Here is a 54,182-nt window from a genome sequence, read left to right as displayed (position 1 = left end):
GTGCCGCCAGCAGACGCGGGGCGGGTGCCGGCAAGGGGGCGGCGTACTCCGTCGCGTCCATCGCGTCGAGGTAGTCGCGCATCACCGCGACCGGCTTGCGGTAGTCGTGGCCTCTCATCGACACCGCGGGCGCGTGGCTGACGCCCAGGCCGAGCACGAAGCGGCCGTCGAACGCCTCCGCCAGGGCGTTCGCCCCGTTCGAGGCGGCGGTGGCGTCGCGGGCCCAGATGTTGGCGATGCCGGTGGCGATCAGCATCCGCTGCGTCGCGCCCAGCAGGATCGACGCATGGACCAGCGCCTCCTTGCCGTGCGGAGCCTCGCCGACCCACAGTGCCCCGAAGCCCAGGCTCTCGATCTCGGCGGCGACCTCCCGCTCGAACGCGGCCGGCTCCCCGCCCAGAGCGCCGCTCCAGACCCCTACACGCCCCATGCGCCGCTTCAATGCCGCAACATCGATGCTCGTACCGGCCATCGTGGGATCACCACCTCATCGACACCTGGTCACCGGGTCACATCTGCTCACGATATGCAGCCCATCGTCGGAGCGGGTTAACGCCCGCTTCATGACTTCCCGCATTCCCGGTGATCACAGCTGCTCCGTAAAAATGTTTGACAATTATCAAACTATACGACAGTTTGATGGACGTCCAACTGATGTGTACGGAGGATCATGTGACCACCCGGCTCTACCCCCTGGCGGTGGGCAACTTCGCCGTCGGCACCGGCATGTTCGTGACCGCCGGGTTGTTGCCCCCCATCTCCCGCGACCTCGACGTCTCGCCTTCGGCGGCCGGGCAGCTCATGACCGTGTTCGCGCTGGCCTACGCCGTGCTGTCCCCCGTGCTCGCCGCCGCGACGGCGCGCCTGTCACGCAGGCGGCTCCTGCTCGTCGCACTGGCCGTCCTCGTGCTGGGCAACGCGTTGACCGCCCTCGCGCCCACGTACCCACTGGTCATGGTGACGCGAGTGATTGCGGCGGCGGGGGCGGCCATGTTCACCCCGACGGCGTCCGGCGTGGCGACGGCGCTGAGCTCGCCCGAGCGCCGAGGCAGGGCTCTTGCGCTGGTGATGGGCGGCCTGACCGTGGCCTCGGCGATCGGCGTGCCGCTCGGCACCTGGCTGGGCGGCGCCGCGGGCTGGCGGGCCACCATATGGCTGGTGGTCGGGCTCGGCGTCGTCGGGTTCGCGGGTGTGGCGGCCATGGTGCCGGAGGTGAAGGTGACCGTCGCCGGCCGGCTCGCCGAGCGGCTCGCGCCGCTGACCGACCGGCGGATGCTCGCGGTGCTGGTCACCCAGCTCCTCTTCTTCGCGGCCGGGTTCACCGCCTACACCTACATCGGCTCGCTGTTCGACCTTCCGTTGCCCGCCGTGCTCTGGGCCTGGGGCGTCGGCGGCGTCGTGGGCAACCAGCTCGGCGGGCGGATGACCGACGCGTACGGGCCGCGCCGGATGGTGCTGATCGGGCTGGCCGCCTCCACCGTGGCGCTCGCCCTCATTCCCGTCGCCAACCTGGCCCTGCCCGTCGCGCTGGTGTGGGCGTTCGTGTGGGGCGTGCTCGGCTGGATGATCGCCCCCGCGCAGCAGTACCGGACGGTGGGCGCGGTGCCCGGCAACGTGTCGATCGGCCTCGGCCTGCTCGCCTCGGCCCAGTACCTGGGGCTGTTCGTGGCGGGCGTCACGGGCGGGCTCGCCCTCGGCTGGTACGGCCGTGCGGGTGTGGAGATCCTGGCGACCGCGATCGGCCTGGTGGCGGTGCTGTTCACGCTGGCGACCTACCGGCCCGCCAAGGATGCCCCAGAATGGGTGGGTGTCCGAACCGCAGACCGACCCGCGTGACGAGCCCGCTCCCTTCGGCGCCGTCGTCCTCCTGACCATCGCCTCGGCCGTGGCCGTCATGGCCGTCACCAGCCTGCTCGACCAGCCGGCCGGCCTGAAGTTCCTGCTGCTCGGGCCGATCGCGCTGGTCGTGTTCGAGGTGATGGTCCACGAGGTGTGGTGGCAGCGCTGGTGGGGCGCGGTGCCGGGAGCCGTGCTGGGGCTGACGCTCTACTTCGAGGGCCGCGAGGCGCTGGGCGACGTCGTCGGCGACTCCTGGGCCCATCCGATCGCGTACGTCACGGCCTGGGCCCTGTTCGCCGTCGTCTTCGCCCTGGCCAGCCGCTACCCGCGCACCCTGAGCTCCTAGGGCCTCAGCCCTGGGCGGGGATCCAGCCCAGCGTGACCGCGAGGATCACGAACAGGCCGAGCGCGACCCGGTAGACGACGAAGCCGGTGAAGCGGTGCTTGCTGATGTAGCGCAGGAACCACGCCACCGCCGCGTAGCCGACGACGAACGAGATGATCGTGGCCAGGATCGTCGGACCCCACGCCGGCGACTGGCCACCGCCGATCTCGCGCAGCTCCAGCAGGCCGGACGACAGCACGGCCGGGATGGCCAGCAGGAAGGAGTACTTCGCGGCGTCCTCGCGGCGGTAGTCGAGCAGGAGGCCCGCGGTGATGGTGCCGCCGGAGCGGGAGACGCCCGGGATGAGCGCCAGCGACTGCGCGAAGCCGTACACGACGGCGTGCGTGAAGCTGAGGTGCTTCTGCAGCGTGAGCCTGTTGCGGGCGGTGCGGTCGGCCCACCACAGGATGAGGCCGAAGACGATCAGCGTGGTGCCGACCAGGCGGAGATCGCGGAAGACGGTCTCGATCTGGTCCTTGAGCAGCAGGCCGAGCACACCGATGGGCAGGCTGCCGACGATGACGTACCAGCCCATGCGGGCCGCGTGGTGGGAGCGCAGCGCGGGGGTCCACAGCGAGCGCGTCCACATGGAGACGATCTCCCAGATCTCGCGCCGGAAGTAGATCAGCACGGCGGTCTCCGTGCCGAGCTGGATCACGGCCGTGAACGCCGCCCCGGGGTCCTGCCAGCCGAAGAACGCCGACACCACCCGGATGTGGGCGCTGGAGGAGATGGGCAGGAACTCGGTCAACCCCTGGATGAGGCCCAGCACCACCGCTTCGAACCAGCCGATCACCGGAGCACCTTTCCAAAGCCGCGAAAGTGACGAGGTGAGGCTAGCGGATGCGTGGACCCGGCACGCCCTGCGCCCAGTCGCGGGCGAAGGCGGTGAAGTCGCGCGCGGGCCGGCCGAGCGCCTCCCGCACCCCGTCCGCCACGTACGCGTTGCGCCCGTCCAGCACCTCGGCGAACAGCGCGTTGAGCATCTCGATCTCGTCCCGCGGCACGCCCGCCTCGGCGGCTCCCGCGGCGAACTCCTCCGGCTTGACCGGCGCGTACTCCACCGTCCTGCCCAGCGCGGCCGACAGGTCGGCGGCGGCGTCCGCGAACGTCAGCAGCCGCGGCCCGGTCAGCTCGTAGACCCGCCCCGCGTGCCCGTCCTCCGTGAGCGCGGCCACGGCCACGTCGGCGATGTCGTCCGCGTCCACGAACGGCTCCGCCACCTCCCCGGCCGGCAGCGCGATGACCCCCGCCTGGACCGCGTCGAGCAGGTAGCCCTCGCTGAAATTCTGCATGAACCAGGCGCAGCGGACGACCGTCCACTCCAGCCCCGACTCCTGGACGATCCGCTCGCACGCCTGGGCCTCCGGCTCGCCCCGGCCCGACAGCAGCACCAGCCGCCGGACGCCGCTCTCGGCCGCGAGCTCGGTGAGCGCCCGGATGTCCTGCCGCGACCCGGGCACGGCCAGGTCGGGGTAGTAGGTCACGTACACCGACTCGGCGCCCTGGAGGGCGGCCGGCCAGCCGTCGAGGTCGGCCCAGTCGAAGGCCGGCGTGGAGGAGCGGGACCCGGACCGCACGGGACGGCCGAGAGCGGTGAGCCTGTCGATCACACGGCGGCCGGTCTTGCCGGTGCCGCCCAGCACCAAAGTTGTCATGCCCCCAGTAAGCCCGATGATCGTTGGACTATCCATGGTTGAGAAGCGCACTTCCATATGCGATCGTCTAACGCATGGATCATCTGGCCGCACTGCTCGACGGGCCCCGCGCCCGCGGCGCCTTCCTGCTCCGCTCCCTGCTCGACCCGCCGTGGTCGCTGCGCGTGCAGGACGAGGCCCCGCTGACGCTCGCCGCGCTCGTCCGGGGCACGGCCTGGGTGGTGCCCGACGGCCGTGACCCCGTGTGCCTCGCGCCCGGCGACGTGGCCCTCATGCGCGGGCCCGAGCCGTACACCGTGGCCGACGACCCCGCCACCCCGCCGCAGATCGTCATCCACCCCGGCCAGCGCTGCACGACGCTCGACGGCGAGGCGCTCTACCAGTCCATGGAGCTCGGCGTGCGCACGTGGGGCAACGACCCCGAGGGCGCCACCGTGCTCATCACCGGCACGTACCAGATGGAGGGCGAGATCAGCAGGCGGCTGCTGGAGGCGCTGCCGCCCTTGCTCGTCCAGTCCGGCGGCCCGGTCATCGGGCTGCTCGGCGCCGAGATCGTGCGGGACGAGCCCGGCCAGGAGGTGGTCCTCGACCGGCTGCTCGACCTGCTGCTCATCTCCACGCTCCGGTCGTGGCTCGCGGAGAACGACGCCCCCGCCTGGTACCGCGCGCAGAGCGACCCCATCGTGGGCAGAGCCCTGCGCATGCTGCACAACAACCCCGCCCACGCGTGGACCGTCGCCTCGCTCGCCGCCGCCGTCGGCGTCTCCCGCGCGTCGCTGGCCAGGCGCTTCACCGACCTGGTGGGGGAGCCGCCCATGACGTTCCTCACGGACTGGCGGCTGGCGCTGGCCGCCGACCTGCTCCGCGAGCCCGACGCCACGATCGGCTCCGTGGCCCGCAGGGTCGGCTACGGCAGCTCGTTCGCGCTCAGCGCCGCCTTCAAACGCGTGCGCGGGATCAGCCCGCAGGAGCACCGGGCGGGAGTGGCCGGATGAAGCCGCTGCTGCTCATCGACGTGGACGGTGTGCTCAACCCGTTCGGCCGGCCCGACCCCGGCTTCCGCCGCTACCGCTGCACGGTCGGCCACGAGGTCTACACCGTCCACCTCAACCCCCGCCACGGCGCCCGGCTGCTGGAGCTGGCCATCGCCACGGGCGCGGAGCTGGCCTGGGCCACCACCTGGGAGGACCACGCCAACGAGTGGATCGGCCCGCGCATCGGCCTGCCCGAGCTGCCCGTCGTGCCGATGGGGCCGGTGCTGGGCAGCGACGCGGGCGAGATGTTCAAGACGCCGCACGTGGCCGCGTACGTGGAGCGCAGGCCGTTCGTCTGGTTCGACGACCAGGTGCGGTGGGAGGACGAGGACTACCTCAGGGAGCGCCAGGGTCTCGACGACTTCCTGCTCGTCCCCGTGGACCCCAGAGCCGGCCTGACCAGCGCGCATCTGGCGGAGGCGCACCGGTGGCTGACCCTGTCAGGGTTTTCTCAGGGTCCGTGAGGGGAGAGCGACCGTCTGGTTGTCCGTTGTCCAGATAGGTGCAACCACACGGAGGAACAGCATGTACCGCTCACGAGAGCACAGAGTCCTGGCCGGCGTCTGCGGCGGTCTCGCCGACAAGATGGGCCTGCCGCCCACGCTCGTCCGCATCCTGTGGCTGATCCTGTCGCTTCTTCCCGGCCCCATGTGGGTCCTGTACGTCGCCATGTGGATCCTCGTGCCGGAGGAGCCGAAGAAGTACTGACCGCGCGGGCGGCCTATCCTCTTAACCATGAAGGCTAGGCCGCTGACCCTCATCCAGGACGAGCTGGTCGACTACGACAAGGCGATGGAGCGCATGGGCGACCTCGTCGCCGAGCGCCAGCGAGACGAGCGGCCGGACACGCTCTGGCTGCTCAGCCACCCGTCGGTCTACACCGTGGGCCGCCGCACTCCCGCGGCCCACCTGCCCGACCCGTCGCGCGGCATCCCCGTGGTCGAGACCGGCCGCGGGGGCCAGCTCACCTACCACGGCCCGGGCCAGCTCGTCGGCTACCTCGTCGTCAAGCTGGCCGAGGACGAGGGGATCGTGGACTACGTCCGCGAGGTGGAGCTGCGGCTCGTCGAGGCGCTGGGCGCGCTCGGCCTGGCCGCCGAGCGCCGCGACACCCCGCCGGGATCGGAGCTGCTGACGGGCGTCTGGACGTCGGCCACCGGACGCAAGATCATCTCGATCGGGATGCGGCAGAGCCGCGGCGTCACCAGCCACGGCTTCGCCCTCAACGTGGACGGCGACCTGGAGCCCTGGCACTGGGCGGTGGCCTGCGGCATGCCCGACGTGGACATGACCTCGCTCAAGCGCGAGCTGGGCGACACCTCGATGGACAAGGTCCGCGCCGCCGTGGCGGCCTCCTTCGAGGCCGCCTGACCGTCCGCCTTCGCGGGTCAGCCCTGCGGGAAGACCCGCACGTCCACACCGTGCCCGCCGCCGGAGAGCTTGCGGTCACAGGTGTAGAGCGGTGCTTCGAGCGCTTCGGCGAGCGCGAGGTAGGAGGCGTCGTAGGCGGTGTAGTTGCCCCGGAGCCCCCAGATGCGCTCGGCGATGCCTCTCGTCTCGTATCGAGTGATTCTGAGTGCGAGGTAGTCGGCGCGCGCCTCGTCGGCCGGCTCGGCGCGGAGCTTGCCGCTGAGCAGAAGCCCGCGCAGCGTCGACAGGACCTCGACGTCGAGGAGATGAGGCGCGTGGACGCTGCCCTGCAGCGCGTCGAGGAGCTCTCCGTCGGCTTCACGCCCGGTGAGCGCCTCGACCATCGCCGACGAGTCGATGACGATCATCGCCTGCCCTCCTGCACCGCGTGCAGGATGTCGGCCGTGGAGGGGCCCGCCGAGCGGTCCCGCGCCCTCAGGCGTGCGACGATCTCGGTGTTGGTCGGCCGGGCGGCGATGTCCGCCAGCTCCCTGGCGACGTAGGCCGAGAGCGACATGCCCGCCTCCGCCGCCCTCGCCTTCAACGACTCGGCGACCGGCTCGGGGACGTCCCGGATGTAGAGCGTGGCCATGTCCCGATGCTAGCAAACTGCTAGCAGCGGGGACATGGCCATTGATGCACTGGGTCGCGTCAGCCGACGGGGAGTTCGTCGACGGTGCGGCGGGGGCCGGTGAACCAGTGGCGGGCCGACAGGGCCCACCACAGGGCGATGCCGAGCAGTACGACGCCCACCGCGATCGGGGCGTAGTTGACCGACGTCCACGTGAACTTCGGGTCGCCCGGCACGCCCGCCGGCGAGAACGGCATGATGAAGTAGACCGACACGATGGCGATCTCCGCGCAGGCGATCCAGCCCATCACCCGGTACTTCCCGCCGAGCGTCCACGGCCCCGGCCGGAACCGGTCGCCCATCCGCAGCCGCAGCCAGATCGGGATGATGAACGCCAGGTACAGCCCGATGACCGCGATCGACACCACGGCGAAGAAGGCGACCGGGGTCGTCGTGCCGGGAGGCGCGTACAGGGCCGGGAGGGTGATCAGGGCGGCCACCGCGCAGCCCGCGAGGATGGCGTTGACCGGCGTGCGGTTGCGGTCCACCTTCGACCACAGCCGCCATCCCGGCACCGCGCCGTCCCGCGAGAAGGCGTACGTCATCCGCGACATCGACGTCACGCAGCTCATCCCGCAGAAGAACTGGCCGATCGTGGAGATGGCGAAGATCACCGTGGCCAGCGGAGAGGAGAGGGCGGTCTCGAAGATGGCGCCGACGAAGCCGGACTGCTTGTTGATCTCGTCCACGTTCGTCGCGGCGAACAGGAACGCGAGCAGCAGGATCCAGCCGCCGACCGCCGAGTAGAAGATCGACTGCCACAGCCCGCGGGCCGCCGTCCTGGCCGCGCCCTGGGTCTCCTCCGACACGTGCGCGCACGCGTCGAAGCCGGTGATCGTGTACTGCGTCAGCAGGAAGCCCAGGGGCAGCACGTACAGCCAGAACGGCAGACCGCTGTCGCCGTCGCCGAACCCCGAGTTGTTGATCGTCTCGGTGAAGACGAACCCGAGCGACTGGTGCTCGGCCGGCGCGAAGACCAGGATGGCGACCACGACCGCGGCGCCGGCCACGTGCCACCAGACCGAGACGTTCTGCAGCAGCGAGATGAGCCGGTGGCTGAAGATGTTGATCAGCGCGTGGAGCACCAGGATGACCACGAAGAGCAGGAAGGCCTGGTGCAGCGTCGCCTCCCAGGCGCCGCCCGTCACCCGGTTGAGGGTGATGCTCAGGAACGTCGCGCAGCCGTAGTCCACCGAGGCGGTCACCGCGATGAGCCCGATGAGGTTGAGCCAGCCGGTGAACCAGCCGTGGATCGGCTTGCCCATCGTGGCGGCCCACCAGTAGATGCCGCCCGCGGTCGGATAGGCGGAGACCAGCTCCGCCAGGCATAACCCGATGACGAGGATGAACACGGAGATCAGCGGCCAGCCCCACGAGATGGCGACGGGGCCGCCGTTGTTCCAGGCCTGTCCGAAGGTCGTGAAGCAGCCGGCGAGGATCGAGATGATGGAGAAGGAGATCGCGAAGTTGGAGAAGCCGCTCCAGGTCCTTGCCAGCTCCTGCTTGTAGCCGAGCTCGGCGAGCCGCCTGGAATCCTCTTCAGTGGTCATGGGGTCTCCCTGTGCGCGGGGGGAGTCACTGATTGGTCTACCTGTAGACCATTTCGGAGGTCAGGGCAAGGCGTTACAGCGGATTCATGTCGATGATCGCCTTGCCGCGGACCTTGCCGTCCCGTACCGCGGCCGCCATCTCGCCCGGCCGCTCCCATGACCACCGCCCGCCCACCCCGGCCGACAGCTCGCCCCGCGCCACCAGCTCCACCAGGTACGCCAGGTCGGCCGCGGGCGCGGCGGCGTCACCGAAAGAGCTGATCGTCCGCGCCGCGCCGAGCACGAACGTCGAGTTCGGGACGAACACCGCGGGCTCGCCGGCCGCCCACCCGACGCTCTGCAGGTCGCCGCCCGGCCTCAGCAGCCGCCAAGCCGCCACCAGGTACGGCCCGCCGAGCAGCTCGATGACCGCGTCCACCGGCTCCACGCCGTCGAGGTCCGTCACCGTCTCGGCCCCCAGGTCGCCGGCGCGTGCCGCGTCCCGGACGTGGGCGATCACGTGCGCCCCGGCCCGCCGGGCGAGCTGCACGGCCAGCCGTCCCGTCGCCCCGGACGCGCCCGTCACCAGCACCCGCCTGCCCAGCAGCGGCCCGGTGGCGCGCAGGGAGCGCAGCGCCGCGATACCCGCCATCGGCAGCGCGGCGGCGTCGGCGAGGTGGACGCCGTCCGGCACGACGGCCAGCGCGTCGGTCGCGAACGCCGCCCGCTCCGCCCACGCCCCCGCCGCGAAGGCCACCACCCGCGCGCCGGCGGCCGGCCCGGTGCCGTCCTCGGCGGCCCGCAGGACCACGCCGGCCGAGTCGTAGCCGAGGACCGCGCCGTCGGGGAAGTGGCCGATGTGGCGCAGCTCGGAGGGGTTCACGGAGGCGTGGTGGATCTCGACGAGCGCCTGGCCGGGGCCGGGCTCGGGATCGGGGACGGTGACGGGCGCGGCGGGAAGGGCTCCGCCGGAGACGACCAGGGCACGCATCGCTTGACTCCTCGACATCCAGCTAGCCGGACTGACGGTCCGTTTTCCTGTCGGGATAGTATGGGGACCGTTGGTCCGGTTGCAAGCGGGCGAGACGGAACGAGGTGGGCCGGGTTGCGAGCCGACGCGACGCGTAACCGCGAGGCGATCCTGCGCGCGGCCGAGGAGCTGCTCGCCGCGCACGGGGCCGAGCACGTCTCGCTCGACCGGGTGGCCGCCGCGGCAGGGGTGGGCAAGGGCACGGTGTTCCGCCGGTTCGGCAGCCGTACGGGGCTGTTCCAGGAGCTCCTGGCGGAGCGGGCGGAGGCGCTGGCGCGTGCCATCGACACCCCGGGCTCGCCGCTGGGTCCCGGCTCGCCGCCCCTGACGAGGCTGCTCGCCTTCCTGGACGAGCTGGCCGGACTGGCCGAGCGCAACCTCGCGCTGTTCGCCGCGCACGAGCGGGCGTGCGCCGAGGACAAGTACGCCGACCCCACCTACGTGCGCTGGCACGCGCACGTCACCGCGCTCGCCGGGCAGGCGCGGCCCGGCCTCGACGCCTCCTTCGCGGCCCACGCCCTGCTGGGGCTGTTCGACGCCGACCTGGTCAGGCACGTCATGCGCGAGGGCGGGGTGACGCGGCTGCGGTCGTCGGTCCGCGCCTTCGCCGAGGCCCTGCTGGGCTGAGCCGGCGGCGGATCAGGCCGGCTCGGGGATGTCCTTGAGTTCCCCGAGGACCGTGCGCAGGGCCAGGTCCGCCACCTGGCGCAGCTCCTCGCGGGTGCGGCCGCTCGCGGCCTGCACCGCGATGCCGTCCGTGACGGTGTGGACCAGCCGGGCGAGGACGGTGGGGTCGCAGTCCGGCGGCAGGTCGGGCGCCTGCTCGAAGCGCCGCCGCAGGGCGGCCTCCCCGGCCCTGCGGCACGCGATCGCCGCCTCGCGGGCGGCGGCGGAGTCGGGGCCGCAGGCGTGGACGCTGTTGACGCTCAGGCAGCCCGGTCCGTTCGCGCCGGTGGTCAGCTCGACCGCGCCCTCGACCAGGCGCCGGACGACCTCCCGGACGGTGGGCGCGGTCAGGGCCTCGGCGGCGAAGGCTCCCGGGCCGCTGACGTAGCGGTCGAGCGCCTTGGCGAACAGCTCCTCCTTGTTGCCGAAGGCGGCGTACAGGCTGGGCCGGTTGACCCCCATCGCCGCGGTCAGGTCCGACAGCGACGTCCCCTCGTAGCCCTGCCTCCAGAACACCTCCAGCGCCCGGTCGAGCGCGATGTCCGCGTCGAAGGCGCGTGGTCTGCCGCCGGGCATGCCGTACCTCCCCAAGTTTTATACCTATCGGTACGTTACCTCTTGATTCCGCGTTCCGCCTCCTCTAGTTTCATACCGTTCGATACATAACTAGGAGAGGCCGGACATGATCAGAGCAGGGGTCGTCGGAGCGAGCGGCTGGGCGGCGGTGTCGCATCTGCCCGCGCTGGCCGGGCTGGACGGGTTCGAGGTGACGGCGGTGGCGACCACGAGCCCGGCCAGCGCCGGGAAGGCGGCGGCCGAGCACGGCGTGCCGCTGGCGTTCGCCGACGCCGGCGCGCTGGCCGCCCATCCCGACGTGGACCTCGTGGTGGTGTCGGTGAAGGCCCCCGGGCACGCCGCGGTCATCAGGGCCGCGCTGGAGGCCGGCAAGCACGTGGTGTCGGAGTGGCCGCTGACCGTGGAGCCGGCCGAGGCCGACGAGCTGGCCCGCGCCGCCACGGCGGCCGGCGTGGTCCACGCCGTCAGCCTCCAGGGTCACCACTCGCCGGACGCGCGCTTCGTCCGCGACCTGGTCGCGGCGGGCCGCATCGGCCGGCTGGAGTCCGCCGTCCTGGTCGCCGCGGGCGACCCCCTGGGCGGCGCCGTCATCCCGGCGGGCATGGAGTGGAGCACCGACCCCGCCGGCGGCACCACCATCCTCACGATCATGGGCGGCCACTTCCTCGCGACGCTGGAGCGGATGGCGGGCCCGCTGACCGAGGTGTCGGCGCGGCTGCCCCGCCGGTACGACACGGTCGCGGTCGGCGACACCGGCCGGACCGTCGCGAACCGGGTGCCGAGCCAGGTGCTGCTGCACGGCACCCTGGCCGGCGGCGCCACCGCCTCCGTCACGATCCACGGGGGCAGCGGCAGCCCGGACGGGTTCCTCGTCAAGCTCGTCGGCTCCGAGGGCACGCTGACCGCAGCCCCCGCCCGGCCGGGCGTCCACCTGCACTGGACCGACTGGGAGATCCGCGTCGGCGGCGAGCGCGTCGAGGTGCCCGCTTCCTACCGGACCGTCCCCTTCGACCCGGCCGGCGGCCCGGTGGCCAACGTCGCCGCCTTCTACCAGGAGGTCGGGCGGGCCATCCGGGACGGCCGGCCGGCCGATCCCGACTTCCACACCGCCGCGCGCCTGCACCGGCTGCTCGCGGCCGTCGAGCGCGCCGCCCTGAGCGGTGGGGCGGAGGCGGTCTCGTGAAGATCCTTGCTCGGGAACTCAGGCGCTGAACGCGTCGACCGTCGCCTGGTTGAACGCCTTGAGGTCGTCGGGCTTGCGGCTCGTGACCAGGATGTTGAGGCCCGTGGTGTCCACCACGACCTCCTTGTCCACCCACGTGGCGCCCGCGTTGCGCAGGTCGGTCCGAAGGCTGGGCCAGGAGGTCATGGTGCGGTCGCGCACCACGTCGGCCTCCACCAGCGTCCAGGGCGCGTGGCAGATCGCCGCCACCGGCTTGCCCGCGTCGAAGAAGTCGCGGACGAACCGCACGGCCTTCGGCTCCATGCGCAGGAAGTCGGGGTTGGCGACGCCGCCCGGCAGCACCAGGCCGTCGAAGTCCGACGCCGAGACCTCGTCCACCGTGGTGTCCACGGGGTAGGTGTCTGACTTGTCCAGGTGGTTGAAGGCCTGGATCCGGCCGGAGGCGGTGGAGACGAGCTTCGGAGTGCCGCCCGCCTGCGTGACCGCCTTCCAGGGCTCGGTGAGCTCCACTTCCTCGACCCCCTCGGGAGCGACGAGGAACGCGATCGTCTTGCCGTCCATCATCAGGATTCCTCCTTGGAGCGGATGTCCACACCCCCTATCCGGCGTCCTGGGATGTATGCGTGCGCGGCCCACGCCCCGGCGGCCCCGACGGCGTACCAGAGCAGGTCGGGCGGGTTGAAGGTGCTGCCCAGCACCGGCCGCAGGACCGGTGGGATCTCGGCGAGCTGGGCGAACTCGATCGCCCAGCTCAGCCCGGCCGCCACGAGCGCTGCCATGACGGGCCGGATCCGCGGGCGGACCAGCACGACCAGCGTGTAGATCAGGACCGTGTACAGCGCGTCGCCCGCGTACTTGGCGAAGGCCCCGTCGGCCAGCGCCCGCACCCCGAGCCCCGCCACGACGGTCAGGACGGCGGCGAGGGCGACGGGCAGGCGCGGCATCGGGCCACCCTAACCGGGTTGACGCGGCTCGATAGCATCGGGCCACATGAGCGCGACCATGGTGGTGAAGGACCTCGCGGCGGGTCACGGGGACCGGGTGCTGTTCTCGGGGCTCGACCTGGTGGTGAGCCCGGGCGACGTCGTCGGCCTGGTCGGGGCCAACGGCGCGGGCAAGTCCACCCTGCTGCGGATGCTCGCCGGCCTCGACGCCCCCGAGGAGGGCGCCGTACGCCTGAGCCCGGCGACCGCGACCGTGGGTCACCTGCCGCAGGAGCCCGAGCGCAGGGCGGGCGAGACGGTCGGGGCGTTCCTCGCCCGGCGCACCGGAGTGGCGGCGGCGCAGCGCGACCTCGACACGGCCACGCAGGCCCTCGTCGACGAGCGGCCCGGAGCCGACGACGCCTACAGCGAGGCCCTGGAGCGCTGGCTGGCGCTGGGCGGCGCCGACCTGGAGGAGCGGGCCGAGGAGGTGGCCGCCGACCTCGGGCTCGCCGTGGACCTGGGCCAGCCCATGACCTCGCTGTCCGGCGGCCAGGCGGCCCGCGCGGGGCTCGCGTCGCTGCTGCTCAGCCGGTACGACGTGTTCCTGCTGGACGAGCCGACCAACGACCTCGACCTGGACGGGCTGGACCGGCTGGAGAGGTTCGTCACGGGCCTGCGGGCGGGCACGGTGCTGGTGAGCCACGACCGCGAGTTCCTGGCCAGGACCGTCACCAAGGTGCTGGAGCTGGACCTCGCCCAGCAGCAGATCCGGCTGTACGGCGGAGGCTACCAGGCGTACCTGGAGGAGCGGGAGGTCGCCCGCAGGCAGGCCCGCGAGCAGTACGAGGAGTACGCGGGCACCCGCGCCGACCTGGAGGCCCGCGCCCGCACCCAGCGCGCCTGGATGGAGAAGGGCGTGAAGAACGCCCGGCGCAAGGCCACGGACGGCGACAAGATCGGCCGCAACATGCGGGTGGAGTCGACGGAGAAGCAGGCCGCCAAGGCCCGCCAGACCGAGCGGCTGATCGAGCGCATGGAGGTCGTGGAGGAGCCGCGCAAGGAGTGGGAGCTGCGCATGGAGATCGCCGCCGCGCCCCGCGCGGGAGCGGTCGTGGCGACCATGCGCGGCGCGGTGGTGCGGCGTGGCACGTTCACGCTCGGACCGGTGGACCTGGAGGTGGGCTGGGCCGAGCGGATCGCGATCACCGGTGCCAACGGCTCGGGCAAGACCACGCTGCTCGGCGCGATGCTCGGCCGGATCCCGCTGGACGAGGGCAACGCCGCGCTGGGGCCGGGCGTGGTGGTCGGCGAGGTGGACCAGGCCAGGGGGCTGTTCGAGGGGGAGGAGCCGCTGCTGGACGCGTTCTCCGGGCACGTGCCCGAGATGGTGCCGGCCGACGCGCGGACGCTGCTGGCGAAGTTCGGGCTGCGGGCCGCGCACGTGCTGCGGCCGGCCTCGACGCTGTCGCCGGGCGAGCGCACCCGGGCCGCCCTGGCGCTGCTCCAGGCCAGGGGCGTCAACCTGCTGGTGCTGGACGAGCCGACCAACCACCTCGACCTGCCCGCCATCGAGCAGCTGGAGTCGGCCCTGGACGCCTACCCCGGCACGCTGCTGCTCGTCACGCACGACCGCCGGATGCTGGACGCCGTCCGCGTGGATCGCCGGCTACGCGTGGATCAGGGCAAGGTCGTCGAGACCGACTGAAAATTTACACCGGATCGGGAAACGAAGATGAAACAATTTTCCGTCACTCGTTGACACGCGCTGCACGTATGGTGTGCCTTTCTCTACACAGGAATTCCCGCCTGAAGGTGAGGCACATATGAGGAAATGGATCGCACGCCTGGCTGTGCTGGGCGTAGCGCTGTTACTGGCAGGTCAGGGTCAGGTGGCACTGGCCCAGGAGCCTGCGGCGGGGAAGAAGGTCCTCCGTGTCGGGGCCACCCAGGCGGTGGACTCGATGAACCCCTTCCTGGCGGTCCGTCTCGTCTCCACCTCGATCCACCGGTGGATGTACGGCTACCTCACGGTGCCCGACTCGAAGACCCTCCAGCCCAGCCCCGACCTCGCCGAGTCGTGGACGTCCTCCGAGGACGGTCTCACGTGGACGTTCAAGATCCGGCAGGCCAAGTGGTCCGACGGCCAGCCGGTCACGGCCGACGACGCCGCCTGGACGCTCAACAAGATCATGACCGATGACGCCGCGAAGACCGCCAACGGCCCGGCCGTGGAGAACTTCGAGAGCGTCACGGCCAACGGCCAGGACCTGGTCATCAAGCTGAAGGCGCCCCAGGCCTCCATCCTGGAGAACCCGATCCCGATCATGCCCAAGCACGTCTGGGAGAAGGTGACCGACCTCGCCAACTACGAGGCCGACACCTACCCGACCGTCTCCAGCGGGCCCTACGTCGCGGTCGAGCACAAGAAGGACCAGTACGTCAAGCTGCAGGCCAACCCCACCTACTGGCGGGGCAAGCCGAAGATCGACGAGCTCCAGGTCATCTTCTACGACAACCCGCAGGCCGCCATCGCCGGCCTGAAGAAGGGTGACATCGACCTCATCGGCCGTCTCGCGCCGCCGGAGTTCCAGGCCATCCAGAACGACCCGAACATCGTGGCGTGGAACAACCAGGGCCGCCGCGCCGCGTACCTGGAGGTCAACCCCGGCGCCACGACGACGGACAACAAGCCCGTCGGCGACGGTCACCCCGCGCTGAAGGACGTGAAGGTCCGCCAGGCGCTGCACTACGCGATCGACAAGCAGAAGCTCGCGGACGAGGTGCAGAGCGGCCTTGCCAAGCCGGCCGACGGCTCGATCGTGCCGCCGATGTACAAGGACTTCTTCTGGGAGGCCGGCGGCGACACCAAGGTCACCTACGACCCGGCCAAGGCCAACAAGATCCTCGACGACGCGGGCTACAAGAAGGGCGCCGACGGCGTCCGGACGATGCCCGACGGCAAGAAGAAGCTGGAGTTCCGCTTCACCATCCACGCCGACACCCCGATCGAGGACAAGCTCGGCGAGTACCTGACCGGCTTCTTCAAGGAGATCGGCATCACGCTGACCACCGTGAAGCTCGACTCCAGCAAGTTCTCCGAGGAGACCGGCGTCACGGGCAACTACGACATCGCGATCAGCGGCTGGTCGGTCAACCCCGACCCCGAGGAGGTCCTGGCGACGCACCTGTGCAGCCGCCGGCCGACCCCCAAGGGCGAGGGCGGCGGCACCGAGTCGTTCTACTGCGACCCGACCTACGAGAAGCTCTACCAGGAGCAGCTCAAGGAGCTCGACCGCACCAAGCGCGCCGGCCTCATCAAGCAGATGCAGGAGCGCCTCTACACCGAGGCCCCGATCATCGCGATCTACTACACGAACGACCTTGAGGGCTACCGCAAGGACCGGATCACCAGCATCACCTCGATCCCCGAGGAGAACGGCCTGCTCTACGGCGGCAGTGGCTACTGGCCGTTCTACACCGTGGACACGGTCGCGGCCCCGGCCGCCGGCTCCACCGCCGACGGCGGGTCCAACACCGGCCTCATCCTCGGCGTGGTCGGCGGCGTGGTCGTCCTCGGACTGGTGGCGTTCCTCGTGACCAGGCGACGCAAGGGCGTCGCGGACGAGCGCGAATGACAGCACCGCTCGAAGCAGCGGAGCCCGCCGCCGTCCAGGCGGCGGGCCTCGCCGGCCCCTCCGGAGGCGAACGCCCCACCTACCGCGGCACGCTGCAGTACGCGTTGTCGAAGGCGGGTGGGGCGCTGTTCAGTATCGCCATGGTGATCGTCGGGACGTTCTTCGTGTTCCGCCTGCTGCCCGGCGACCCGGTGCGCAACCTCGCGCAGGGCCGCAACATGACGCCGACCCAGCTCGCCCTGGAGCGCCACCGGCTGGGCCTGGACAAGCCGCTGATCGACCAGTTCGCCGACTTCGTGGGCAAGACGCTCCGCTTCGACCTCGGCACCTCCTACGAGTACAAGCGGCCCGTCCTCGACCTGATCGGCGAGCGGCTCGGGCCGACGCTGCTGCTGGCCGGCGTGGGCCTGGTCATCGCGGTCAGCCTCGGGCTCTGGCAGGGCGTGCGGGCCGGCTGGCGGCACAACTCCCGCTTCGACCGGGTCTCGACCGGGGTCTCGCTGGTGCTGTGGTCCGTGCCGACGTTCTGGCTCGGGCTGCTGCTGCTCATGGTCTTCGGTGTGGGCATCGGGCCGATCCCGGGGCTGTTCCCGACGCGGGGCATCGAGAGCGTGGACGCGCCCGACGGGTTCGCGTACGTGCTGGACGTGGCCTCGCACATGGTGCTGCCGTGCCTGACGCTGGTGGCCGTGGTCTACGCCCAGTACCTGCTGGTCATGCGCTCCTCCCTGCTGGAGGAGGTCAGCCAGGACTACGTGACCGTGGCCCGCGCCAAGGGCCTGCGCGACGACGAGGTACGGCGCCGCCACGCGGTGCCCAACGCGCTGCTGCCCACGGTGACGCTGGTGTTCCTGCGCATCGGCTTCGTCGTCGGCGGCGCGGTCACCGTTGAGACGATCTACAGCTGGCCCGGTCTGGGGCAGCTCTTCTACGAGGCGATCAGAGTGCCGGACTTCACGCTCATGCAGGGCACGTTCATGCTCATCACCGTCGCGGTGATCCTCATGAACACCCTGGCCGACGTGGTCTACCGCCTGCTCGACCCGAGGGTGAGGTCGGCGTGACCACCGCAACTGCCGGATCGGTCGCCTGGAGCCGCAGGCGGCTGGCGTTCGGCCGGTTCTGGCGGAGCTTCCGGCAGAACAAGGCCGGGATGGCCGGCCTCGTGGCGCTGCTCGCGGCCGTCGTGCTGGCGCTGGTCGCGCCGCTGTTCATCGACGAGAGCGTGACCAGCGTGGTGTCGGGGACCGGTGACAAGTTCGCCCCGCCGAGCCTGGCCGCCCCGTTCGGCACCGACGAGTCCGGCCGGTCCATCCTGCTGATGGTCTGGTGGGGCTCGCGCACCTCGCTGCTCATCGGCTTCCTCGCGGCGCTGCTGAGCATCGTGATCGGCATGGTCGTCGGCATCGCCGCCGGGCACTTCCGCGGCTGGCTGGGCGCCACGCTCATGCGGATCACCGACTGGTTCCTCGTGCTGCCCTCGCTGATCACCGCCATGGTGCTGGGGGCCATCCTGGGCGGCAGCACGTTCACCATCATCGTGGCGATCGGCGTGACCACCTGGCCCGCCACCGCCCGCCTCATCCGGGCGCAGACCCTCGCCGTGGAGGCCCGGCCGTACATCGAGCGGTCCAGAGCGCTCGGCGGCGGCCACTGGCACATCACCACCCGCCACGTGCTGCCGAACGTCGCGCCCCTGCTGCTGGCCAGCACCACCCTGGAGGTCGCCAGCGCCATCGTCACCGAGTCGACGCTGGCATTCCTTGGCGTCAGCGCGAACAAGACCTCGTGGGGCACGATGCTGCGCGCCTCCTACGACTTCGGCGCGGCGACGGCGGGCGCGTGGTGGTACATCCTCATCCCCGGTCTCTGCATCCTGGCCGTCGTCATGGCGTTCACGCTCTGCGGCCGGGCGCTGGAGGCCGTGCTCAACCCGCGACTCAGGAAGGCGGGCTGATGGCTCTGCTCGAACTGGACGACGTCTCCGTGACCTACCGCATCGCGGCGGGCGAGGTGCCCGCCGTGCGCGGGGTGTCGCTGACGCTGGACGCGGGGACGGCACTCGGGGTCGCCGGCGAGTCGGGGTCCGGCAAGTCGACGCTGGCCATGGCGCTGCTGCGGCTGCTGCCGCGCGACGCCCGCGTCGGCGGCCGGATCCTGCTCGACGGCGAGGACATCCTGACCATGAAGTGGGGCCGGATGCGCGCCGTCCGCTGGGCGGAGGCGTCGATCGTCTTCCAGGGCGCGCAGCACGGGCTCAACCCGGTGCAGCGCATCGGCGACCAGATCGCCGAGCCGCTCCTCGTCCACGGCCTGGCCCGGCCCGAGGCCGCCCGGGGGCGCGTCGCCGAGCTGCTGGAGCAGGTCGGGCTGCCCGCCTGGCGGGCGCGCAGCTACCCGCACGAGCTGTCCGGCGGGCAGCGGCAGCGCGTGATGATCGCCATGGCGCTCGCCTGCTCGCCCCGGCTGATCATCGCCGACGAGCCGACGACCGCCCTGGACGTGATGGTCCAGGCGCAGGTGCTGACGCTGATCAAGGAGCTGCTCGCCGAGCGCGGCATCTCGCTGATCATGATCTCGCACGACCTGTCGGTGCTCGCCGACGTCTGCGACCGCCTCGCCGTCATGTACGCGGGCCGGGTGGTCGAGCACGGGCCGTCGCACGAGGTGTTCCACAACCCCCGGCATCCCTACAGCGCCGCGCTGGCCGCCGCCTTCCCCACGGTCGGCGACCCGGCCTCGCGGCTCGCGCCCAAGGGGCTCGGCGGCGACCCGCCCGACCCCATGGAGCTGCCGACGGGCTGCTCGTTCCACCCGCGGTGCCCGGTCGCGCTGGACGAGTGCCCCACCCTGGACGTCGAGCTCTGGCGCGCCGGCCCCGAACACCGCGCGGCCTGCGTACACGTGCGATCGGCCGCCGCCAGTGCCGCTGAGCCCGCGGAGTCCACCGAGCCCGCGGAGAACGCCACCATGGAGACCTCGTGACCGAGACGCAAGCCCCCGTGGAGACCGTCGGCACGGTCAGCCCCACCCTGCTGGAGGCCCGCGACCTGCACGTGGAGTTCCCCTCGCGCGGGCGGCGCGCCCGCGCCGTCGACGGGGTGGACCTCGCGATCGGCGAGGGCGAGGTCGTGGCGCTCGTCGGTGAGTCCGGCTGCGGCAAGACCACGCTCGCCCGCACGCTGCTCGGCCTCGAACGCCCCACCTCCGGCTCCGTCCTGTACGGCGGGACGGCCCTGCAGTACGGCTCCAAGGCACTCAGGGCGTACCGCCGGGAGGTGCAGCTCGTCCTGCAGGACCCGATGGGCTCGCTCAACCCGCGCCAGACCGTCTACGAGGCCGTCGCCGAGGGGCCGCGCATCCACGGCCTGGCCGGCGAGCAGGAGATCGTCGCCTCGGCGCTGTCCCGGGCCGGGCTCCGGCCGCCCGAGAGGTTCTTCCTGCGCTACCCGCACGAGCTGTCAGGCGGCCAGCGCCAGCGCGTCGTGATCGCCGGAGCGCTCGCCCTGGAGCCCAGGGTGCTGATCGCCGACGAGCCGGTGGCCTCGCTCGACGCCTCGGTGCGGGGCGAGATCCTCGCGCTGCTGCTCCGGCTGCGCGACGAGCTGGGCCTGTCGGCGCTGGTCGTCACCCACGACCTCGGCCTCGCCTGGAACATCGCTGACCGGGTGGCGGTCATGTACCTGGGCCGGATCGTCGAGTCGGGCCCGGTCGAGCAGGTGCTGACCGCGCCCCGGCACCCGTACACGCAGGCTCTGATGTCGGTGCTGCCCGAGTCGCCCGAGCGGATCGTGCTCAGCGGCGAGCCGCCGGACCCGACGCGCATCCCGGGCGGATGCCGCTTCCACGCCCGCTGCCAGGTGCTCGCCTCCGGCCGCGCGGCCGAGGCGGGGGTGGACGGCAGGTGCCGGGCGGAGCCGCTGGCCGTCCTGCCGGCGGTGCCCGTGGCCCAGGCGGCCTGCCACTACGCGGCGGCCACCACCGGCGCCGGGGACGATCAGGACTCCGCGGTCGTGTAGTCCGCCGGCGCGATGGCGTTGGCGGCGCGGTGGATGGCGCCGGCGACCCGCTCGATCATCCGGTCACGGCCGGGCAGGTGGGGGAGCAGCCTGATCATCATGAGCTGGATCCGGATGGCGAGGCGCGACCCGATCACCATCCCCTTGAGGTTGGCCGGGCCGAGCTTCTGGTTGGCCTCGACGAACGGCCGCAGCACGGTCTCGTACCGGTCGAGCGCGCCCTCGGCGCCCCGGGCCAGCTCGCCCGCCAGCACGTACGCGCCGACCAGCGCGAGGCTCGTGCCCTGCCCGGAGGCCGGCGAGGCGCAGTAGCCGGCGTCGCCCACCAGCACGACCCGGCCGCTCGACCAGCGGTCCATGTGGATCTGGCTGACCGAGTCGAAGTAGAAGTCGTCGGAGCGCCGGACGGCCTCCAGCAGCGCGGGCACCTCCCAGCCGGCTCCGGCCATGGCCTCGGCCAGCAGCTCCTTCTGCCGGGCCGTGTCGCGGTGGTCGTAGGCGAGGGGCGCTGACGACCACATGAACAGCGCCTTGGCGGTCGGGTCCTGCCGGGTGCTGTAGACGTTCGCGGTCCTGCCGGGCGCCACGTGCACGGCCTCCTCGCGGTCGAGGCCGAGATGGTTGGGGACGGTCGAGATCGAGATGTGGCAGCCGAGGTCGCGCCGGAACCTCTCCTCCTCGCCGAACACCAGCCGCCGGGTGACGGAGTGGACCCCGTCGGCCCCGATGACCAGGTCGAACCGGCGCGGTGCGGAGCGCTCGAACGTCACGGTCCCGTCCTCGGCGATCCCCGTGATCGTGTCGTCGAAGATGTACTCGACGTCGTCGCGCGTCAGGTCGTACAGCAGCTCGTTGAGGTCGCCGCGCATGATCTCCGCGTCGTCGCCGTGCCGGCCGCCGAACAGGTCGGCGTCCATGGTCGCGACGGGACGGCCACCGGCGTCGTAGTGGGTCACGTGGCGCATCTCCGTGCTCCGCGCGCGGACCGCCTCCAGCAGGCCCATGCGCTCGACCACGTCGAGCGCGACACCGCGGACGTCCACCTTGTAGCCGCCCTTACGGATCGCGGGCGCCCGCTCGACCACGGTCGGCGTGCAGCCGTGGCGGCGCAGCCAGTAGGCGGCCGTGGTGCCGGCGATGCTCGCCCCGGAGATCAGGATGTTCGTCATGCCCTGAACGGTACATCTGTGTCAGACGCTTGTCCAGAACGTATGTGTGAGACGGTTGTGCTACTCTCGCGGCATGGGAAATCGTGAGGACCTGCTGGCCGGGGCGAAGCGGTGCCTGATGGAGAAGGGCTACTCCCGCACCACCGCCCGCGACATCGCGAGCGCTTCCGGAGTGAGCCTGGCGGGCATCGGCTACCACTTCCGCTCGAAGGACGCGCTGATGAACGAGGCGCTGTTCGAGGCGATGCGGGAGTGGGGCGACGAGCTGGGCGCCACGCTGGCCGGCTCCGTGGAGCCCGGGGCCACGCCGCTGCGCCGCTTCGAGGTGGCGTGGGACCGGATCGTCGAGTCGTTCGACCGGCTCCGGCCGCTCTGGATCACCCAGTTCGAGCTGGTCGGCCAGGTGGACCATCTGCCGGAGGTGCGCGCCTACCTCGTCCAGGGGCTGCACGCGGCGCGGGACGGGCTGGCGGAGCTGTTCGCGGGCATCGACCCGGCGACGGACCCGGAGCGGGCCCGGCTGGTGGGCTCGCTGTACCAGGCCATGCTGACGGGCTTCCTGTCACAGTGGCTCCTGGACCCGTCCACCGCGCTCAAGGGCCACGAGGTGGTCCAGGCCCTCCGCCTGGCCACCGCCTGACTTTAGTGAGCCCAGCGGCACCTGCCGCGCCCCGGTCAAGTCCTCCAGCTCCACGGCATCGGGTCTAGCCCGCGAGGACCCTGTCCCAGTCCACGGTCTTGGCCCAGTCGGCGTAGCTGTGCCAGCGCACGGCGGGGTACCTGGCGTGCAGGGTCTCGATGTCCAGGAAATCGGTGTTGTTCTCGAAGCTCTCGAACATCGTGGCCACCTCCTCGCCGGCCCACTGCCGCACCATGTCCAGCGGCATCTGCTGGTAGGGGATCTCCCGGCCGAGCACCTCGCTCAGAATCCGGGCCGCCTCCTGCCCGGTGACGCGATCGGAGGCGATGTCGATCCGCTCGCCGACGAGCTCGTCGGGGTTCTCGACGGCATGGACGGCCATGCCGGCGATGTCCAGGACGCTCACCTGGTCGAGCGGCTTGCCAGGAGTCAGCGGGTTGGCGAGCACGCCGTCACCGAGCCGGCTGAAGCCGAGGTTGAGCGCGTTCTCCATGAAGTACACGGGGCCGAGCACCGTCGCGCGCACCTGCCGCTCGCGTAAGTACGCCTCGACGAGCTGCTTGCTGTCGGCGTGGTCGACGTTGGTGACCGTCAGCCGGTCGCCGCCCCGCACGGAGGAGTACACCAGGTGGACGTCGAGGCGCTCGGCGGTGTCGACGAGCAGGCGTCCCTGCGCGACCTCCTCGTCCTTGCCGCCCTCGCCGAAGGGCACCGACAGGCCGAAAACCGCGTCGGCGCCCGCGCAGGCCCGCCCGAGCGCGTCGGGATCGGCGAGGTCGCCGGTGGCGAGCCGCGCTCCCCGGGCCGACAGCGCCCTCGCGGCCGGCGACTCCTCCGAGCGCACGTACGCCACCACCTCGTGACCGCGCTCCAGAAGCAGATCGGCGACCGCGCCGCCCTGCTTGCCGGTGGCGCCTACGACGACGACTTTGGTCATGAGACATCTCCATGGTTGGGATGGGATTCGATCCAGGACATGCGGGCGCGTTCCGACCGGCCGGTCCGGCCGTGGCGCCCGCCGTCAGCGATTCTGGGACCTCAACCACAGTCGAGGTCAACCGCCGGACCGTCTGGACTCTCCCTTGGGCGCCATCCGTCAGACCGGCTTCCCGGCCCACCTCGCACGATCACCAACGTGGCGGCATGTCAGGTCCCGGCTCATGGCCAGGTCAAGCGGCCGGCAGATCTCTCACCCGAGCCACCCGATCGAGTCGTGACCCGGCGGTGCCGCCTGTTTCGCGAAGCCGAGGCTGAGGCTCGAACCCCGCGAGCGCTGCGCGCAGCCGTGGTTCATGGCACCTGGGTCGCGGACCGGTCCGGCAACGCCCACGGACGATCGGAGCAGGTTGGCACACGGCCAATCTCGGGCGAAATGCCCCAAAAGCCACGCGCTGTCGTGGAAGCCTCCACCCGCGCCCCTGGTTGGAGGCATTGAAGTCACTCGAAGCCGAGAGATGAGCGGGGAGACGTCATGTCGATCCAGCACTCCATGTCCATCCAGCACTTCGTGCCCTTCGCGTTCCGTCCGAAGGAGCGGGACGTCTCGCTGCTGGAACTCCGACAATCCAGCGACAGGCGCCGTCGCAGTAGTCGCCGTCGCAGTAGTCGTCGCCGTCACTGAGCGGTCGTCCTTCGGCACCTCGACTCTGTGCCGACGGATCGGGCGCGGGCCGCGGGGCCCGCGCCCGATGCGCTGCCGGGCCGCCGAAGCCGAGTGACGGCCCCTGGTCCTAGAACGCGCTGATCGTGGCCGGGGCGCGCTCCGTGCGGCTGAGGGTGCGGATGACGGCCGTCGCGCCGTGCCGGTGGACGGCGAGGCGGGCCAGGAGGTCCACCACCGGCTCCACGACCGACGAGGGCAGCGCCGGCGTCCCCATGCCCACGCTCGCCGCCAGGTCGTCGGAGTGGACGACCAGCTCGATCACGCGCGTCAGGAGGAAGTCGTCCAGCAGCAGCGACCAGCCCGACGGCAGGTCCAGGACCCGGTCGCCCGGCTCGGCGGGCAGGGTGACGCGCTGGCGCTCCAGCAGCTCGGCTGTGGCGGCGGCCAGCGCGGCGGGGCCGGCGGAGGCGGACTCCTCGCCGGCGCGCCTGATGCCGACGTTGATCTCGTGGTCGAGGCCCGCCTCGACCCATGGGGACCTCGCGTAGTGCTCCAGCAGGCCGATCGGCTCCGCGCCGGGCGCAGGGTCGGCGGCGAGCAGCCGGTCGACCCGGACGAGCTGGTGGGCGAGATGCCCGGCCAGGCCCGCGACGCTGAACTCGGTGAGCGCGCTCGGCTTGTCCCAGGCGGCGGCCACGGCGGGGTCGCCCAGCAGGGCCACCGCCGACTCCGCGGCCGTCAAGTAGGACGCTCTGATCTCCCCCATAAGATCCCACCCTTTCCGCCTATGTCGTGATTCGGGCCAAGACTATCCCCGCGACGATCAGGCTCAGCGCCGCCATCCGCCCCATCGAGATCGGGTCGTCGCCGAGCACGATGCCCAGCGTGATCGCCCCCACCGCGCCGATGCCGGTGAACACGGCGTACGCGGTGCCGACGGGCAGTGTGTTCATGGCCTGTGAGAGCAGCCAGACGGCGGCGGCCATCAGAGCCAGGCAGATCAGGGTGGGCACCGGGCGGGTGAAGTTCTGTGTCGGCTTGATGCTCTGGGACCAGGCCACCTCCACCAGCCCGGCGAGGAGGAGGACGAGCCAGCTCACGACGACACCGCCTTCAGGGCCGCGGCCAGCGACTCCTCGTGCTTGCCGCGCAGGTGCGCGAGTGCCGGGTCGAGCCGGGAGTTGACCAGCTCGGCGTGGAAGAACGTGACGTCCTCGACCGCGAAGTGGCCCTTGAAGAAGTCGCGCAGGTAGCGCTCCTGGTGGTCGTACGGCTCGCGCGGGGTGCCCGGGCCGTACGCGCCGCCGCGGGCGCCGGTGACCACGAACGACCGGCCCTTGAGCGACATCTTCGGGAACGTGATCTGGTCGATCCACGCCTTCAGCGACGACGGGATCGAGAAGTTGTACATCGGCGTGCCGATCAGCACCACGTCGGCCGCCACCACCTCGTCCAGCAGCGGCTTCACGATCGCCCACGCCTCGCGCCGGGCGGGGGTCCGGACCGCCTCCGCGTAGCGGGAGATGTCGGTGATCTCGTGTTCGAGGATGTGGTCGCACAGCTCGGTCCACGCCTCGCCGATGTGCGGCACGGGGTCGGCGGCCAGGTCGCGGTAGACGTACCCGGCGTCGGGGTGCGCGGCGCGCCAGGTCTCGGCGTACGCCTTCGACAGCCTGCGGGAGAACGAGGCGCGGCGCGCGCTGGCGTCCAGGTGGAGCAGCATGGTTTTTCCGATCTCTAAGCGGACACTATGTCCAGTTAACCATAACCGGACGCAATGTCCACCTAAACTGGCAGGCATGGAGAGAGCCGACGCCGCGCGCAACCGCGCCCGGATCCTCGAAGCCGCCGCCGCGCTGTTCGCCGCCAGGCCGCCGCACGAGGTGACGATGGACGACATCGCCAAGGCCGCCGGAGTGGGCCGGGGCACGCTCTACCGCCGCTACCCGGACCGCGCGTCGATCGCCGTCGCGCTGCTCGACGAGCACGAGCGGGAGCTGCAGGAGCGCCTGCTGCGCGGCGATCCGCCGCTCGGCCCGGGGGCGCCGCCGGCCGAACGGCTCGCCGCGTTCTACGCCGCGATGGTGCGGCTGCTGGAGGACCACGTCCACCTGGTGCTGGGTAGCGAGGTCGGGCGCACGCGGTTCGAGACCGGCGCGTACGGCTTCTGGCGGGCGCACGTCCGCTCGCTGCTCGTGGCGGCCGGGACCCCGCGACCCGACGCGCTCGTCGACCCGCTGCTCGCGCCGCTCGCCCCTGAGGTGTACTCCTACCAGCGCTCGGACCTCGGCCTCACCCCTGAGCAGATCACGGAGGCCCTGACCAGGCTCACCCGCGTCCTGTGACCACCGGTGACGCGAGAACCCCTGACGGCCGCGACGACGCCCCCCGTCCACGGCCGCCGGCCCCGGTCAGCCGGCGCGGGGACGAATCCGGGTCCGTGCGGTGGTGGTTTCCATGACGTGAACGATCGCGCCACCCGCGGACACGGTGCTTCCACAGTGCCGACACGGCGCTGTGACGGCGTTGACACGGCGCGGCCGACGGCGCTGTGACGGCGCTGATACGGCCCGGCCGACGATCAGGACGTGCTGAACAGGGCGCTCACCGACTCGCCGTCGTGGATGCGGCGCATGGCCTCGGCCAGGGCAGGCGCGATCGACAGGACCGTGAGCTTGTCACTCGGCTTGGGCGGCGGGACGGTGTTGGTGCAGACGATCTCGGCCACCTCGGGCAGCGAGCCGAGCCGTTCGATCGCGTCGCCCGCGAACAGGCCGTGCGTGCAGGCGATCCGCACCGAGTTGACGCCGCGCTCCCGCAGCCGGTCGAGCAGCTCGATGACCGTGCTGCCCTTGGCGATCTCGTCGTCCAGGATGATCACGTCCTTGCCGGCGACGTCGCCGATGACCGAGCTGATCACCACGCGGTCGTCGCTGAAGCGCTGCTTGGCGCCCATCGCCACCCCGGACCCGAGCAGCCGGGCGAAGGCCGCGGCCTCCTTGGCGTTGCCGAGGTCGGGGGAGACGACGACGGTGTTGGACAGGTCGTAGCGGCGGAAGTGCTTGGCCAGCTCCCGCAGCGCGTGCAGGTGGTCGACGGGCACGCTGAAGAAGCCGTGGACCTGCGGCGAGTGGAGGGTCATCGCGAGCACCCGGTCGGCGCCGGCCGCCACCATGAGGTCGGCGACGAGCCGGGCCCCGATCGAGATGCGCGGCGCGTCCTTCTTGTCGCTCCGGGCGTAGGCATAGTGAGGCAGCACCACGGTCGTGCGGGCCGCCGACGCGCCCCGGGCCGCGTCCAGCATCAGCAGCAGCTCCACGAGGTGCTCCTGTACGGGCGGCACGAGCGGCTGGATGAGGAACACGTCCCGCTCGCGGCAGTTGGCCTGGAGCTGGACCTCCAGCACGTCGTTGGCGAAGCGGTTGATCGCCACCGGGTGGAGCGGAGTCCCGAGATGGGCGCAGATCTCCTCGGCGAGCTGGGGGTGGGCGGAGCCGGAAAAAACCGTGATGTCACGCACGATTCCCAGAGGATATCTCTAGGGGTTCACGTAGTGGTGCAGCAGGGCGGGCTCGCCCGCCGCGTTCAGCCAGTCCGCCCGGCTGCTGGCCACGCGCCGCCAGCCGGTCCGCTCGTAGAACGCGATCGCGGCGCGGCCCTCGCTGGAGACCTCCAGGGCCAGGGGCGGGGCGTCGGCGGCGTGCGCGGCGCGGGCGGCGGCGAGCAGGTCGGCCGCGACGCTCCGGCCGCGGGCGCGCGGGACGACGAACAGGCGGGACACGACGGCGCTGACCGGCACGCCGACGAGCCGCGTGACGTGCTGGTCCGGCCGGGCCAGCCCGATGTGGCCGAGCACGGTCCGGCCGTCGTCGTCGACGGCCACCCACGCCCGGGCGAGGTCGTCGGGCGTGAGCCAACCGGCCGGGTCCGTGGGCCAGTCCACGGGGTAGCGGTCGGCGGCGTGGACCTCTTCCAGGGCGCGCACGCAGGCGGGCAGGTCGTCGGCGGTACGGGGGCGGATCAGGGCGGGGCGGCGGGTCATGGCTGGAGGGTCTCCGGGGTGAGCTTGCCCAGGTCGTGGACGACGAGCCAGGCCAGGTCCAGGGCGTCGGGCGCGGGCGGGTACCGGGGGTGCGGGACCGCGACGACCCGCATCCCGGCCGCGTGCGCCGACCGGAGCCCGTTGCTGGAGTCCTCCACGGCGAAGCAGGCGCGGGGGTCGACGCCCAGCCGTGCGGCGGCCTCCAGGTAGCCGTCGGGGGCGGGCTTGCCGCGCTCGACCTCCTCGGTGGAGACCGTGGCGGCGAAGCACTCGTCCAGCCCGGCGGCGTCCAGGACGACGTCGATCAGCCGCCGGGGCGAGGAGCTGGCCAGTCCGAGGGTGAAGCGACCGGCCAGCCGTCGTACGGCCTCCTGGGCGGCGGGCATCAGCGGGATGGACTCGCGGTAGCGCTCGGCCATCGCGTCCACCACCTGGCGGGCGATCTCCTCCGGCGGCCGGCCGACGCCCAGCTCGTGCAGGTACGCGGCCCACTCGCCGGTGCTCATGCCCATGAGCCGGGACTGCGTGTCGGGCTGCCACGTGCCGCCGTTGTCGGCGACGTAGGCGCGCCGTACCTCCTCCCAGACGGGTTCGGAGTCGACGAGCACCCCGTCCAGGTCGAACACACACGCTTCCACCGCGAAACCCCCATGACGATCAGTCAGCGTCCAGCCAATCACACACCGCCGCGGCCTCCCGCAGCGGTAGGGGTTTGTCCGTATTGCCAGACTCTATTGACCCTGTCCGTACCGGAAGGCGGGCATGCAGGGGAGCATGCCGGACCTTCCATTCCATGATCGTGACGACTCCGACGACGCCGGCCGTGGCTTCGTCGCCAGACTCGACCCCGGGGTGATCAGGAACATCGACGGCAGAGTCGTCTGGGACGGAGACTCCTACGCCTTCCTCCAGGAGGAGTGCCCCGAGAGCGCGCATTCCGGCCTGTGGCGGCAGGGCGGCCTCTGCGCCCGTCAGGGTCTGTACGAGGTGGCCGAGGGCGTCTACCAGGTGCGAGGGCTCGACCTGTCGAACATGACGCTGGTCGAAGGCGACACCGGTGTCGTCGTCGTCGACCCGCTCGTCTCGGTCGAGTGCGCGGCGGCGGCCCTCGGCCTGTACCGCGCGCACCGGGGCCACCGGCCCGTCACCGGTGTCGTCTACACGCACTCCCACGTGGACCACTTCGGCGGCGTGCGGGGCGTCACGAGCGGCGGCGTGCCGATCCTCGCGCCGGACGGGCTCATGGAGCACGCGGTGTCCGAGCACGTCTACGCCCGCTCCGCCGTGACGCGCCGCTCGGTCTACACGTACGGCCAGGCGCTCGAACGCTCCCCGCTCGGCCAGGTCGGCGCGGGACTCGGCCTGGCCGCCTCCACGGGCGCGATGTCGTTCATGCCGCCCACGGTGACCGTCACCCGCACCGGTCAGGAGGAGGTCGTGGACGGGGTGCGGATGGAGTTCCAGCTCATGGCCGGAGCGGGGGACCCGCCGCAGATGGCGTTCCTCCTCCCCGGCCACCGGGCCCTCTTCCTGGCCGAGAACGCCACCCGTGACCAGCACGACCTGCTGCCCCTGCACGGCGCGGCGGTCCGCGACCCCCGCGTGTGGGCCCGCTGCCTGACCGAGACGATCGCGCGGTTCGCCGGCCGCGCCGACGTCGCGCTCGCCTCACACCATTGGCCGGTCTGGGGTGCGGACGGCGTCACCCGGTTCCTGACCGGGCAGCGGGACCTGCACACGTACCTGCACGACCAGACGTTGCGCCTGATGAACAAGGGGCTCACCGCGTCGGAGATCGCCGAGACGCTGCCGCTGCCGCCGGCGCTGGAGGACGCCTGGCACACGCGCGGCTACCACGGCGCGCTCAGCCAGCACGTCCGGGCCGTCTACCAGCGCTACCTCGGCTGGTTCGACGGCAACCCCGCGCACCTGTGGGAGCACCCGCCGCGCGAGAGCGCCATCCGGTACGTCAGGTGCCTGGGCGGAGGCGGCGCCGTGGTCGAGTTCGCGCGCGGCTACATCGCCCAGGGCGACCTGCGCTTCGCCGCCCAGCTCCTCAACCACGCGGTCTTCGCCGACGAGGGCAACAAGGAGGCCCGCGACCTGCTCGCCGAGGTCTACACCAGGCTCGGGCACGGCGCGGAGAACGCCACGTGGCGCAACCTCTACCTGACGGGGGCGCTGGAGCTGGCCGACGGGATCGTGCCCGCGGTGCCCGCCGCGCAGTGCCCCGACCTGGTCGCGGCGCTTCCCGTGGACCGGATCTTCGACTCGATCGCCATCCGCCTGCACGGGCCGCGCGCCTGGAACGAGAGCCTGGCGATCGACTGGCACCTGACGGACCTGGGGGAGCGCCACCGCACGACGCTGTCGAACGGCGCGCTCGTCCGGCAGCAGGACCCGCCGGACGGGCCGGTGGACCTGACGCTGCGGCTGAGCAGGCAGCAGCTCGTCGGGCTGCTCTGCGGCCGGGGCGCGGAGGGTGTCGAGCGGGAGGGCAACATCGGGGCGCTGCAACGCCTGGTGGCCCTCCTGGACGACGCCATGCCGGACTTCCCGGTGGTCACGCCCTGAGTCACAGGCCGGTGTGGGTGATCATCAGTACGACCGACCCGCAGGCCAGCACGCTCGCGGCGAACGCGCCCGCCCACAGCGGCAGCGCCCGCGCGCAGGTGAGGGCGAGCGGGAGGACCAGCCAGACGAACGGCGGCGCGGCGGCGGCGAGCGCGGCCCAGGTCAGCACGACCGGGAGCAGGCACAGCAGCGCGAGCACCGGCCGGGCCGGGACCAGCTCGCCCTCCAGGAGCACCCAGGCGACGTACAGGCCGCCGAGCAGCGCGCCGCCCGCGGCCACGGCCGTGCCGCCGTCGCGGGCGGTCGCGGCCAGGGCGGACACCAGCAGCGCGCCGAACGCGCCGTGGGAGACCCACCGGAGCGCGCCCGGCCGCCGCGGTGAGAACAGGAATCGACTCATACGATCACCCACGGTAACCGTCGCGGAGGTGCGAGGCACTCACCGGGACCCCGCGAGTCCCCTCGGCGCCCTGTTCCGTGCAGGCGTCCGGGGCCCGCGAAAGCCGGTCAGAGGCTGAGGAGCTTGGCCTCCGCCTCCGGGGTGAGGCCCACCGGGGGGCGGCCGGGGCGGGGTGGGGCCTGGCCGCCGATGCCGGTCAGCCAGCTCCAGGTGTCGGCCACCGTCTCCTCGACCGGCCGGCACCGCAGGCCCGCCGCCACCGCCTTGGACACGTCGCCCTGGTGCATGGTCTCGTGCCCCTCGTCCACGGCCCAGATCGGCAGGTCGGTCCACTGCCGGACGCCCGCCGCGAGGACCGCGCCGGCGTCGATCCAGCGCAGCTCCGCGTCGGAGCCGGTGACCCGGACGCAGGTCTCCAGCAGCCCGCCCATCGTCGTGAACTCCGGGACGCTCACCGTGTTGTAGGCCCCGCCGAGTCCGCGCCCGGCGGCGTCGAGGCACCACAGGGCCAGGTCGCGGGCGTCGATGTACTGCAGGCCGAGGCCGGGGGAGCCGGGGGCGGGCACCGTGCCGCCCCGGGCGATGCGGCTCAGCCACCACGGCAGCCGCCCGATGTTCTCGTACGGGCCGAGGATGAGCCCGGCGCGGGCCAGCAGCGCCCGGTCGCCGAACGCGGCCACGGCCGCCAGCTCGCCACCGGCCTTGGCGCGGGCGTAGTCGACGTCGCCGCCGTCGTCGGGTGACGCCTCCACCACCGGCGCGCTCTCGTCGGCACCCGCCGCCGTCGGGTAGGGGTGGACCGAGCGGCTGGAGACGTACACGTAGTGCTCGGCCCGCCCCGCCAGCAGGTTGGCGGCGTCGCGGACGGCCGACGGCGCGGAGGACCAGGTGTCGACCACGACGTCCCACTCGCCGCGCTGGATCGCGGCCAGCCCGCCGGGGGCCGACCGGTCGCCGCGCAGAGCCCTCGCCCCCGCGGGGGCCGCCCGGGTGCCCCGGTTGAAGACCGTCACGTCGTGGCCGAGGGAGAGCGCCTCCTCGGCGAAGGCCCGGCCGACGAAGTCGGACCCGCCCAGCACCAGCAGCTTCATGCCCCCACCCTGGCGCACTGCGCCCCGCCCGGGCAGCTCCGCACGCCCACAGCGGAATCGCCCACAGCGGAAGCCGGGTGGGAAGCCCGGGTGGGAAGCCGGGTGGAGGCCGGTGAAGGCGGGGCGTGAAAGCATCGGGGCCCTCCGGGAAAGAAGGGGCGATCATCGTCCACCGACCCAGCGGAGACGCCCGCATGGCCGTTCCACCTGACCTGGCCGACCCGCCCGATCTCCGGGCCGGTTTCGAGGAGGTCTTCAACGCGCACTTCTCCGAGATCCACCGTTACATCGCCAGGCGGCTGTCGGACGACGCCGCCGACGACCTGGCGGCGGAGGTGTTCCTGGCGGCCTACCGGGGCGGCTACGACGCCTCACGCGGAGGGATGCGGCCCTGGCTGTACGGCATCGCCACCAACCTCGTCGCGCGGCACCGCCGCAGCGAGGTCCGCAGGTGGAAGGCGCTCAGCCGCACGGCCGAGCGCCCCGAGCACGACCACGAGGACGCCACGCTGGCCCGCGTGGCGGCGGGCGGGCTGACCGGCAGGCTGGCGGGGGCGCTGGCCGGGCTCAGCCGCGGAGACCGTGACGTCGTGCTGCTCAGCGTGCTGGGCGACCTCAGCCACGCCGAGGTCGCCGCAGCCCTCGGGATACCGGCGGGGACGGTCGCGTCCCGCCTCAGCCGGGCCCGCAAGAAGCTCCGGAAAGCACTCGGCGACGTCAACCCCCTGGAGGAGACCCATGGATGAGCTGAATCTCCTGGCGAGGTCACTGCCGGACGCGCCGCCGCCCCGGGCGGAGGTGGTCGAGAAGGCGCGCGCCCGGCTGGCCGCGGCCCGGCAGGAGCCGGTACGGCCGCACCGGGCGGGGCGGGCAGGGTGGCGTGGCAGGACCTGGGGCTGGACCCTGGGGACGGCCGCGGCCACGGTCGCCGTCGTCATGGCCGTCGTCGCGCTGGTCGGGAACCTGACCACCGCGCCCGCGCCACCGGTGCTCGCGCCCGACGCCGGCGCCGACGCCCTGATCCGGCTGGCGGACCGGGTCGCCCGGCTGCCCGACGACAGCGGCGCCTACTGGCGCAGGCCGCTGCTCGACAACGGGCTCATCCGGGTTCGCGCGGGCGACCAGACGTTCAACGTGCTGTACTCCAGCCGGATCGAGCTCTGGCAGCCGCGCGACCCCGGCGATCCCGTCCAGGTGGTGCGGGGGAAGACGATCACCCGCCCCGCCACACCGGCCGACGAGCGGGCCTGGCAGGCGGCCGGCTCTCCGGCGACGCTCCGGCGCGTGTGCGCGCCGGGGGACGACGAGTGCGCGAAGGTGCGGCTGCGATCCAAGCTTTCCGACTGCCTCTACACGCGCGCGGCCGAGCCGGGCGGCGTGTTCGGCGACCGGCGGCTGGGCGAGCTCACCCTCGCCGACCTCGCGGCGCTGCCGGATGACGCGGCCCGGCTTCGGGAGGCCCTGCGGACCCGCTGGGAAGGGCGCGAGGAGAGGATGGGCCGGGAGAGCTTCGACGAGTTCCTCTCCCGTGCCGGGGCTCTCCTGGAGATGCCGGTCAGGCCCTCGGTCCGGGCGGCCGCCCTGCGTCTTCTCGCGGGCCTGCCGACGACCAAGGTGCTCGGCCCGGCCGTCGACCCCCTGGGCCGCGAGGGTCTCGCGGTCACGTTCGGGAAGAGCGAGGGTTTCACCATGACGTTCGGCGCGGACGACGAAGTGCCGGAAGTGCACGCCACCATCCTGGACCCGCGGACCGGCACCGTCCTCTCCCACACCACCGCCGCGGGCGAGAGCACCGAGGGGGTCGCGAAGGGAACGATGATGTACTACCAGGCATGGGCGCCCGAGGCGGGATGGACCGGCGAGCGCCCCGAGCGGCCCCGCGCCTGCCGGCTCAGCAAGAGCGTCATCCCCTGACGGGAGCGCGGAGGGTCGGGCGGAGGCGCGGGCGGGTGACGCCGTGCCGAACCGTTCCGGCGTGCGTCGCCCGGAGTTTGACTTCCGGCCATGGACGGGCCGGACATGGTCTGTAAGGATCTTTCGAGTACTTTTCCCCCTCGGAAGGCACACGGAAGAACATGCGGGTCGCACACGTACTGCTCACGGCAGCCCTCACCGGCACCCTCGCCTCCGCCCCGGCCGTCGCGGCGCGGGCGGAGGCACGACCGATCGAGCTGCCGGCGGAGGTGAACGGCGGAGCCTGGCAGTCGGGTCACGTGCAGGGCATCGCCATCGACCAGAAGAAGGGGTACATGTACTTCTCCTTCACCAACCTCCTGGTCAAGACCGACATGAAGGGCAAGCCGGTGGGCTCGGTCACCGGGTTCACCGGCCACCTGGGCGACCTCGACTTCAACGACAAGGACGGCCGCGTCTACGGCTCGCTGGAGTACAAGGACGCCAAGGCGTTCTACATCGCCATCTTCGACGTGGACCGGATCACCAGCCTCGGCATGAACGCCGAGGGCTCCGACGTGGTGACCGCCGTCTACCTCAAGGACGTGGTGGACGACTACAGCGCCGACATGAACGGCGACGGCGTCTTCGACGGCAACACGGGCAACACCCCCGACCACCGCTACGGGTGCAGCGGCATCGACGGCGTCGCCTTCGGGCCGGAGTTCGGCAAGCGCGGCGGCCGGCAGAAGCTGACCGTCGCCTACGGCATCTACTCCAACACCACGCGCCAGGACAACGACCACCAGGTCATCCTCCAGTACGACATCCGCGACTGGCGCCGGTACGAGCGCCCGCTCACCCAGGCCCAGCCGCACACGGCCGGCCCGGAGCGGGCGGACGGCAAGTACTTCGTCCGCACCGGCAACACCACCTACGGCGTGCAGAACCTGGAGTACGACCGCCGGTCGGGCAACTGGCTGATGGCCGTCTACAAGGGGGTCAAGCCGCAGTTCCCGAACTATTCGCTGTTCGTGGTCGACGGCTCCGCCCGCCCGGTGGAGGGCCCGATCGAGGGGCAGCCGCAGCCGGAGCGGGGCGCGCTCCTGCCGCTGCTGCGTCAGGGCCTGCACCACGACGCGACCGACGTGTGGGGATGGGAGTCGGGTGGCCAGTACGGCCTGGCCTCACTCGACGACGGCCGCTTCTACCTGGCCAAGGACGGCAAGATCGTGGAGGACGGCGTGACCAAGCAGACCGGCGTCGCCCAGCTCCACCGCTGGACCGGCCAGGCCCCGACCCCGTTCGAGCAGGTCCAGTAGGGACGAGGTCACTCCCCCCGGCGGGCACGGGCGCGGCGCTTGCCCTCGTGCATGGCCTGCACCCGTGCCACCGGGATCGTGTGCCCCTCCTCGACCAGGCCGGCGGGCAGCCGCTGCGGCGGCGGCATCAGCTCCGCCCACGGGTCGCGGCCGTCCAGCAGCCCCGGCACGGACCGGACGGTGAAGTCGCGCGGACTCACCTCTTCGAGGTCCGCCCAGGGCACCGGGAACGACACCGGCACGCCCGGCCGGACGCGCGGGCTGTAGGCCGCCACCACCGTCGCGCCGCCCGCCCGGGTCGAGTCGATGAACACCTTGCCCTCGCGGTCCTCCCGGATGAACGCCGTCGTGGCCAGCTCCGGGTCGAGGCGCGCGGCCCGGGCGCCCAGAGCGCGGGTGGCCGCCGCCAGGTCCTCCGCCGAGACGCCCTCCTCCACGGGCACGAACACGTGCGTGCCCTTGGCGCCGCTGGTCTTGACCGCCCCGGCCAGGCCGGCGTCGGCGAGCGCCTGCCGGACGAGCAGGGCCGCGCGCACGGCGAGGTCGAACGCGCCGCCCTCCGGCGGGTCGAGGTCGAGCACCAGATGGGTGGGGACGCCGGCACGCGCCAGCGCCGGGTGGTACTCGACCGCCCGCTGGTTGGCGAACCACAGCAGCGTGCGCCGGTCGTCGCACAGGGCGTACGACACCTGCCGGTGCGATGCCTCGGCCCAGACGGAGACCGTGCGCACCCAGGACGGGGCGTACTTGGGGACGTTCTTCTGCATGAAGGCCGGTTGGCCGGGGCGGACCCGCACGACCGACAGGGGGCGCTCGCGCAGGGCGGGCAGTATCCGGTCGCTCACGGCGTCGAGGTAGTCGACCAGGTCCCGTTTCGTGGTGCCGGACCCGTCGAACAGCGGCTGGTCCAGGTTGGTCAGCGGCACACCGTCGCGCGTCTCATCGCTGCTCACCAGCCCCACCCTGCCCGCCTCACGGCTCGTCACGCAACACCTCCACGTACTCCTCTGAGCCGTTCACCGGGATGCCTCGTCACGCTGCTCCGCCGGGTGGGCTGTCGGCCCCAGGTGTAACGTCGGCACCTCGCGCCACTCGGCTCTCCCGCCGGGCGAAGGTCTGCCGGGCGCGACACGCCGCGTCTGCTCGGGGGAGGCGAATTGTGGTGTTTTGGGCGGGGGTGGGGACGGTATTCCGCTTGTGGGGGGTGCCATGAAACAGATCGTTGCCGCTGGTCTCGGGGTGGTGGTCATGCTCGGCCTGTGCGCCGCCTCGGCGCGGGCCGACGGGGATCTTCGCGACCTGGGCTCGGCGAGTGCCGACGTCGGGGCCGCTGCGGACGGTGACGGCGATGGGCAGGACGTCAGCAGCCGCCAGTACCGGATCCTGCTCCGCCAGTGCTCGTACGCGAACACGCACGGAGCGCGCGCCCGCTGCCGTTCCCACGTGAGGAGCACCTACCGCATCGGCGCGACCGACCCGTCGCTGGACTGCCGGACCTACTCCGGCGTGACGGTGTGCGGGAAGCTCATGCTGAGCCGGTCCGAGCGCGCCTGCGTCAGGGACTCGCTCACGAAGGGGCTGTCCTACCGGCGCTCCGAGGTGGAGTGCTACGCCTTCCTCTGAAAGGTGCCGGCTCTCGTGGCGAGGCTGCCCCCGGGCGGAGATCCTCAGCCGACGATCACCCGTTCCTCCGGCAGCTCGTAGCGGCGGGTGCGGTCCTTCAGGGCCAGCGCCGACCCAAGCGTGAGCGGCCCGATCCGGCCGGCGAACATGAGCGCCACGAGCAGCACGTGCCCGGCGGTCGTCACGTCGGCGGTGATGCCGGTGGACATGCCTGCCGTGCCGAAGGCCGCCACCACCTCGAACAGCACCCGGTCCAGACCGTGCGGCGTCAGGACCAGCAGCACGTACGTCGAGACGACGACGAGCGCCATGCCCATCGCCGAGATCGACACGGCCTGCCGCTGCGCCGACTCGGGCAGCCGCCGCCGCCCGACCGCGACGTGCCGCTCGCCCCGCAGCTCGGCCCAGATGACGAACGCCAGCAGCCCGAACGTGGTCACCTTGATCCCGCCCGCGGTGCCCGCGCTGCCGCCGCCGACGAACATCAGCACCTCGGTCACCAGCCAGCTCGACGGCTGCATCTGGGCGATGTCCAGGCTGTTGAAGCCGGCCGAGCGCGCCATGACCGAGGTGAAGAAGGCCGCCAGCAGCTTGCCGCCGTCGTCCAGCGGGGCCAGCGTCGCCGGGTTGCGCCACTCGGTGGTGAGGTACGCCAGCGTGCCCGCCCCCAGCAGGATGAGCGTCGCCCCGACCGTGACGCGGGTGATGACCGACCACCGGCTCGGCCGCCGCCAGGAGCGCAGCAGCTCGAACACGACCGGGAAGCCGAGCCCGCCCACGATCACGGCCGCGGACACCGTCAGGCAGATCCACGGGTCGGCCACGAACCGCATCAGGCTGTCCGGCCACAGCCCGAACCCGGCGTTGTTGAACGCCGACACCGCGTGGAAGGCCCCAAGGTAGAGGGCCCGGGACAGCGGCTCGTCGTACCCGGCGACGAAGCGGGCGGTGAGCACGACGGCGATGACGACCTCACAGGCGAGGCTGAAGAGCGCCACCTTGCGCACCAGCCGCCGCACCTCGGCCATGCTGAGGGCCTTGGTCTCGGCCTGGGCGAACAGCCGCGCCCGCAGCCCGAGCCGTCCGGCGACGAGCACGGTGAACAGGGTGGCCAGCGTCATGATGCCCAGCCCGCCCGCCTGGACCAGCCCGGCGATCACCACCTCGCCGAAGACGGACCAGTGGGAGGCGGTGTCCACCACCACCAGCCCGGTCACGGACACGGCGGAGGTGGCGGTGAACAGCGCCGTCACCAGGCCGGCGGACTCGCCGGTCGTGGTGGCCACGGGCAGCGAGAGCAGCCCCGTGCCGAGAGTGATCGCCGCGCCGAACCCGGTGGCGATGACCTGCGCGGGGTGGTGGAACCGGTCGAGGAGGAGGGACGAGTAACGTCCGGCGCGCCGTCTCATCGCGCAAACCGTAACAGCCCCCGCGGCAGGCTCCGCGGCCCCCGTCGGAATACCGTAGGGGGGTACCGTGTTAGGGTGGGTGACAGCAAGGGAGAGGGGGATCGGCATGGCGGGATACTCCGCACGCAAGGACGACCACAGCCGGCGGCTGCGCCGGATCGAGGGGCAGGTCCGCGGTCTGCAGCGGATGGTGGAGGACGACAAGTACTGCATCGACGTCCTGACCCAGGTGTCGGCGGCCACCAGTGCCCTCCAGTCGTTCGCCCTCTCCATGCTGGAGGAGCACCTGGCCCACTGCGTCGCCGAGGCCACCCGCGAGGGCGGGCCCGAGGCGCAGGCCAAGGTCAAGGAGGCGTCCGACGCGATCGCGCGGCTCGTCCGCTCGTGACCCGGCATCGATTTCCGTTCTGAGTTCAGCGTTCTTCCACTGACGTTTTCGAGGAGTGATTCGGTATGGCCACCACCACCGCTACCTACACCGTCAAGGGCATGACCTGCGGCCACTGCGTCAGCTCGGTGAAGGAGGAGGTCGGCGAGGTGCCCGGCGTGACGGGTGTCGAGGTCGACCTGGCGAGCGGGCTGCTGACCGTCGGCAGCGAGCAGCCGATCGAGCCGGAGCGCATCGTGTCCGCCGTCGAGGAGGCCGGTTACACGGTGGAGAGTGCGTCGTGAACACGGCAGGCAGACTCGGGCTGTACGCCCTGGGGCTGGCTGTGGCGTTCGGCGGGGCGTTCGGTGTCGGCGGCGCCGTGGGCGACCCGGGCGCGCCGGGGACCGCGGTCCCCGGCGCCCACGCCGAGCAGGCCGGAGGAGGCCACGGCAGCGAAGGCCACGGCAGCGAGGGCCAGGGCATACGGGTACAGGCAGGTGCGGTGGATACCCCCGGGGGGCTTCAAGTGTCGGAGAGCGGCTACACCTTCGTCCCGCTGACCGGCGAGATCCGGCCCGGCGAGCCCACCGACTTCCGCTTCGCCGTGACCGGCCCCGGCGGGGGCAACGTCACCGGCTTCGACGTGCGCCACGACAAGCGGCTCCACCTCATCGTGGCCTCGCGCGACCTGACGACGTTCCAGCACGTTCATCCGGAGATGTCGGCCGACGGCGTCTGGACGGTCAAGCTGACGCTGCCCGCCGCGGGCGCCTACCGGGCCTTCGCCGACTTCACGCCCACCGGCGGCCCCGCGCTGACCCTCGGCGCCGACCTGTTCGTGGCCGGCGGCTACACGCCCCGGCCGCTGCCCGCGGCGAGCCGTACGACGACCGTGGACGGCTACACGGTGGAGCTGGCCGGCGACCTGATCCCCGGCCGGTCGAGCCGGCTGGCGCTCAAGGTGACCAAGGCCGGCGAGCCGGTCACCGACCTGCAGCCGTATCTCGGGGCGTACGGGCACCTCGTCGCCCTGCGCGGCGGCGACCTGGCCTACCTGCACGTCCACCCGGAGGGCACGCCCGGCGACGGCGTCACCAAGGCCGGTCCCGAGATCGTCTTCTACGCCGAGGCGCCGAGCGGCGGCGACTACCGCCTGTTCCTGGACTTCCAGCACCAGGGCCAGGTGCGCACCGCGGCGTTCACCGTCCACGCCGGCCCGTCCGGCGCGCAGCCGGCGCCGAGCACCACGCCGAGCACCACGCCGAGCGGCAAGCCCGCCGGCACGCCGAGCGCCGGCGAGGGCGACCACGCCGACCAGGGCGAGCACGCGCACTGAGCGCGGGACGCGACGAAAGGAGAGGCGATGTCCCCCATCACGGAGTCTCCCATCACCGGTGAGAGGCCGCACGACGCGGTCGAGCTGTCGATCGGCGGCATGACCTGCGCGTCCTGCGCCAACCGCATCGAGCGCAAGCTGAACAAGCTGGACGGCGTGACCGCCACGGTCAACTACGCCACCGAGAAGGCCAAGGTGACCTTCCCCGGCGGGCTCGACCCCCAGGTCCTGGTCGCGGAGGTGGAGAAGGCCGGCTACAGCGCCGCGCTCCCCGCTCCACCGGCGCCCGAGACCGACGAGCCGCGAGAGCCGGAAGCGGCCCAGGACGAGCTCGCGCCGCTGCGGGCCCGGCTGATCACCGCCGTGGTGCTGAGCGTCCCGGTGATCGCCATGGCGATGGTGCCGCCGCTGCAGTTCGCCAACTGGCAGTGGCTGTCGCTCACGCTGGCCGCGCCGGTCGTGGTCTACGCGGGCTGGCCGTTCCACAAGGCCGCCTGGACCAACCTGCGGCACGGCGCGGCGACGATGGACACGCTGATCTCGGGCGGCACGCTGGCCGCCTTCGGCTGGTCGCTGTGGGCGCTGTTCTTCGGCACGGCCGGCATGCCCGGCATGACGCACCCGTTCGAGCTGACGATCGCCCGCACCGACGGCTCGGGCAACATCTACCTGGAGACCGCGGCGGCGGTGACCGCGTTCATCCTGGCCGGGCGCTACTTCGAGGCCCGCTCCAAGCGGCGGGCCGGTGCGGCGCTGCGGGCGCTGATGGAGCTGGGCGCCAAGGACGTGGCCGTGCTGCGCGACGGCGCCGAGGTGCGCGTCCCGGTCTCGCGGCTGGCCGCCGGCGACCGGTTCGTGGTCCGGCCGGGCGAGAAGATCGCCACGGACGGCGTGATCGAGGAGGGCACCTCCGCAATCGACGCCTCGATGCTGACGGGCGAGTCCGTCCCGGTCGAGGTACGGCCGGGCGACGCGGTCACCGGCGCCACCGTCAACGCGGGCGGCCGGCTGGTCGTGCGCGCCACCCGGGTCGGCTCCGACACCCAGCTCGCCCAGATGGCCAGGCTCGTGGAGGAGGCGCAGACCGGCAAGGCGCAGGTGCAGCGGCTGGCCGACCGGATCTCCGGCGTGTTCGTGCCCATCGTGATCGCGCTGTCGCTGGGCACGCTCGGCTTCTGGCTCGGCGCGGGCGCGGGCCCGGCGGCGGCCTTCACCGCCGCGGTGGCCGTGCTCATCATCGCCTGCCCGTGCGCCCTGGGCCTGGCCACCCCGACCGCGCTGCTGGTCGGCACGGGCCGGGGCGCCCAGCTCGGCATCCTCATCAAGGGGCCGGAGGTGCTGGAGTCGACCCGCCGGGTGGACACCGTCGTCCTGGACAAGACGGGCACCGTCACCGAGGGCCGGATGACGCTGGTCGAGACGCACGTCGCCGACGGCGAGGACGAGACCGAGGTGCTGCGCCTGGCCGGCGCTCTGGAGAACGCCTCCGAGCACCCCATCGCCCGGGCCGTCGCCCGGGGCGCGGCCGAGCGGGCCGGCGAGCTGCCCGTGCCCGAGGACTTCGCCAACGTCGAGGGCCTGGGCGTGCAGGGGATCGTGGACGGGCACGCCGTGCTCGTCGGCCGGCCCCGGCTGCTGGCCGAGTGGTCCCAGCACCTGCCGCCGGACCTGGAGCGGGCGCTGGACAAGGCGCAGGAGGCCGGTCGCACGGCCGTGGCGGTCGGATGGGACGGCAAGGCCCGCGCGGTGCTCGTCGTGGCCGACGTGGTCAAGCCCACCTCGGCCGAGGCGATCCGGCGGCTGCGGGCGCTCGGCCTGAAGCCGGTGCTGCTGACCGGCGACAACGAGGCCGTCGCGCGGAGCGTGGCCGCCGAGGTCGGCATCGACGAGGTCATCGCCGAGGTGCTGCCCCAGGACAAGGTGGACGTCGTCAAGCGGCTCCAGTCCGAGGGCAGGTCGGTGGCCATGGTCGGCGACGGGGTCAACGACGCCGCCGCGCTGGCCCAGGCCGACCTGGGCCTGGCCATGGGCACCGGCACGGACGTGGCCATCGAGGCGTCCGATCTCACGCTCGTGCGGGGCGACCTCCGCGTGGCGGCGGACGCGATCCGGCTGTCGCGGCGGACGTTGCGTACGATCAAGGGGAACCTGTTCTGGGCGTTCGCCTACAACGTGGCCGCCCTGCCGCTGGCCGCCATGGGGCTGCTCAACCCCATGATCGCCGGTGCCGCGATGGCGTTCTCCAGCGTCTTCGTGGTCAGCAACAGCCTGCGGCTGCGCGGGTTCAGGTGATCGACGCGCAGCCGCCCGAGAGCGGCCGAGGCGGCCGGTGACGAGAAGGTCCCGGCCGCCTCGGCTCTGTTCTCCCGGTCAGGTGCAGGTCAGGCGGGGTTCGGGGGCGTACACGGTGTGGAGCTTCTGCTCGCGCACGACCTCGCCGCCCTTCCTGAGGATCCGCCACACGTCGATCGCGAAGCCCTGCACCCCGCCCATCGGCAGGCAGTCCGGTCCCGAGTCCGTGAGCGTGGGGAAGTCCTTGACGGCGTAGCGGGACGAGCTGCGCGACTCGACGTCGTACCGCTTGGTGCTCCAGAACTCGACCGTGACCGACGTCTTCGTGTATGACGTCCTGATCAGCACCCCGTACGGCGAGTCGTTGCGCCAGCGGAAGTCCGGCTGCGGGAACGACACCGTGGACTCCCGGCCCGCCGGGTAGCGGGAGATGTAGAACTGGTGGGGCGTGTGCCGCACGTCCTCGAACCCGCCGAAGAACACCGCGTTGAACATCGTCGTCGCGAACTGCGACACGCCTCCGCCCACGTCGTCGACGAAGCGGCCGTTCAGGATCATCGGCGCCTCGACGAAGCCGCGCGCCCGGTCGCGCCTGCCCACCAGCCCGTTCAGCGAGAACGTCGCGCCCGGCCGCACCACGTGGCCGTCGACCAGGTCGGCGATGCGGTGGATGTTCGTGACGCGGGGCGCGCAGCAGGGGTGGCGCGTGGTGAACGAGCTGACCTTCTCCCTGATGCCGAGCGCGCGTGCCCGCTCGGTCGTCAGGGACGGCTGCACGCTCGTGAGGGGGACGCCGGCCGTGCGGGCGCCGGCCGCGAGGGCCGCCGAGACGGCACGGCCGAGCGTCCCGGTGTCCACGCCGCTGCCCGGCCGGCCCGGCACCACCGAGGGGTGGCCCTTGGCGATCGTGAAGCCCGCGTCCTCGGGCCGCCGTGCGGCCGGCACCAGCTCGTCCCGCACCTCGGCGGCGACGTCGCGAGCGTCGTACGACGGCCGCAGCCCGCCCCGCCCGTCCGCGACGAACCGCAGGTGAGCCGCGAGGCGCGACCGTGACAGGGTGGCCCGCCTCCCGCCCGCCGTCAGCGTCAGCGGCGCCGCCACGGCGGTGCGCGCCGCGGAGCGGGCGACCGCGCGGGCCTCGTCCGCCGTCACGGACGGAGCCACCAGGCGCACCGGCAGCGCGACCGACGCCCGCCGGGCCAGGAAGGCGTCGCGGATCATCCGCGCGGCGGCGGCCCGGTCCAGGGCGCGTCCCGCCTCGGGCAGCACCGGCCGCGGCTCCAGCCCCCGGTAGCGGACGCCGCCCTCCCGCGGCGCCCGATCGACGGTACGGGCGAGGTCCGCGACCTTCCGGGCCAGCAGCCGCTCGTCCACCCGGGCCCGCGGCGGCACCGTACGGCTGCCGATCAAGGCGCGGGTGACTCCGGCCGGGGTGGCGGCGCCGTCCATGGCCGCCGCGACCGTGGCCGGGGCGTCGAACGCGAGGCCCAGTCCGGCGGGCGTCACGGTGACGGTCCTGCCGGCCACGCCGAGCGCCAGGCGGCCCGGCCGGGCGAACGCCTCCTCCAGCCGGGCCCGCGCCGTGCCGGGCGAGAGGCCGCCGATGTCCACGCCGCCGGCCGTGGTCCGCGGCGGCACCTCACCGGCCAGCACCACCGCCGGCACCCCGTACGCGAGGAGCGCTCCGGCGGTGAGGGCGGCGAGCACCACGCCGGCGCGTCCCCGGCCGGTCGAGGGCAGCCCTCTGCGCCCCCTGGGGCGGCGGGTCAGCCGGCTCACCGGCCGCGATCCCAGGTCCTGACCCGCCGTGGAGCGGCCCCCGGCCGGCTGCCCCACCCTGCGCTGACTCGCGGTGCGCTGAGTCGCGGTGGACTGACTCGCGGTGGACTGACTCGCGGTGGTCTGACTCGCCGTGCGCTGATTGTCCATGCGCGACTTGTCCATGCGCGACGCCTCCTGCTCACGGCGCCGCCTCGATGCCGGCGCCGTTGGGAGATACGCGGGCGAGCGCGCCGGCGGCCGACCCGGAGGTCTCCGGCCTGCCCGCGTGTCGGTGCCGCGCACGCGGGCCGATCACTTCCACGATTACGTTCGACGCACATTCCATCACCGGGAGTCACATCACCATGCTCGCCCACCGTACGACCGCTCGTGCCGCGACCGCCGCGGCAGCCGCTCTCGCGCTGCTCACCGCCTGCGGCGGGACCGGCGACGAGGCCGCCGCTCCCGGAGCGACGGCCGGCGCGCCCGTGCCGGCCGCCCGGCAGAGCGGCGCCCAGCCCTCCGGCGAGCACGACGACGCCGACGTGATGTTCGCGCGGATGATGATCCCGCACCACCGGCAGGCCGTCGAGATGGCCGACCTGGCGGCCACCCGCGCCGAGGACCCCGAGGTCAAGAAGCTGGCCGAGCGCATCAAGGCCGCTCAGGAGCCGGAGATCGCCGCCATGAGCGGCTGGCTGCACGAGTGGGGCGAGCCGGAGTCCGCCGGCAGGCACATGACACACCGCATGCCCGGCATGATGTCCGCCGACGACATGGAGGACCTCGAAGCGCTCAGCGGCGAGGTCTTCGACAAGGAGTTCACGCGGCTGATGATCGAGCACCACAAGGGGGCGGTCGAGATGGCCCAGACCGAGCGGCGGCAGGGCCTGAACGCCGGCGCCAAGCAGCTCGCCGGAAGCATCGAGTCGTCGCAACGGGATGAGATCGACCAGATGCGGCGCATCCTCGACCGCCTCTGAGCGCGCCGTCCGATTGCCGGCGCCGGGTCAGGCCCCGCCGTGTCAGGTGTCGTACGGGCGGCCGGTGCCCTCGCCGGGCAGGTAGCCGCCGTCGTCCGCGTCCGTGCGGCCGGAGCCGCCGTCGGGGTCGTCCGCGTCCGAGGCGGACCAGTCCAGGTCGGCCGTCACGTGCCCCTCCTCCGGCTGCCGGGCCGTGGCCGGGCGCTTGACGACGTCGTCCTCGACCACCCCGTGGGCGGCCTCGTCCACCGGCCCCTCGACCCGGAACTCCGGGTGCCCGTCGTGGCCCTGCCGCTCGACCGCGCCGGGCGGCATCGGGTGCGGGCTGGGACCCGCCGTCTCCAGATGGTCCTCGATCTCGTCCGTGCGCGCCGCCACGGACTTCTCGTCGGAGCCGGCCGTCACGCCCCACTCGTCGTCGCGGCCCGTGACGTACCCCATGGGCTCGGCGTAGCCGCTCTTCGGCTCGGCGTCGTCGCGCGGCTTGCCGCCGGGGCTCGGGTTGGAGCCGCGGATGGAGGCGGGGCCGATGTCGCCTCCCATGTTGTGCAGATCACCGTCGAAGGTGGTGCCCTTGTCCTCTTCCCTGGTCATGTGCGCTCCTCACTGGTCCGGTCGTGTCCACTGGCAGTGCGACCCGCTCACTCGGGCTCCACGCGCATGGCGGCCTCCTCGGCGGTGAAGCCGCCCGCGTCCGGGCCGACCTCCCGGGCCACCTCGTCCGGCTCGACGTCCCCGCGGACGCCCTCGTCGGGCGCGACCAGCCGGCCCGCCGGTCGCGGGTCGTCCCAGACGGCGCCGGACGGCTCCTCCGGCTGCGCCTGCCAGGCGGGGTCCACGTCGTCGTCCGGCTGGAAGTCGGTGTCGAGGTCCGAGCCGACGCCCAGCCCGCCGTCCTCGGTCACCCGCTCGTCGTCCCCGGCGGTCTCGTCGCGTACGGTCGCCGGACCGTCCACCTCGTACAGCGGCTGGTCGTCGGGCACCTCGCGGCTCAGGCGGCCGTCGAGCGACTCGCCCTGGATCTGCTCGTCGATCGTCGTCCCGTGCTCGTCCACCGCGATCGGCCGGTCGCCGGGCAGCGGCGCCTCCTGCGGGTCCACCGCCCACTGCTGCTCGGGAGTGCCGTCCTGGAGGTCCGGGATGCCCTCGTCCTCGAACCGCGAGCGCGGGTCGTGCTCCGGAGTGTGCTGCGTCACTGCGTCCCCCTCGTGGTCTCTGGTGTCGTCTCTGATCTCTTCAGAACCCCGCACGTACCCCCGACCGCCGTGACCTCACGGATTCGGGCCGGCCTTTCGGGTGGCCGCCCGGGTCCCGTCTGGTTTGGCTCATGGGCGGCCGGGGAGGTGACGGACTTCCGTCCTTTCACACGCTCACCGGGGGAGCCGTTGACGATGGATCATTCGTGTGCGCCCGTGCTGGAGGCGCTGGAGGCGTATCACCGCACCGGCCAGACGCCGTTCAGCCCGCCGGGCCACAAGCAGGGGCGCGGCGCGGACCCGCGGGTGGTCGAGGCGCTGGGGGAGGGGGTCTTCCGCTCGGACGTGCTGGCGAGCGCGGGCCTGGACGACCGTACGTCCTCCGGCGGCATCCTGGAGAAGGCGCAGGAGCTGATGGCCGACGCCGTGGGCGCCGACCACACGTTCTTCTCGACGTGCGGCAGCTCCCTGTCGGTCAAGGCGGCCATGCTGGCCGTCGCGGGCCCGCACGAGCAGTTGCTGCTCGGCCGCGACGCGCACAAGTCCATGGTGGCCGGGCTGATCCTTTCCGGGGTGAACCCGATCTGGGTGGACCCGCAGTGGGACCCCGACCTGCACCTGGCGCATCCGCCGTCCGTGGAGTCGTTCGAGAAGGCGCTCGTCGCCAACCCGGACGTCAAGGGCGTGCTGGTGACCACCCCCACCCCGTACGGCACGTGCGCGGACCTGGAGAGCCTGGCCCGGCTCTGCCACGAGCACGGCAAGCCCCTGGTCGTGGACGAGGCGTGGGGCGCGCACTTCCCGTTCCACCCGGACCTGCCGACGTGGGCCATGGACGCGGGCGCCGACCTGTGCGTGACGTCCATCCACAAGATGGGGTCGGGGCTGGAGCAGAGCTCGGTCTTCCACCTCCAGGGCGACCTGGTCGATCCCGGGGTGCTGAAGGCGCGGGCCGACCTGCTGGCCACGACCAGCGCGTCGGTGCTGGTGTACGCGGCGCTGGACGGCTGGCGCCGGCAGATGGTGGAGCACGGCCGCGCCCTCTATGACCGCACGCTGGCGCTGGCCGAGCGGGTCCGCGCCGCCGTCCAGGAGATCGACGGGCTGCGCGTGTACGGCGGCGACGACTTCGTCGGCCCCGGCCGCTCGTTCGACATGGACCCGCTCCAGGTGATCATGGACGTGAGCGCGTTCGAGGCGCCCGGCTACGCCATGCACGACTGGCTGCGCGAGCACCACCGGCTCAACCTGCACCTGTCGGACCAGCGGCGGATCAGTGCCCAGCTCACCCACGCCGACGACGAGGAGTCGACGGGCAAGCTGCTCACCGGGCTGCGTGACGTGGTCCGGCACGCCGGTGAGCTGCCGACGCCCGAGGTGCGCATCCCGTCGCCGCCCCGGATGCGGCTGGAGCAGGCCGTGCTGCCGCGCGACGCGTTCTTCGCCGCGACCGAGCAGGTGCCGGTGGAGAAGGCGGCCGGGCGGATCTCGGCGGAGATGCTCACGCCCTACCCGCCGGGCATCCCGGCCGTGGTGCCGGGGGAGCGGCTGACGGAGGAGATCCTGGACTACCTGCGGACCGGGGTGGACGCGGGCATGGTCATCCCGGACTCGATGGACAGCAGCCTCCAGACCGTACGAGTCATGGCAAACCCGTACGAAGGGTGACAAAAACCTTAGGTGGGTAGAACCACGGACGACCCCCTCTGTGCGCGTAGCTAGTGACGGCGAGGAGGTGGGCACGTGGTCATCACCTCCGAGGCGGTCGGAGCCGCGACCCGGACGCTCACGATGGGTGTGGAGGAGGAGTTCCTCCTCGTGAACCGCGCAGGCGGCGACCTCTCCCTGTGCGGCCCTGAGATCACCGGCCTGCTCGGCGACGAGCGGGTCAAGACCGAAGTCATGCGCTACCAGCTCGAAACGGTCACCGGCGTGTGCGGCTGTCCCGAGGAGGCGGGCAGCCAGCTCCTGGAACTGCGCCGCCGCGCCGCCAGTGCCGCGGCCGAGGCCGGCTGCCTGCTCCTCGCCTCCGGGGTCGCGCCGCAGCGCCTTCCCGGCGGGCCCGCCGTGACGCCCGACCCGCGCTACCGCGAGCTGGACAGGCGCTTCGGCCGGCTGCTGGCCCGCACCGGCACCTGCGGCTGTCACGTCCACGTCGGCATACCGTCGCGCGAGGTCGGCGTGCAGGTGCTGACCCGGGTGCGGCCGTGGCTGGCCACGCTGCTCGCGGTCAGCGCCAACTCGCCGATCGCGAACGGCCGCGACACCGGATGGGAGAGCACGAGGTACAAACGCTGGACGCGCTGGCCCACGGCCACGGCGCCCCGCGCGTGGCGCTCGGCCGCCGACTACGACGCCGCGGTGTGCCGGCTGGTCCGCCGGGGGAGGGCGATCGACGAGCGCGGGGTGTACTTCCACGCCCGGCTGTCGTCCCGCTACCCGACGGTGGAGCTGCGCGTCATGGACACCGGCCTGTCGATCGACGACACCGTCCTCGTGACCGGCCTGGCGCGGACGCTGGTCGGCCTGGCCCTGGCCGAGCTGCGGGCGGGCGAGCCGATCAGGCGCATCGGCGACATGCGCGTCGCCGCCGCGCTGAACGCCGCCGCCCGCCACGGGCTCCGCGCCCCCACCCGCGACCCGTACACGGGCCGGGTGGTGGACCACGAGCGGATGCTCGCCACGCTGCTGGACCGCATCCCCGATCCCGGCCCGATCGCCGGGCTGCTCCAGCGCTTCCGGGAGCGGGGGACCGGCGCCGCGCGGCAGCGGGCGATGTGGGCGGCGGCCGGCTCACCCCAGGAGTTCGCCCGGATGATGGCCGACGCCACGCTGCGGCGGGGGTGAGCCGCCGTCTTTCCACACCACGCTGCGGTGGGGGTGAGACGGCGGCGCCCGGAGCCCTTCCCGGCCTCGCTCAGACGTCCATGCGCAGGACGGCGGCCCCGGTGACGCGGTCGGCCGCCAGGTCGGCGAGGGCCTGCCCGGCCTCGTCCAGCGCGTACGGGACCGTGGTGACGTGCAGCGGGCTGCGGGCGGCGTGCTCCAGCAGGGCGCGGCCGTCGGCGCGCGTGTTGGCGGTGACGCTGCGCAGGGTGCGCTCCTGGAACAGGTGCTCCTGGTAGTTCAGGGACGGGATGTCGGTCAGGTGGATCCCGGCGACCGCGAGCGTGCCGCCGCGGTCCAGGGCGGCGAGCGCGACCGGCACCAGGTCGCCCACGGGGGCGAACAGGATGGCGGCGTCCAGCGGCTCCGGCGGCGCGTCGTAGGCGTCGCCCGCCGAGGCGGCGCCCAGCTCCAGCGCCAGCCGCCGGGCCTCCTGGGCGCGGGTCAGCACGTGCACGGTCGCGCCCTGGGCGATGGCCACCTGGGCGGTCAGGTGGGCCGAGGCGCCGAACCCGTACACCCCGAGGCGCCCGCCGGGCGGCAGCTCGGCGCAGCAGCGCCCGGTAGCCGATGATGCCCGCGCAGAGCAGGGGCGCCAGCTTCTCGGCCGGCGGATCGGCGGGCAGCGGGTGGACGAAGTCCTGGGGCGCGGTCAGGTACTCGGCGTAGCCGCCGTCGGCGTCCCAGCCGGTGTAGCGGGAGTACGGGCAGAGGTTCTCGGCGCCGCGGACGCAGTAGCGGCAGGTGCCGCAGGCCGAGCGCAGCCAGGCCACCCCCACGCGGGCGCCGTCGGGCAGGTCCGCCCCGGGGCCGCGGCCCGCGACGCGGCCCACGACCTCGTGCCCGGGGACCGTGCGCGGCCGTCGCGGCTTCAGGTCGCCCTCCGCGAGGTGCAGGTCGGTACGGCAGACGGCGCACACCTCGACCTTGACGAGCACCTCGCCGGGACCGGGCGCGGGCACGGCCGTCCGCACGCGCTCCAGCGGTCCCGTGGCCATGGGCCCGGGGCGCGCCACCACCCACGCGGTCATCGTCTCCGCCATACCTCCATGGTCACATGCAGGTCCTGCCCCGCCCTGTCGCGCCCGCCCCGGCCCGTGCCCGACGAAAGGGACACCGGCCGAAAGGGACAAAGGGATTGCCTAAAAGACCAGTTCTCATTGGTCAGGAGGGCGTGAACGTGGCGCGCAGCCTGCGGAACTCCTCGGCCATCTCCCTGTGCGAACTCCCGTCACAGGGCAGGGCGCCGCCCCGCCGCTCGTGCAGCGTGCCGAGCCGTTCGTGCAGTACGGCGAGCCGTTCGTGCATCTCGGCCGCGTTCGCGCAGACGGTCGTCCCCTGCCGCTGCAACGTCTCCAGGCGCTGGGCCGTGACCGCCTTCAGCTCGGCGGCCCGCCTCAGGGCGGGATGCGCGTACGAGCCGGCCTCCACCACGGCGCGGGCCGGGCGACGGACCCTGGTGCCAGCGGGCCCGAGCCCCCGCAGAGTGGGCAGGTGGCGGCGCGCGGGCGGAGCCGGCTCACCGGCGTGCCCGCCGGCGAGGGCGGGCGCCGATCCGTCCGCCACCGCGAGCTCCTCGGGCGCCAGCGACGGCGCCACCATGCGCAGCAGCCGGATGGCGGGCCCATCACCGACGATCTGGAGTTCGCCGCCCTCACCGTGCATCAGCGCCTCAACGCTCGCCAGCGCCCGGCCACCGCCCACATCGCAGAACCTCAGCCCGGTCACGTCGACCACGATGCGCGGCGCCTGCTGGAAGAACAGCAGCGCCAGCGCCCCCTGGAACCACTCGGAGCAGGTGAGGTCCAGGTCTCCGGCGAGCGACACCCGCGCCTCGACGCCGTCGTTGTGGACGAGGGTGAGTGTGAGCGCCATGGGAACGCTCTACCCATTCTCGGCCTGTTCGTGCATGAAGGAGTACTGTCGGGACAGGTGAGTTCGGTGGAAACCGCACAGGCAAGGAACCTCGTGGTCGTCGCCGCCTCGGCGGGCGGCGTGGAGCCTCTCCGCGCCCTGGCCGCCGGGCTGCCGGCCGGTCTGGAGGCCGCCGTCCTGGTCGTGCTGCACGTGTCGGCGAGCGGCGGGAGCGTGCTGGCCGGGATTCTCGACCGGGCCGGGCCGCTCAAGGCCGCCCCGGCGGAGGACGGCGCGCCGGTCGTCCACGGGGAGATCCGCGTGGCCGTGCCCGACCACCACCTGCTGGTGCGCGACGGTCATGTGCGCCTGTCGCGCGGCCCCCGCTACAACGGCCACCGGCCGGCCGCCGACCTGCTGTTCATGAGCGCCGCGATGGACGCCGGGCCGCGGGTCTCCGGGATCGTGCTCAGCGGCACGCTCGGTGACGGAGCGCGCGGCTGCGCCGTGATCGAGCGCAGGGGCGGGGCCGTCGCCGTGCAGGACCCCGCGGAGGCGGACTTCGAGGGAATGCCGAGCGCGGCCCTGGCCGCGACGCGGGCAGCTCGAGTGCTCCCTCTCGCCGGCCTGGCGGACTGGGCCGTACAGCGGAGCAGCGTCTCCGTGGTCACAGAGGAGACCATGCCGGAGACCACCCCGGACACACCGGATCTGGACGCCGAGATGGAGCAGGAGCTGGCGCGCTACCTGTCGGCGCAGCTCCCGGAGACCCCCAAGGGGGAGCTCAGCGGCTTCACCTGCCCCGAGTGCAACGGCCCGCTGTACGCGAGCCGCGGCGCACCGTCGTCCCGCTACACCTGCCGGGTCGGCCACTCCTGGTCGATGGAGAGCATGGTCTCCGGCCAGGCCGAAGCCGTGGAGCGGGCGCTCTGGATCGCGATCCTCCGCCTGGAGGAGCGGCTGAGGCTCCTCCAACGCATGATCCACACGGCGGAGGAGCGGGGCCACCGGATGTCGGCCCGGCGGCTCGTGGAGGAGGCGGACGAGACCGAGGAGGCGCTGCGGACGATCCAGGGCCTGCAGGCGCGCGTGGGCACCGGCGAGGGTCTCGTGGAGGCGTGAGCCGGGCGGCGGAACGATCCGGCGGCGCGGTGCGGGGACATAGGGTGAGGCGCTGTGACACCGGCTGAGGAACGCGAGTTCGACGACCTGCTCGTCATGCTCAAAGAGACCCGCGGCTTCGACTTCACGGGCTACAAGCGGACCACCCTCATGCGCCGGGTCGGCCGCCGGCTCGAAGCGCTCAAGCTGCGCGACTACGGCGAGTACCGCGACTACCTGGAGCTGGAGCCGGAGGAGTTCGGCCGGCTCTTCGACAGCCTGCTCATCAACGTCACCAGCTTCTTCCGCGATCCCGGCGCCTGGCAGTCGCTGCGCGAGGTCGTCGTCCCGTCGCTGCTCGCGGGCAAGCCGGTGGGCAAGGCGATCCGGGTGTGGAGCGCCGGATGCGCGACCGGCGAGGAGGCGTACAGCCTGGCCATGGTGCTGGCCGAGGAGCTCGGCGTCGACGAGTTCAGCGAGCGGGTGAAGATCTACGCGACCGACCTGGACGAGCAGGCCCTCCAGGTGGCGCGGGCGGCCACGTACACCGACCGCCAGATGAGCGAGGTGCCCGCCGAGCTGAAGGCGGCCTACTTCGAGCCGGTCGAGGGCGGCCACGCCTTCCGTCGGGACCTGCGCCGCCAGATCATCTTCGGCCGCAACGACCTGACCCGCGACGCCCCCATCTCGCGGGTGGACCTGCTGCTGGCCCGCAACACCCTGATGTACTTCAACACCGAGACGCAGCTCAACGTCATCAGGCGCTTCCACTTCGCGCTGGCCGACCCGGGCTACCTGTTCCTCGGCAAGGCCGAGATGCTGCTCAACCACAGCGACAGGTTCCAGCCGGTCGACCTGCGCATGCGGCTGTTCAGGAAGGTAGCGACCAGGCCGCACGGCCCGCGCTCGCCCTGGGCGCACGGCGCGGCGGCGGGCGGGCCGCAGGAGACCGTGGGCGACCTGCGCGGCGCGGCGCTGGCCTCCGGCCCGGTCGCGCAGATCACGCTCGACCGCGAGGGCCGGCTCGCGCTGGTCAACTCCAAGGCCGAGGTGCTGTTCAACCTGCACCCGCGCGACGTCGGCCGGCCGTTCCAGGACCTGGAGGTGTCCTACCGGCCGGTGGAGCTGCGCTCGCTGATCGAGCGGGTGCAGGTTGAGCTGCGCACGGTCGAGGTGCAGGACGTGCTGTGGAACCGGCCGAACCAGTCCGAGACCAGCGTGTTCGACGTCTCCGTGGTGCCGCTCCAGGAGGGCGAGGAGCTGCTCGGCGTCGGCGTGAACTTCTACGACGTCACCCGCTACCGCAGGCTCCGCGACGAGCTGGAGCACGCCAACAAGGAGCTGGAGCACGCCTACGAGGAGCTCCAGTCGCTCAACGAGGAGCTGGAGACCACCAACGAGGAGCTCCAGTCCACCAACGAGGAGCTGGAGACCACCAACGAGGAGCTCCAGTCCACCAACGAGGAGCTGGAGACGATGAACGAGGAGCTCCAGTCGACCAACGACGAGCTCCAGCAGATCAACGAGACGCTCAACGCCCGCAGCCTCGAACTCGACCAGGCCAACGGGTTCGTCTCCTCGATGGTGCGCAGCCTCGGCGACGCGGTGGCGGTGGTGGACGAGGAGCTGCGCGTGCTGGTGTGGAGTCCGGGCGCCGAGGAGCTGTGGGGCGCGCGGGCCGACGAGACGGTGGGCGGGACGCTGACCGACCTCGACATCGGGCTGCCGTTCGACCGGCTCCTGCCGTACCTGCGCCAGCTGCTCGACGGCGGCTCACGACCCGGTGACTGGCCCGACGGGCTGGTCATCGACGCGGTCAACCGCCGGGGCAGGGCGACCCGGCTCGGCGTGGAGTTCGCGCGGCTGCGCATGGAGAACGACGCCGTCAAGGGCGTCATCATGGTCATGAACGTCCTCGACTCGCCGGCGTGAGGTCGCTGCTGCGGCGGCTCCGCGGGGGACGGCGGGTCGTCGGGCAGGCGGAACCGCCACCGGCACGTGCCGCCCGGCTTCAGAGGATTCCTGCCCGCTTGGCCGCCCCGTTGACGAGCGCGGCCGTCAGGCCGCCGTGCTGGTACGGGAACGCGTGCGCCCCCGGCACGGTCACCGAGCGCCC

58 protein-coding genes and 1 pseudogene (2 of these 59 running past the window's edge) are annotated in these 54,182 nt (G+C 72.6%); 30 read left to right on the top strand and 29 right to left on the bottom strand.

What is annotated here, in order from left to right; genetic code table 11:
- Positions 1–430 carry the 5' end (the start) of a TIGR03620 family F420-dependent LLM class oxidoreductase gene (locus AB0H64_RS07740; RefSeq protein ID WP_357621273.1) on the bottom strand. It extends 446 nt beyond the left edge of the window, so 430 of the gene's 876 nt are visible here — the first part of the coding sequence; its start codon is at positions 428–430; its stop codon lies off the left edge, out of view.
- 242 nt (positions 431–672) lie between these two features.
- On the opposite strand from AB0H64_RS07740, the gene AB0H64_RS07735 reads away from it, so the two are divergent.
- Together AB0H64_RS07735 and AB0H64_RS07730 are read left to right on the top strand one after the other, a co-directional pair.
- Positions 673–1,836, top strand: a complete 1,164-nt coding sequence (locus tag AB0H64_RS07735; RefSeq protein ID WP_357621270.1) for an MFS transporter — start codon at positions 673–675, stop codon at positions 1,834–1,836.
- On the top strand, positions 1,808–2,185 hold the full coding sequence (locus AB0H64_RS07730) for a hypothetical protein (RefSeq protein WP_357621267.1): 378 nt from the start codon (positions 1,808–1,810) through the stop codon (positions 2,183–2,185). The genes AB0H64_RS07735 and AB0H64_RS07730 overlap by 29 nt, the downstream gene beginning before the upstream one ends.
- A 4-nt stretch (positions 2,186–2,189) precedes the next feature.
- On the opposite strand, the gene AB0H64_RS07725 is transcribed toward AB0H64_RS07730, so the two are convergent.
- Positions 2,190–3,020 carry an undecaprenyl-diphosphate phosphatase gene (locus AB0H64_RS07725; protein ID WP_357621264.1) on the bottom strand — a complete coding sequence of 277 codons (831 nt, stop codon included), beginning with the start codon at positions 3,018–3,020 and terminating at the stop codon, positions 2,190–2,192.
- Positions 3,021–3,060: 40 nt separating this feature from the next.
- On the bottom strand, positions 3,061–3,882 hold the full coding sequence (locus tag AB0H64_RS07720) for an NAD(P)H-binding protein (RefSeq protein ID WP_357621261.1): 822 nt from the start codon (positions 3,880–3,882) through the stop codon (positions 3,061–3,063).
- A gap of 74 nt (positions 3,883–3,956) precedes the next feature.
- On the opposite strand from AB0H64_RS07720, the gene AB0H64_RS07715 reads away from it, so the two are divergent.
- The 4 genes from AB0H64_RS07715 (at position 3,957) to lipB (ending at position 6,287) form a co-directional block, all read left to right on the top strand.
- Positions 3,957–4,877 carry an AraC family transcriptional regulator gene (locus AB0H64_RS07715; protein WP_357621258.1) on the top strand — a complete coding sequence of 307 codons (921 nt, stop codon included), beginning with the start codon at positions 3,957–3,959 and terminating at the stop codon, positions 4,875–4,877.
- Entirely contained in the window at positions 4,874–5,380 is a 507-nt protein-coding gene (locus tag AB0H64_RS07710) for an HAD domain-containing protein (protein ID WP_357621255.1), read from the top strand. The genes AB0H64_RS07715 and AB0H64_RS07710 overlap by 4 nt, the downstream gene beginning before the upstream one ends.
- A gap of 61 nt (positions 5,381–5,441) precedes the next feature.
- Positions 5,442–5,624, top strand: coding sequence for a PspC domain-containing protein (locus tag AB0H64_RS07705; RefSeq protein ID WP_357621251.1), 183 nt, complete (start codon positions 5,442–5,444; stop codon positions 5,622–5,624).
- 27 nt (positions 5,625–5,651) lie between these two features.
- Positions 5,652–6,287: a lipoyl(octanoyl) transferase LipB gene (gene lipB / locus AB0H64_RS07700; RefSeq protein WP_357621248.1), complete on the top strand. Its 636-nt coding sequence runs from the start codon at positions 5,652–5,654 to the stop codon at positions 6,285–6,287.
- A 17-nt stretch (positions 6,288–6,304) separates the two neighbouring features.
- Here lipB and AB0H64_RS07695 read toward each other — a convergent pair whose 3' ends face one another.
- The 4 genes from AB0H64_RS07695 to AB0H64_RS07680 all read right to left on the bottom strand — a co-directional run bounded on the left by AB0H64_RS07695 (position 6,305) and on the right by AB0H64_RS07680 (position 9,477).
- Positions 6,305–6,694 (bottom strand): type II toxin-antitoxin system VapC family toxin, encoded by a 390-nt coding sequence (locus AB0H64_RS07695; protein WP_357621245.1) that lies wholly within the window; start codon positions 6,692–6,694, stop codon positions 6,305–6,307.
- A complete protein-coding gene (locus AB0H64_RS07690; protein WP_357621243.1) occupies positions 6,691–6,918 on the bottom strand; it encodes an antitoxin in 228 nt (75 codons plus the stop codon). The genes AB0H64_RS07695 and AB0H64_RS07690 overlap by 4 nt, the downstream gene beginning before the upstream one ends.
- Positions 6,919–6,977: 59 nt before the next feature.
- The gene (locus AB0H64_RS07685) at positions 6,978–8,507 is read right to left on the bottom strand and encodes an amino acid permease (RefSeq protein WP_357621240.1); all 1,530 of its coding nucleotides are present in this window, start codon (positions 8,505–8,507) and stop codon (positions 6,978–6,980) included.
- A 73-nt stretch (positions 8,508–8,580) separates the two neighbouring features.
- Positions 8,581–9,477 (bottom strand): zinc-binding dehydrogenase, encoded by an 897-nt coding sequence (locus AB0H64_RS07680; RefSeq protein ID WP_357621237.1) that lies wholly within the window; start codon positions 9,475–9,477, stop codon positions 8,581–8,583.
- Positions 9,478–9,591: 114 nt separating this feature from the next.
- On the opposite strand from AB0H64_RS07680, the gene AB0H64_RS07675 reads away from it, so the two are divergent.
- On the top strand, positions 9,592–10,143 hold the full coding sequence (locus AB0H64_RS07675) for a helix-turn-helix domain-containing protein (RefSeq protein WP_310707026.1): 552 nt from the start codon (positions 9,592–9,594) through the stop codon (positions 10,141–10,143).
- Between the two features lie 12 nt (positions 10,144–10,155).
- On the opposite strand, the gene AB0H64_RS07670 is transcribed toward AB0H64_RS07675, so the two are convergent.
- Positions 10,156–10,758: a TetR/AcrR family transcriptional regulator gene (locus tag AB0H64_RS07670; protein ID WP_357621234.1), complete on the bottom strand. Its 603-nt coding sequence runs from the start codon at positions 10,756–10,758 to the stop codon at positions 10,156–10,158.
- Between the two features lie 106 nt (positions 10,759–10,864).
- Here AB0H64_RS07670 and AB0H64_RS07665 point away from each other — a divergent pair, with 106 nt between their 5' ends.
- A complete protein-coding gene (locus AB0H64_RS07665) occupies positions 10,865–11,941 on the top strand; it encodes a Gfo/Idh/MocA family oxidoreductase (RefSeq protein WP_357621231.1) in 1,077 nt (358 codons plus the stop codon).
- 18 nt (positions 11,942–11,959) lie between these two features.
- Here the strand turns inward: AB0H64_RS07665 and AB0H64_RS07660 are convergent, their stop codons facing one another.
- A complete protein-coding gene (locus AB0H64_RS07660; RefSeq protein WP_357621228.1) occupies positions 11,960–12,505 on the bottom strand; it encodes a type 1 glutamine amidotransferase domain-containing protein in 546 nt (181 codons plus the stop codon).
- A complete protein-coding gene (locus tag AB0H64_RS07655; protein ID WP_357621225.1) occupies positions 12,505–12,885 on the bottom strand; it encodes a DUF2809 domain-containing protein in 381 nt (126 codons plus the stop codon). The genes AB0H64_RS07660 and AB0H64_RS07655 overlap by 1 nt, the downstream gene beginning before the upstream one ends.
- A gap of 46 nt (positions 12,886–12,931) precedes the next feature.
- Between AB0H64_RS07655 and AB0H64_RS07650 the strand changes: the two genes are divergently transcribed.
- From AB0H64_RS07650 to AB0H64_RS07625, 6 genes are all read left to right on the top strand, one after another.
- Positions 12,932–14,572, top strand: a complete 1,641-nt coding sequence (locus AB0H64_RS07650) for an ABC-F family ATP-binding cassette domain-containing protein (RefSeq protein ID WP_357621222.1) — start codon at positions 12,932–12,934, stop codon at positions 14,570–14,572.
- Between the two features lie 118 nt (positions 14,573–14,690).
- Positions 14,691–16,502, top strand: a complete 1,812-nt coding sequence (locus tag AB0H64_RS07645) for an ABC transporter substrate-binding protein (RefSeq protein WP_357621219.1) — start codon at positions 14,691–14,693, stop codon at positions 16,500–16,502.
- On the top strand, positions 16,499–17,566 hold the full coding sequence (locus AB0H64_RS07640; protein WP_357621216.1) for an ABC transporter permease: 1,068 nt from the start codon (positions 16,499–16,501) through the stop codon (positions 17,564–17,566). The genes AB0H64_RS07645 and AB0H64_RS07640 overlap by 4 nt, the downstream gene beginning before the upstream one ends.
- Complete coding sequence (locus tag AB0H64_RS07635) at positions 17,563–18,459, top strand: ABC transporter permease (RefSeq protein ID WP_357621214.1); 897 nt, start codon at positions 17,563–17,565, stop codon at positions 18,457–18,459. Before AB0H64_RS07640 ends, AB0H64_RS07635 begins: the two co-directional genes overlap by 4 nt.
- A complete protein-coding gene (locus AB0H64_RS07630) occupies positions 18,459–19,487 on the top strand; it encodes an ABC transporter ATP-binding protein (protein WP_357621212.1) in 1,029 nt (342 codons plus the stop codon). The genes AB0H64_RS07635 and AB0H64_RS07630 overlap by 1 nt, the downstream gene beginning before the upstream one ends.
- Positions 19,488–19,534: 47 nt before the next feature.
- A complete protein-coding gene (locus AB0H64_RS07625; protein ID WP_357622144.1) occupies positions 19,535–20,521 on the top strand; it encodes an ABC transporter ATP-binding protein in 987 nt (328 codons plus the stop codon).
- Here the strand turns inward: AB0H64_RS07625 and AB0H64_RS07620 are convergent.
- Positions 20,500–21,690, bottom strand: coding sequence for an FAD-dependent monooxygenase (locus AB0H64_RS07620; RefSeq protein WP_357621210.1), 1,191 nt, complete (start codon positions 21,688–21,690; stop codon positions 20,500–20,502). The genes AB0H64_RS07625 and AB0H64_RS07620 overlap by 22 nt on opposite strands.
- 73 nt (positions 21,691–21,763) lie before the next feature.
- Here AB0H64_RS07620 and AB0H64_RS07615 point away from each other — a divergent pair, with 73 nt between their 5' ends.
- Positions 21,764–22,330 (top strand): TetR/AcrR family transcriptional regulator, encoded by a 567-nt coding sequence (locus AB0H64_RS07615; RefSeq protein ID WP_357621208.1) that lies wholly within the window; start codon positions 21,764–21,766, stop codon positions 22,328–22,330.
- 64 nt (positions 22,331–22,394) lie between these two features.
- On the opposite strand, the gene AB0H64_RS07610 is transcribed toward AB0H64_RS07615, so the two are convergent.
- The 4 genes from AB0H64_RS07610 to AB0H64_RS07595 form a co-directional block, all read right to left on the bottom strand.
- Positions 22,395–23,267, bottom strand: coding sequence for an NmrA/HSCARG family protein (locus AB0H64_RS07610; RefSeq protein ID WP_357621206.1), 873 nt, complete (start codon positions 23,265–23,267; stop codon positions 22,395–22,397).
- A 793-nt stretch (positions 23,268–24,060) separates the two neighbouring features.
- Positions 24,061–24,699 (bottom strand): maleylpyruvate isomerase N-terminal domain-containing protein, encoded by a 639-nt coding sequence (locus tag AB0H64_RS07605; protein WP_357621204.1) that lies wholly within the window; start codon positions 24,697–24,699, stop codon positions 24,061–24,063.
- Positions 24,700–24,718: 19 nt separating this feature from the next.
- Positions 24,719–25,033, bottom strand: a complete 315-nt coding sequence (locus AB0H64_RS07600; protein ID WP_357621202.1) for a multidrug efflux SMR transporter — start codon at positions 25,031–25,033, stop codon at positions 24,719–24,721.
- Positions 25,030–25,656 (bottom strand): NAD(P)H-dependent oxidoreductase, encoded by a 627-nt coding sequence (locus tag AB0H64_RS07595; RefSeq protein WP_357621200.1) that lies wholly within the window; start codon positions 25,654–25,656, stop codon positions 25,030–25,032. The genes AB0H64_RS07600 and AB0H64_RS07595 overlap by 4 nt, the downstream gene beginning before the upstream one ends.
- Before the next feature lie 76 nt (positions 25,657–25,732).
- Here AB0H64_RS07595 and AB0H64_RS07590 point away from each other — a divergent pair, with 76 nt between their 5' ends.
- Positions 25,733–26,278 carry a helix-turn-helix domain-containing protein gene (locus tag AB0H64_RS07590; protein WP_355434984.1) on the top strand — a complete coding sequence of 182 codons (546 nt, stop codon included), beginning with the start codon at positions 25,733–25,735 and terminating at the stop codon, positions 26,276–26,278.
- 236 nt (positions 26,279–26,514) lie between these two features.
- Here the strand turns inward: AB0H64_RS07590 and AB0H64_RS07585 are convergent, their stop codons facing one another.
- From AB0H64_RS07585 to AB0H64_RS07575, 3 genes are read right to left on the bottom strand one after another with little or no spacing between them, the layout of a single operon-like run.
- Positions 26,515–27,453, bottom strand: coding sequence for a ribose-phosphate pyrophosphokinase (locus AB0H64_RS07585; protein ID WP_357621198.1), 939 nt, complete (start codon positions 27,451–27,453; stop codon positions 26,515–26,517).
- An 18-nt stretch (positions 27,454–27,471) separates the two neighbouring features.
- On the bottom strand, positions 27,472–27,975 hold the full coding sequence (locus tag AB0H64_RS07580; protein ID WP_357621196.1) for a GNAT family N-acetyltransferase: 504 nt from the start codon (positions 27,973–27,975) through the stop codon (positions 27,472–27,474).
- Positions 27,972–28,613 carry an HAD family phosphatase gene (locus AB0H64_RS07575; RefSeq protein WP_357621194.1) on the bottom strand — a complete coding sequence of 214 codons (642 nt, stop codon included), beginning with the start codon at positions 28,611–28,613 and terminating at the stop codon, positions 27,972–27,974. The genes AB0H64_RS07580 and AB0H64_RS07575 overlap by 4 nt, the downstream gene beginning before the upstream one ends.
- A 136-nt stretch (positions 28,614–28,749) precedes the next feature.
- On the opposite strand from AB0H64_RS07575, the gene AB0H64_RS07570 reads away from it, so the two are divergent.
- Positions 28,750–30,549: an alkyl sulfatase dimerization domain-containing protein gene (locus tag AB0H64_RS07570; protein ID WP_357621192.1), complete on the top strand. Its 1,800-nt coding sequence runs from the start codon at positions 28,750–28,752 to the stop codon at positions 30,547–30,549.
- A 1-nt stretch (position 30,550) separates the two neighbouring features.
- On the opposite strand, the gene AB0H64_RS07565 is transcribed toward AB0H64_RS07570, so the two are convergent.
- Positions 30,551–30,949: a hypothetical protein gene (locus AB0H64_RS07565; protein WP_357621190.1), complete on the bottom strand. Its 399-nt coding sequence runs from the start codon at positions 30,947–30,949 to the stop codon at positions 30,551–30,553.
- A 107-nt stretch (positions 30,950–31,056) separates the two neighbouring features.
- The gene (locus AB0H64_RS07560) at positions 31,057–32,040 is read right to left on the bottom strand and encodes an NAD-dependent epimerase/dehydratase family protein (protein ID WP_357621188.1); all 984 of its coding nucleotides are present in this window, start codon (positions 32,038–32,040) and stop codon (positions 31,057–31,059) included.
- Positions 32,041–32,234: 194 nt separating this feature from the next.
- On the opposite strand from AB0H64_RS07560, the gene AB0H64_RS07555 reads away from it, so the two are divergent.
- From AB0H64_RS07555 to AB0H64_RS07545, 3 genes are all read left to right on the top strand, one after another.
- The gene (locus AB0H64_RS07555; RefSeq protein WP_357621186.1) at positions 32,235–32,786 is read left to right on the top strand and encodes an RNA polymerase sigma factor; all 552 of its coding nucleotides are present in this window, start codon (positions 32,235–32,237) and stop codon (positions 32,784–32,786) included.
- Positions 32,779–33,954 carry a CU044_5270 family protein gene (locus tag AB0H64_RS07550; RefSeq protein WP_357621184.1) on the top strand — a complete coding sequence of 392 codons (1,176 nt, stop codon included), beginning with the start codon at positions 32,779–32,781 and terminating at the stop codon, positions 33,952–33,954. Before AB0H64_RS07555 ends, AB0H64_RS07550 begins: the two co-directional genes overlap by 8 nt.
- A 161-nt stretch (positions 33,955–34,115) precedes the next feature.
- Positions 34,116–35,255: a hypothetical protein gene (locus tag AB0H64_RS07545; RefSeq protein ID WP_357621182.1), complete on the top strand. Its 1,140-nt coding sequence runs from the start codon at positions 34,116–34,118 to the stop codon at positions 35,253–35,255.
- Positions 35,256–35,263: 8 nt separating this feature from the next.
- On the opposite strand, the gene AB0H64_RS07540 is transcribed toward AB0H64_RS07545, so the two are convergent.
- Positions 35,264–36,241, bottom strand: a complete 978-nt coding sequence (locus tag AB0H64_RS07540; protein WP_357621180.1) for an ATP-dependent DNA ligase — start codon at positions 36,239–36,241, stop codon at positions 35,264–35,266.
- A gap of 223 nt (positions 36,242–36,464) precedes the next feature.
- On the opposite strand from AB0H64_RS07540, the gene AB0H64_RS07535 reads away from it, so the two are divergent.
- Positions 36,465–36,878 (top strand): hypothetical protein, encoded by a 414-nt coding sequence (locus AB0H64_RS07535; RefSeq protein ID WP_357621178.1) that lies wholly within the window; start codon positions 36,465–36,467, stop codon positions 36,876–36,878.
- A 44-nt stretch (positions 36,879–36,922) separates the two neighbouring features.
- Here AB0H64_RS07535 and AB0H64_RS07530 read toward each other — a convergent pair whose 3' ends face one another.
- Entirely contained in the window at positions 36,923–38,287 is a 1,365-nt protein-coding gene (locus AB0H64_RS07530; RefSeq protein WP_357621176.1) for a potassium transporter TrkG, read from the bottom strand.
- Between the two features lie 106 nt (positions 38,288–38,393).
- On the opposite strand from AB0H64_RS07530, the gene AB0H64_RS07525 reads away from it, so the two are divergent.
- From AB0H64_RS07525 to AB0H64_RS07510, 4 genes are all read left to right on the top strand, one after another.
- Complete coding sequence (locus tag AB0H64_RS07525) at positions 38,394–38,675, top strand: metal-sensitive transcriptional regulator (protein ID WP_310706990.1); 282 nt, start codon at positions 38,394–38,396, stop codon at positions 38,673–38,675.
- A 65-nt stretch (positions 38,676–38,740) separates the two neighbouring features.
- Positions 38,741–38,959: a cation transporter gene (locus AB0H64_RS07520; protein ID WP_357621173.1), complete on the top strand. Its 219-nt coding sequence runs from the start codon at positions 38,741–38,743 to the stop codon at positions 38,957–38,959.
- On the top strand, positions 38,956–39,993 hold the full coding sequence (locus tag AB0H64_RS07515; protein ID WP_357621171.1) for a hypothetical protein: 1,038 nt from the start codon (positions 38,956–38,958) through the stop codon (positions 39,991–39,993). The genes AB0H64_RS07520 and AB0H64_RS07515 overlap by 4 nt, the downstream gene beginning before the upstream one ends.
- A gap of 27 nt (positions 39,994–40,020) precedes the next feature.
- Positions 40,021–42,285, top strand: coding sequence for a heavy metal translocating P-type ATPase (locus AB0H64_RS07510; RefSeq protein WP_357621169.1), 2,265 nt, complete (start codon positions 40,021–40,023; stop codon positions 42,283–42,285).
- Positions 42,286–42,363: 78 nt separating this feature from the next.
- On the opposite strand, the gene AB0H64_RS07505 is transcribed toward AB0H64_RS07510, so the two are convergent.
- Positions 42,364–44,064 (bottom strand): VanW family protein, encoded by a 1,701-nt coding sequence (locus AB0H64_RS07505; protein ID WP_357621167.1) that lies wholly within the window; start codon positions 44,062–44,064, stop codon positions 42,364–42,366.
- Between the two features lie 347 nt (positions 44,065–44,411).
- On the opposite strand from AB0H64_RS07505, the gene AB0H64_RS07500 reads away from it, so the two are divergent.
- A complete protein-coding gene (locus AB0H64_RS07500) occupies positions 44,412–45,029 on the top strand; it encodes a DUF305 domain-containing protein (protein ID WP_357621165.1) in 618 nt (205 codons plus the stop codon).
- Positions 45,030–45,071: 42 nt separating this feature from the next.
- Here AB0H64_RS07500 and AB0H64_RS07495 read toward each other — a convergent pair whose 3' ends face one another.
- Together AB0H64_RS07495 and AB0H64_RS07490 are read right to left on the bottom strand one after the other, a co-directional pair.
- Entirely contained in the window at positions 45,072–45,623 is a 552-nt protein-coding gene (locus AB0H64_RS07495; RefSeq protein ID WP_357621163.1) for a hypothetical protein, read from the bottom strand.
- Positions 45,624–45,670: 47 nt separating this feature from the next.
- On the bottom strand, positions 45,671–46,225 hold the full coding sequence (locus AB0H64_RS07490; protein WP_357621161.1) for a DUF5709 domain-containing protein: 555 nt from the start codon (positions 46,223–46,225) through the stop codon (positions 45,671–45,673).
- Between the two features lie 195 nt (positions 46,226–46,420).
- On the opposite strand from AB0H64_RS07490, the gene AB0H64_RS07485 reads away from it, so the two are divergent.
- Both AB0H64_RS07485 and AB0H64_RS07480 read left to right on the top strand, forming a co-directional pair.
- Positions 46,421–47,893: an aminotransferase class I/II-fold pyridoxal phosphate-dependent enzyme gene (locus tag AB0H64_RS07485; RefSeq protein ID WP_357621159.1), complete on the top strand. Its 1,473-nt coding sequence runs from the start codon at positions 46,421–46,423 to the stop codon at positions 47,891–47,893.
- A gap of 75 nt (positions 47,894–47,968) precedes the next feature.
- The gene (locus AB0H64_RS07480; RefSeq protein WP_357621156.1) at positions 47,969–49,072 is read left to right on the top strand and encodes a YbdK family carboxylate-amine ligase; all 1,104 of its coding nucleotides are present in this window, start codon (positions 47,969–47,971) and stop codon (positions 49,070–49,072) included.
- 70 nt (positions 49,073–49,142) lie between these two features.
- Here AB0H64_RS07480 and AB0H64_RS07475 read toward each other — a convergent pair whose 3' ends face one another.
- The 3 genes and pseudogenes from AB0H64_RS07475 to AB0H64_RS07465 all read right to left on the bottom strand — a co-directional run bounded on the left by AB0H64_RS07475 (position 49,143) and on the right by AB0H64_RS07465 (position 50,986).
- Entirely contained in the window at positions 49,143–49,631 is a 489-nt protein-coding gene (locus AB0H64_RS07475; protein ID WP_357621154.1) for a zinc-binding dehydrogenase, read from the bottom strand.
- A gap of 163 nt (positions 49,632–49,794) precedes the next feature.
- Positions 49,795–50,109: pseudogene (locus tag AB0H64_RS07470) on the bottom strand (alcohol dehydrogenase catalytic domain-containing protein); the annotation flags it as partial.
- A 166-nt stretch (positions 50,110–50,275) separates the two neighbouring features.
- Positions 50,276–50,986, bottom strand: a complete 711-nt coding sequence (locus AB0H64_RS07465) for an STAS domain-containing protein (protein WP_357621152.1) — start codon at positions 50,984–50,986, stop codon at positions 50,276–50,278.
- A 57-nt stretch (positions 50,987–51,043) separates the two neighbouring features.
- Here AB0H64_RS07465 and AB0H64_RS07460 point away from each other — a divergent pair, with 57 nt between their 5' ends.
- Together AB0H64_RS07460 and AB0H64_RS07455 are read left to right on the top strand one after the other, a co-directional pair.
- On the top strand, positions 51,044–52,087 hold the full coding sequence (locus AB0H64_RS07460) for a chemotaxis protein CheB (protein ID WP_357621150.1): 1,044 nt from the start codon (positions 51,044–51,046) through the stop codon (positions 52,085–52,087).
- Positions 52,088–52,141: 54 nt separating this feature from the next.
- Entirely contained in the window at positions 52,142–53,998 is a 1,857-nt protein-coding gene (locus AB0H64_RS07455) for a CheR family methyltransferase (protein WP_357621148.1), read from the top strand.
- Positions 53,999–54,077: 79 nt separating this feature from the next.
- On the opposite strand, the gene AB0H64_RS07450 is transcribed toward AB0H64_RS07455, so the two are convergent.
- Positions 54,078–54,182: the end of an alpha/beta hydrolase gene (locus AB0H64_RS07450; RefSeq protein ID WP_357621146.1), read on the bottom strand. It continues 657 nt past the right edge of the window; only the last 105 of its 762 coding nucleotides appear in the window; the start codon falls outside the window, past its right edge; the stop codon is at positions 54,078–54,080.

Origin of the sequence: Nonomuraea sp. NPDC050733, from assembly GCF_040654215.1 — a bacterium.
GTDB lineage: Bacteria > Actinomycetota > Actinomycetes > Streptosporangiales > Streptosporangiaceae > Nonomuraea.
This window is presented reverse-complemented; position numbering and strand designations above follow the sequence as displayed.

Coding starts and splice junctions, on each gene's coding strand:
- AB0H64_RS07715 (WP_357621258.1), top strand. CDS start 3,957: ATGGATCATCTGGCCGCACTGCTCGACGGGCCCCGCGCCCGCGGCGCC.
- AB0H64_RS07660 (WP_357621228.1), bottom strand. CDS start 12,505: ATGATGGACGGCAAGACGATCGCGTTCCTCGTCGCTCCCGAGGGGGTC.
- AB0H64_RS07650 (WP_357621222.1), top strand. CDS start 12,932: ATGAGCGCGACCATGGTGGTGAAGGACCTCGCGGCGGGTCACGGGGAC.
- AB0H64_RS07705 (WP_357621251.1), top strand. CDS start 5,442: ATGTACCGCTCACGAGAGCACAGAGTCCTGGCCGGCGTCTGCGGCGGT.
- AB0H64_RS07550 (WP_357621184.1), top strand. CDS start 32,779: ATGGATGAGCTGAATCTCCTGGCGAGGTCACTGCCGGACGCGCCGCCG.
- lipB (WP_357621248.1), top strand. CDS start 5,652: ATGAAGGCTAGGCCGCTGACCCTCATCCAGGACGAGCTGGTCGACTAC.
- AB0H64_RS07590 (WP_355434984.1), top strand. CDS start 25,733: ATGGAGAGAGCCGACGCCGCGCGCAACCGCGCCCGGATCCTCGAAGCC.
- AB0H64_RS07570 (WP_357621192.1), top strand. CDS start 28,750: ATGCCGGACCTTCCATTCCATGATCGTGACGACTCCGACGACGCCGGC.
- AB0H64_RS07655 (WP_357621225.1), bottom strand. CDS start 12,885: ATGCCGCGCCTGCCCGTCGCCCTCGCCGCCGTCCTGACCGTCGTGGCG.
- AB0H64_RS07610 (WP_357621206.1), bottom strand. CDS start 23,267: ATGACCAAAGTCGTCGTCGTAGGCGCCACCGGCAAGCAGGGCGGCGCG.
- AB0H64_RS07485 (WP_357621159.1), top strand. CDS start 46,421: ATGGATCATTCGTGTGCGCCCGTGCTGGAGGCGCTGGAGGCGTATCAC.
- AB0H64_RS07720 (WP_357621261.1), bottom strand. CDS start 3,882: ATGACAACTTTGGTGCTGGGCGGCACCGGCAAGACCGGCCGCCGTGTG.
- AB0H64_RS07555 (WP_357621186.1), top strand. CDS start 32,235: ATGGCCGTTCCACCTGACCTGGCCGACCCGCCCGATCTCCGGGCCGGT.
- AB0H64_RS07530 (WP_357621176.1), bottom strand. CDS start 38,287: ATGAGACGGCGCGCCGGACGTTACTCGTCCCTCCTCCTCGACCGGTTC.
- AB0H64_RS07565 (WP_357621190.1), bottom strand. CDS start 30,949: ATGAGTCGATTCCTGTTCTCACCGCGGCGGCCGGGCGCGCTCCGGTGG.
- AB0H64_RS07580 (WP_357621196.1), bottom strand. CDS start 27,975: ATGACCCGCCGCCCCGCCCTGATCCGCCCCCGTACCGCCGACGACCTG.
- AB0H64_RS07500 (WP_357621165.1), top strand. CDS start 44,412: ATGCTCGCCCACCGTACGACCGCTCGTGCCGCGACCGCCGCGGCAGCC.
- AB0H64_RS07495 (WP_357621163.1), bottom strand. CDS start 45,623: ATGACCAGGGAAGAGGACAAGGGCACCACCTTCGACGGTGATCTGCAC.
- AB0H64_RS07545 (WP_357621182.1), top strand. CDS start 34,116: ATGCGGGTCGCACACGTACTGCTCACGGCAGCCCTCACCGGCACCCTC.
- AB0H64_RS07685 (WP_357621240.1), bottom strand. CDS start 8,507: ATGACCACTGAAGAGGATTCCAGGCGGCTCGCCGAGCTCGGCTACAAG.
- AB0H64_RS07690 (WP_357621243.1), bottom strand. CDS start 6,918: ATGGCCACGCTCTACATCCGGGACGTCCCCGAGCCGGTCGCCGAGTCG.
- AB0H64_RS07620 (WP_357621210.1), bottom strand. CDS start 21,690: ATGACGAACATCCTGATCTCCGGGGCGAGCATCGCCGGCACCACGGCC.
- AB0H64_RS07710 (WP_357621255.1), top strand. CDS start 4,874: ATGAAGCCGCTGCTGCTCATCGACGTGGACGGTGTGCTCAACCCGTTC.
- AB0H64_RS07520 (WP_357621173.1), top strand. CDS start 38,741: ATGGCCACCACCACCGCTACCTACACCGTCAAGGGCATGACCTGCGGC.
- AB0H64_RS07630 (WP_357621212.1), top strand. CDS start 18,459: ATGGCTCTGCTCGAACTGGACGACGTCTCCGTGACCTACCGCATCGCG.
- AB0H64_RS07615 (WP_357621208.1), top strand. CDS start 21,764: ATGGGAAATCGTGAGGACCTGCTGGCCGGGGCGAAGCGGTGCCTGATG.
- AB0H64_RS07645 (WP_357621219.1), top strand. CDS start 14,691: ATGAGGAAATGGATCGCACGCCTGGCTGTGCTGGGCGTAGCGCTGTTA.
- AB0H64_RS07510 (WP_357621169.1), top strand. CDS start 40,021: ATGTCCCCCATCACGGAGTCTCCCATCACCGGTGAGAGGCCGCACGAC.
- AB0H64_RS07525 (WP_310706990.1), top strand. CDS start 38,394: ATGGCGGGATACTCCGCACGCAAGGACGACCACAGCCGGCGGCTGCGC.
- AB0H64_RS07640 (WP_357621216.1), top strand. CDS start 16,499: ATGACAGCACCGCTCGAAGCAGCGGAGCCCGCCGCCGTCCAGGCGGCG.
- AB0H64_RS07680 (WP_357621237.1), bottom strand. CDS start 9,477: ATGCGTGCCCTGGTCGTCTCCGGCGGAGCCCTTCCCGCCGCGCCCGTC.
- AB0H64_RS07695 (WP_357621245.1), bottom strand. CDS start 6,694: ATGATCGTCATCGACTCGTCGGCGATGGTCGAGGCGCTCACCGGGCGT.
- AB0H64_RS07595 (WP_357621200.1), bottom strand. CDS start 25,656: ATGCTGCTCCACCTGGACGCCAGCGCGCGCCGCGCCTCGTTCTCCCGC.
- AB0H64_RS07465 (WP_357621152.1), bottom strand. CDS start 50,986: ATGGCGCTCACACTCACCCTCGTCCACAACGACGGCGTCGAGGCGCGG.
- AB0H64_RS07670 (WP_357621234.1), bottom strand. CDS start 10,758: ATGCCCGGCGGCAGACCACGCGCCTTCGACGCGGACATCGCGCTCGAC.
- AB0H64_RS07665 (WP_357621231.1), top strand. CDS start 10,865: ATGATCAGAGCAGGGGTCGTCGGAGCGAGCGGCTGGGCGGCGGTGTCG.
- AB0H64_RS07560 (WP_357621188.1), bottom strand. CDS start 32,040: ATGAAGCTGCTGGTGCTGGGCGGGTCCGACTTCGTCGGCCGGGCCTTC.
- AB0H64_RS07605 (WP_357621204.1), bottom strand. CDS start 24,699: ATGGGGGAGATCAGAGCGTCCTACTTGACGGCCGCGGAGTCGGCGGTG.
- AB0H64_RS07535 (WP_357621178.1), top strand. CDS start 36,465: ATGAAACAGATCGTTGCCGCTGGTCTCGGGGTGGTGGTCATGCTCGGC.